The 57,671-nt window shown below is 53.3% G+C and carries 55 protein-coding genes and 1 pseudogene (2 of these 56 running past the window's edge); 21 read left to right on the top strand and 35 right to left on the bottom strand.

The features are described 5' to 3' along the window. From adrA to C2U41_RS02625, 5 genes are all read right to left on the bottom strand, one after another. Positions 1–334: the 5' end (the start) of a diguanylate cyclase AdrA gene (adrA, locus tag C2U41_RS02645; protein WP_085951537.1), read on the bottom strand. 782 nt of this gene lie to the left of the window's left edge; only the first 334 of its 1,116 coding nucleotides appear in the window; the start codon lies at positions 332–334; its stop codon lies beyond the left edge, outside the window. 91 nt (positions 335–425) lie between these two features. Beyond that, positions 426–746 (bottom strand): phosphate starvation-inducible protein PsiF, encoded by a 321-nt coding sequence (gene psiF, locus C2U41_RS02640; protein ID WP_103848447.1) that lies wholly within the window; start codon positions 744–746, stop codon positions 426–428. Between the two features lie 97 nt (positions 747–843). Further along, positions 844–2,259 carry an alkaline phosphatase gene (gene phoA, locus C2U41_RS02635; RefSeq protein WP_003836015.1) on the bottom strand — a complete coding sequence of 472 codons (1,416 nt, stop codon included), beginning with the start codon at positions 2,257–2,259 and terminating at the stop codon, positions 844–846. 104 nt (positions 2,260–2,363) lie between these two features. Next, positions 2,364–2,606, bottom strand: a complete 243-nt coding sequence (locus C2U41_RS02630; RefSeq protein WP_003021448.1) for a sigma-S stabilization anti-adapter protein IraP — start codon at positions 2,604–2,606, stop codon at positions 2,364–2,366. 248 nt (positions 2,607–2,854) lie between these two features. Next, positions 2,855–4,051 (bottom strand): multidrug efflux MFS transporter, encoded by a 1,197-nt coding sequence (locus tag C2U41_RS02625; protein WP_103848446.1) that lies wholly within the window; start codon positions 4,049–4,051, stop codon positions 2,855–2,857. A 301-nt stretch (positions 4,052–4,352) separates the two neighbouring features. Between C2U41_RS02625 and ddlA the strand changes: the two genes are divergently transcribed. Then, positions 4,353–5,441 carry a D-alanine--D-alanine ligase gene (gene ddlA / locus C2U41_RS02620; RefSeq protein ID WP_003836018.1) on the top strand — a complete coding sequence of 363 codons (1,089 nt, stop codon included), beginning with the start codon at positions 4,353–4,355 and terminating at the stop codon, positions 5,439–5,441. 23 nt (positions 5,442–5,464) lie between these two features. On the opposite strand, the gene C2U41_RS02615 is transcribed toward ddlA, so the two are convergent. Then, positions 5,465–5,683, bottom strand: a complete 219-nt coding sequence (locus tag C2U41_RS02615) for a DUF2754 domain-containing protein (protein WP_103848445.1) — start codon at positions 5,681–5,683, stop codon at positions 5,465–5,467. Positions 5,684–5,947: 264 nt separating this feature from the next. On the opposite strand from C2U41_RS02615, the gene C2U41_RS02610 reads away from it, so the two are divergent. Beyond that, complete coding sequence (locus C2U41_RS02610) at positions 5,948–6,271, top strand: DUF2755 family protein (protein ID WP_003836020.1); 324 nt, start codon at positions 5,948–5,950, stop codon at positions 6,269–6,271. On the opposite strand, the gene C2U41_RS02605 is transcribed toward C2U41_RS02610, so the two are convergent. Beyond that, a complete protein-coding gene (locus tag C2U41_RS02605) occupies positions 6,256–7,359 on the bottom strand; it encodes a DUF1615 domain-containing protein (RefSeq protein WP_003847631.1) in 1,104 nt (367 codons plus the stop codon). The genes C2U41_RS02610 and C2U41_RS02605 overlap by 16 nt on opposite strands. Before the next feature lie 16 nt (positions 7,360–7,375). Next, a complete protein-coding gene (gene sbmA / locus C2U41_RS02600; RefSeq protein WP_003836023.1) occupies positions 7,376–8,596 on the bottom strand; it encodes a peptide antibiotic transporter SbmA in 1,221 nt (406 codons plus the stop codon). A gap of 384 nt (positions 8,597–8,980) precedes the next feature. Here sbmA and ampH point away from each other — a divergent pair, with 384 nt between their 5' ends. Further along, entirely contained in the window at positions 8,981–10,138 is a 1,158-nt protein-coding gene (gene ampH, locus C2U41_RS02595) for a D-alanyl-D-alanine-carboxypeptidase/endopeptidase AmpH (protein ID WP_048216770.1), read from the top strand. 1 nt (position 10,139) lies between these two features. Here the strand turns inward: ampH and iprA are convergent, their stop codons facing one another. After that, positions 10,140–10,763 carry a hydrogen peroxide resistance inhibitor IprA gene (gene iprA / locus C2U41_RS02590; protein ID WP_032936991.1) on the bottom strand — a complete coding sequence of 208 codons (624 nt, stop codon included), beginning with the start codon at positions 10,761–10,763 and terminating at the stop codon, positions 10,140–10,142. A gap of 89 nt (positions 10,764–10,852) precedes the next feature. Then, a pseudogene (locus tag C2U41_RS02585) lies at positions 10,853–11,659 on the bottom strand (autotransporter outer membrane beta-barrel domain-containing protein); the annotation flags it as partial. A 65-nt stretch (positions 11,660–11,724) separates the two neighbouring features. Here C2U41_RS02585 and C2U41_RS02580 point away from each other — a divergent pair. Both C2U41_RS02580 and hemB read left to right on the top strand, forming a co-directional pair. Next, positions 11,725–12,872, top strand: a protein-coding gene (locus tag C2U41_RS02580; protein ID WP_103849485.1) for an IS3 family transposase whose coding sequence is annotated in 2 segments (ribosomal slippage) — positions 11,725–11,962 and positions 11,962–12,872 — 1,149 coding nt in all. Because the reading frame shifts where the segments join, the coding sequence is not laid out codon by codon here. Positions 12,873–13,308: 436 nt separating this feature from the next. Next, complete coding sequence (hemB, locus tag C2U41_RS02575) at positions 13,309–14,283, top strand: porphobilinogen synthase (protein WP_003021420.1); 975 nt, start codon at positions 13,309–13,311, stop codon at positions 14,281–14,283. Positions 14,284–14,342: 59 nt separating this feature from the next. On the opposite strand, the gene tauD is transcribed toward hemB, so the two are convergent. The 4 genes from tauD to tauA are packed head-to-tail and all read right to left on the bottom strand — an operon-like array spanning position 14,343 to position 17,759. After that, positions 14,343–15,191, bottom strand: a complete 849-nt coding sequence (gene tauD, locus C2U41_RS02570; protein WP_003021417.1) for a taurine dioxygenase — start codon at positions 15,189–15,191, stop codon at positions 14,343–14,345. Then, positions 15,188–16,018: a taurine ABC transporter permease TauC gene (gene tauC / locus C2U41_RS02565; RefSeq protein WP_003021414.1), complete on the bottom strand. Its 831-nt coding sequence runs from the start codon at positions 16,016–16,018 to the stop codon at positions 15,188–15,190. The genes tauD and tauC overlap by 4 nt, the downstream gene beginning before the upstream one ends. After that, complete coding sequence (gene tauB, locus C2U41_RS02560) at positions 16,015–16,782, bottom strand: taurine ABC transporter ATP-binding subunit (RefSeq protein WP_003847641.1); 768 nt, start codon at positions 16,780–16,782, stop codon at positions 16,015–16,017. The genes tauC and tauB overlap by 4 nt, the downstream gene beginning before the upstream one ends. Positions 16,783–16,796: 14 nt before the next feature. Continuing rightward, complete coding sequence (gene tauA / locus C2U41_RS02555) at positions 16,797–17,759, bottom strand: taurine ABC transporter substrate-binding protein (protein ID WP_003021410.1); 963 nt, start codon at positions 17,757–17,759, stop codon at positions 16,797–16,799. Positions 17,760–18,057: 298 nt separating this feature from the next. On the opposite strand from tauA, the gene C2U41_RS02550 reads away from it, so the two are divergent. The 6 genes from C2U41_RS02550 to fbpC all read left to right on the top strand — a co-directional run bounded on the left by C2U41_RS02550 (position 18,058) and on the right by fbpC (position 25,852). Further along, positions 18,058–18,687 carry a response regulator transcription factor gene (locus C2U41_RS02550; protein WP_003021406.1) on the top strand — a complete coding sequence of 210 codons (630 nt, stop codon included), beginning with the start codon at positions 18,058–18,060 and terminating at the stop codon, positions 18,685–18,687. Then, positions 18,687–20,228, top strand: a complete 1,542-nt coding sequence (locus tag C2U41_RS02545) for an MASE1 domain-containing sensor histidine kinase (RefSeq protein WP_103849198.1) — start codon at positions 18,687–18,689, stop codon at positions 20,226–20,228. Before C2U41_RS02550 ends, C2U41_RS02545 begins: the two co-directional genes overlap by 1 nt. A gap of 85 nt (positions 20,229–20,313) precedes the next feature. Beyond that, a complete protein-coding gene (gene uhpC, locus C2U41_RS02540; protein ID WP_103849197.1) occupies positions 20,314–21,618 on the top strand; it encodes an MFS transporter family glucose-6-phosphate receptor UhpC in 1,305 nt (434 codons plus the stop codon). Next, positions 21,615–22,646: an ABC transporter substrate-binding protein gene (locus C2U41_RS02535; protein ID WP_003021397.1), complete on the top strand. Its 1,032-nt coding sequence runs from the start codon at positions 21,615–21,617 to the stop codon at positions 22,644–22,646. Before uhpC ends, C2U41_RS02535 begins: the two co-directional genes overlap by 4 nt. 69 nt (positions 22,647–22,715) lie before the next feature. After that, positions 22,716–24,794: an ABC transporter permease gene (locus tag C2U41_RS02530; RefSeq protein WP_103849196.1), complete on the top strand. Its 2,079-nt coding sequence runs from the start codon at positions 22,716–22,718 to the stop codon at positions 24,792–24,794. Between the two features lie 11 nt (positions 24,795–24,805). Then, the gene (gene fbpC / locus C2U41_RS02525) at positions 24,806–25,852 is read left to right on the top strand and encodes a ferric ABC transporter ATP-binding protein (protein WP_071687712.1); all 1,047 of its coding nucleotides are present in this window, start codon (positions 24,806–24,808) and stop codon (positions 25,850–25,852) included. 108 nt (positions 25,853–25,960) lie between these two features. Here the strand turns inward: fbpC and mmuM are convergent, their stop codons facing one another. The 9 genes from mmuM to C2U41_RS02480 all read right to left on the bottom strand — a co-directional run bounded on the left by mmuM (position 25,961) and on the right by C2U41_RS02480 (position 36,122). Next, entirely contained in the window at positions 25,961–26,893 is a 933-nt protein-coding gene (gene mmuM, locus C2U41_RS02520) for a homocysteine S-methyltransferase (RefSeq protein ID WP_103849195.1), read from the bottom strand. After that, the gene (mmuP, locus tag C2U41_RS02515) at positions 26,880–28,283 is read right to left on the bottom strand and encodes an S-methylmethionine permease (RefSeq protein ID WP_103849200.1); all 1,404 of its coding nucleotides are present in this window, start codon (positions 28,281–28,283) and stop codon (positions 26,880–26,882) included. The genes mmuM and mmuP overlap by 14 nt, the downstream gene beginning before the upstream one ends. 274 nt (positions 28,284–28,557) lie before the next feature. Beyond that, the gene (mhpT, locus tag C2U41_RS02510; protein WP_103849199.1) at positions 28,558–29,772 is read right to left on the bottom strand and encodes a 3-(3-hydroxy-phenyl)propionate transporter MhpT; all 1,215 of its coding nucleotides are present in this window, start codon (positions 29,770–29,772) and stop codon (positions 28,558–28,560) included. A 68-nt stretch (positions 29,773–29,840) separates the two neighbouring features. Beyond that, positions 29,841–30,854, bottom strand: a complete 1,014-nt coding sequence (mhpE, locus tag C2U41_RS02505) for a 4-hydroxy-2-oxovalerate aldolase (protein WP_003021379.1) — start codon at positions 30,852–30,854, stop codon at positions 29,841–29,843. Further along, positions 30,851–31,801 (bottom strand): acetaldehyde dehydrogenase, encoded by a 951-nt coding sequence (mhpF, locus tag C2U41_RS02500; protein ID WP_003838629.1) that lies wholly within the window; start codon positions 31,799–31,801, stop codon positions 30,851–30,853. Before mhpF ends, mhpE begins: the two co-directional genes overlap by 4 nt. Next, complete coding sequence (mhpD, locus tag C2U41_RS02495; protein WP_048216774.1) at positions 31,798–32,607, bottom strand: 2-keto-4-pentenoate hydratase; 810 nt, start codon at positions 32,605–32,607, stop codon at positions 31,798–31,800. Before mhpD ends, mhpF begins: the two co-directional genes overlap by 4 nt. Positions 32,608–32,616: 9 nt before the next feature. After that, positions 32,617–33,483, bottom strand: a complete 867-nt coding sequence (gene mhpC / locus C2U41_RS02490; protein ID WP_103849194.1) for a 2-hydroxy-6-oxonona-2,4-dienedioate hydrolase — start codon at positions 33,481–33,483, stop codon at positions 32,617–32,619. A 28-nt stretch (positions 33,484–33,511) separates the two neighbouring features. Then, entirely contained in the window at positions 33,512–34,456 is a 945-nt protein-coding gene (mhpB, locus tag C2U41_RS02485; RefSeq protein ID WP_048216775.1) for a 2,3-dihydroxyphenylpropionate/2,3-dihydroxicinnamic acid 1,2-dioxygenase, read from the bottom strand. A gap of 1 nt (position 34,457) precedes the next feature. After that, on the bottom strand, positions 34,458–36,122 hold the full coding sequence (locus tag C2U41_RS02480) for a bifunctional 3-(3-hydroxy-phenyl)propionate/3-hydroxycinnamic acid hydroxylase (RefSeq protein ID WP_048216776.1): 1,665 nt from the start codon (positions 36,120–36,122) through the stop codon (positions 34,458–34,460). A gap of 191 nt (positions 36,123–36,313) precedes the next feature. Here C2U41_RS02480 and C2U41_RS02475 point away from each other — a divergent pair, with 191 nt between their 5' ends. Beyond that, the gene (locus C2U41_RS02475; RefSeq protein ID WP_003838640.1) at positions 36,314–37,126 is read left to right on the top strand and encodes a DNA-binding transcriptional regulator; all 813 of its coding nucleotides are present in this window, start codon (positions 36,314–36,316) and stop codon (positions 37,124–37,126) included. Positions 37,127–37,242: 116 nt separating this feature from the next. Here the strand turns inward: C2U41_RS02475 and C2U41_RS29925 are convergent, their stop codons facing one another. Together C2U41_RS29925 and C2U41_RS02460 are read right to left on the bottom strand one after the other, a co-directional pair. Continuing rightward, entirely contained in the window at positions 37,243–37,503 is a 261-nt protein-coding gene (locus C2U41_RS29925; protein ID WP_308457699.1) for a hypothetical protein, read from the bottom strand. Then, the gene (locus C2U41_RS02460) at positions 37,485–38,465 is read right to left on the bottom strand and encodes an IS5-like element ISKpn26 family transposase (RefSeq protein ID WP_032170067.1); all 981 of its coding nucleotides are present in this window, start codon (positions 38,463–38,465) and stop codon (positions 37,485–37,487) included. The genes C2U41_RS29925 and C2U41_RS02460 overlap by 19 nt, the downstream gene beginning before the upstream one ends. A gap of 44 nt (positions 38,466–38,509) precedes the next feature. On the opposite strand from C2U41_RS02460, the gene C2U41_RS02455 reads away from it, so the two are divergent. Further along, positions 38,510–38,767, top strand: coding sequence for a putative quinol monooxygenase (locus C2U41_RS02455; RefSeq protein ID WP_374755700.1), 258 nt, complete (start codon positions 38,510–38,512; stop codon positions 38,765–38,767). A 19-nt stretch (positions 38,768–38,786) separates the two neighbouring features. Beyond that, positions 38,787–39,308 (top strand): hypothetical protein, encoded by a 522-nt coding sequence (locus tag C2U41_RS02450; protein WP_003838645.1) that lies wholly within the window; start codon positions 38,787–38,789, stop codon positions 39,306–39,308. An 82-nt stretch (positions 39,309–39,390) separates the two neighbouring features. Here C2U41_RS02450 and C2U41_RS02445 read toward each other — a convergent pair whose 3' ends face one another. The 3 genes from C2U41_RS02445 to C2U41_RS02435 all read right to left on the bottom strand — a co-directional run bounded on the left by C2U41_RS02445 (position 39,391) and on the right by C2U41_RS02435 (position 40,867). After that, positions 39,391–39,822 (bottom strand): hypothetical protein, encoded by a 432-nt coding sequence (locus tag C2U41_RS02445; RefSeq protein ID WP_003838647.1) that lies wholly within the window; start codon positions 39,820–39,822, stop codon positions 39,391–39,393. Between the two features lie 236 nt (positions 39,823–40,058). After that, complete coding sequence (locus tag C2U41_RS02440; protein ID WP_003021353.1) at positions 40,059–40,535, bottom strand: cold-shock protein; 477 nt, start codon at positions 40,533–40,535, stop codon at positions 40,059–40,061. A gap of 86 nt (positions 40,536–40,621) precedes the next feature. Further along, positions 40,622–40,867: a YmjA family protein gene (locus tag C2U41_RS02435; RefSeq protein WP_003021350.1), complete on the bottom strand. Its 246-nt coding sequence runs from the start codon at positions 40,865–40,867 to the stop codon at positions 40,622–40,624. Between the two features lie 377 nt (positions 40,868–41,244). On the opposite strand from C2U41_RS02435, the gene C2U41_RS02430 reads away from it, so the two are divergent. Both C2U41_RS02430 and C2U41_RS02425 read left to right on the top strand, forming a co-directional pair. Beyond that, entirely contained in the window at positions 41,245–42,021 is a 777-nt protein-coding gene (locus tag C2U41_RS02430) for an MBL fold metallo-hydrolase (protein WP_048233145.1), read from the top strand. Between the two features lie 18 nt (positions 42,022–42,039). Continuing rightward, a complete protein-coding gene (locus C2U41_RS02425) occupies positions 42,040–42,990 on the top strand; it encodes a GlxA family transcriptional regulator (protein WP_016149672.1) in 951 nt (316 codons plus the stop codon). Here C2U41_RS02425 and C2U41_RS02420 read toward each other — a convergent pair. Continuing rightward, entirely contained in the window at positions 42,987–43,595 is a 609-nt protein-coding gene (locus tag C2U41_RS02420; RefSeq protein WP_088902679.1) for a class I SAM-dependent DNA methyltransferase, read from the bottom strand. The two genes, C2U41_RS02425 and C2U41_RS02420, sit on opposite strands and share 4 nt — an antisense overlap. Positions 43,596–43,759: 164 nt before the next feature. Here C2U41_RS02420 and C2U41_RS02415 point away from each other — a divergent pair, with 164 nt between their 5' ends. From C2U41_RS02415 to C2U41_RS02400, 4 genes are all read left to right on the top strand, one after another. Continuing rightward, positions 43,760–44,842, top strand: a complete 1,083-nt coding sequence (locus C2U41_RS02415; protein ID WP_103849222.1) for a LacI family DNA-binding transcriptional regulator — start codon at positions 43,760–43,762, stop codon at positions 44,840–44,842. 121 nt (positions 44,843–44,963) lie between these two features. Next, positions 44,964–48,047: a beta-galactosidase gene (locus tag C2U41_RS02410; protein WP_103849221.1), complete on the top strand. Its 3,084-nt coding sequence runs from the start codon at positions 44,964–44,966 to the stop codon at positions 48,045–48,047. Positions 48,048–48,098: 51 nt separating this feature from the next. Further along, positions 48,099–49,352, top strand: a complete 1,254-nt coding sequence (locus C2U41_RS02405; protein ID WP_003847667.1) for an MFS transporter — start codon at positions 48,099–48,101, stop codon at positions 49,350–49,352. 154 nt (positions 49,353–49,506) lie between these two features. After that, entirely contained in the window at positions 49,507–49,779 is a 273-nt protein-coding gene (locus C2U41_RS02400) for a YceK/YidQ family lipoprotein (RefSeq protein WP_103849220.1), read from the top strand. 44 nt (positions 49,780–49,823) lie between these two features. Here the strand turns inward: C2U41_RS02400 and prpE are convergent, their stop codons facing one another. The 6 genes from prpE to C2U41_RS02375 all read right to left on the bottom strand — a co-directional run bounded on the left by prpE (position 49,824) and on the right by C2U41_RS02375 (position 56,398). Then, positions 49,824–51,710 (bottom strand): propionate--CoA ligase, encoded by a 1,887-nt coding sequence (gene prpE / locus C2U41_RS02395; protein WP_003838664.1) that lies wholly within the window; start codon positions 51,708–51,710, stop codon positions 49,824–49,826. Positions 51,711–51,750: 40 nt separating this feature from the next. After that, positions 51,751–53,202 carry a bifunctional 2-methylcitrate dehydratase/aconitate hydratase gene (locus C2U41_RS02390; RefSeq protein WP_016149668.1) on the bottom strand — a complete coding sequence of 484 codons (1,452 nt, stop codon included), beginning with the start codon at positions 53,200–53,202 and terminating at the stop codon, positions 51,751–51,753. A 163-nt stretch (positions 53,203–53,365) separates the two neighbouring features. Continuing rightward, entirely contained in the window at positions 53,366–54,535 is a 1,170-nt protein-coding gene (gene prpC, locus C2U41_RS02385; RefSeq protein ID WP_003838667.1) for a bifunctional 2-methylcitrate synthase/citrate synthase, read from the bottom strand. Between the two features lie 80 nt (positions 54,536–54,615). Next, entirely contained in the window at positions 54,616–55,497 is an 882-nt protein-coding gene (gene prpB, locus C2U41_RS02380) for a methylisocitrate lyase (protein WP_103849219.1), read from the bottom strand. Positions 55,498–55,786: 289 nt separating this feature from the next. Continuing rightward, positions 55,787–55,981 (bottom strand): hypothetical protein, encoded by a 195-nt coding sequence (locus C2U41_RS29265; RefSeq protein WP_129622448.1) that lies wholly within the window; start codon positions 55,979–55,981, stop codon positions 55,787–55,789. Positions 55,982–56,032: 51 nt separating this feature from the next. Then, positions 56,033–56,398, bottom strand: a complete 366-nt coding sequence (locus C2U41_RS02375; RefSeq protein ID WP_071701336.1) for a hypothetical protein — start codon at positions 56,396–56,398, stop codon at positions 56,033–56,035. Positions 56,399–56,727: 329 nt separating this feature from the next. On the opposite strand from C2U41_RS02375, the gene C2U41_RS02370 reads away from it, so the two are divergent. Beyond that, a protein-coding gene (locus C2U41_RS02370) for an HlyD family secretion protein (RefSeq protein WP_103849218.1) crosses the window boundary here: on the top strand, positions 56,728–57,671 show its 5' portion. Its footprint extends 310 nt past the window's final position; the window shows 944 of its 1,254 coding nt (coding positions 1–944); it begins with the start codon at positions 56,728–56,730; its stop codon lies off the right edge, out of view.

The raw sequence follows: 57,671 nt of genomic DNA, 5'->3' as shown, positions 1-57,671 counted from the left end.
ACATCCCGGCGAGGATGGCATCGGCTTTTAAGTTGGTATATTCGCTATGCAGTGGATCGACAGCTTTACTTGCCAGTTGCCATGCCAGATGTGGCCAGACAAATGCCCATCCCACCAGCAAAAGCCACCAGCCTCCGGTTATTGGCTGAGAAACTAATACCGACGCGATAGGGAAAAACATTCCCCCCAGTCCCACCGCTCGCGGCAGCCTGATTCGTCGGGCAAATCGCAGACCGGAACGTTGGTGGTCATTTTGATGAAGCAATATAAATGCTTCATTCGGGACGACCTTCTTTTGATAAAAATTTTCATCATTCATCGTATTTGGGAATATTCTGAAACAAATTTCCCAAATTATAGGAAGGGGTCTGGCGGCGGAAGTATGATATTTCGGGTGAGCGATTTTATCTGCTCACCCGGAAGTGCTAAGCAGATTTTTTCAGGCAAGCGCTCATAAACTTATTACGACCATCGCCTTTCAGAGACTGCTCCGTCGCCTTGACGTTGCATTCACGCATTTTCTGCTGCTGCGGCGTCAGACTCTTTTCCTCAGGCCCAGATTTACTGTTTTTCAGGCAATCACTCATATACGTCTTACGCGCATCCCCTTTTAAGGTTTGCGCCGTTGCCTGCTGATTGCAGGTGGTCATACGTTGTTGTTGCGGGGTTAATGTCTTCTCGGCAGCACCGACGGTAGTTAAAAAAATAAGACCAAAAAGCAACGTCATTAATAATGTAATTTTCATAGCACCATCCTTTTCTGAACGACGACACACAGGTAAGTTTGGCTGCTAACGATAAAAATACCACCCGACGGCAAAAGTATTGCCGCCGGGCGTCGGGTTATTTCAGTCCTAACGCCGCTTTCATGGTGTAGAACAGGTCGGTTTGATCGGTCAGGCCAACCACATTCGCCGCATGAGGGCCATAGGCTGCAATACGCAGTTGGCTGCCGGTGTGCTCCTGGGACTCTTCTTCAGAGTTGCCATAGCTAATGACCATCACCGCGCCATCTTTGGTGTTCAGCGCTTGCGTTAAACCGGGTGCTTTAGTATCCGGTGCGACTATCTGGCTGGCATGCGCGTGGTCAGCGGTTACCACGACCAGGGTGTTGCCATCTTTCTTCGCAAAAGCAAGCGCACGCTGCACCGCTTCATCCAGATCGACAGTTTCACCAATTTGTCCACACGGGTTAGCGGCGTGATCTTGTTTGTCGATTGACGCGCCTTCCACTTGCAGGAAGAAGCCTTTCTCATTTTTGCTTAACAGCTCAATCGCTTTATCCGTCATCTGTGCCAGAGTCGGCACGCTGTCGTTACGTTTTGGATTTGGCGTGCAGGTCACTACCGGCTTATCCAGATTTCCGTGATAAGACGCTTTCGGGCCTTCCCAACGCACTGGCATATTACCGTCAGAGAACAGACCCAACAGCGGTTTATCCTGATTCGCTTCGGTAATCACCGCCAGCGTCGCGGTATCACTCACCATCTGGTAACCACGGGCCTGTGCTTGTTCACGCAGCGTTTTACCCTGCCACTCACCTGCCGTAGCGGTTTCAGTAAAAGTTTTTGCCCCGCCACCTAACGTAACATCCGCACGGGCATTCAATAATTGTTCGGTAATCGACCCTTTACCGCCTTTTTCCAGCGCGTTCGTCGGGCATTTTTCAGCCGTCACGCTCGGGCCATAGCATTTACGCGAAGTGACATGGGCAACCAGTGCGGCAGGCGTGGCATCCTGCAATTCAGCCGTGGAAACGTTACCTGTCGCCAGACCCGCCGCTTTGGCCATTTCCAGAATAGTAGCGTGATCTTTCTCATGAATATCAACGCCCAGAGCACCATTGTAAGTTTTAACACCGGTCGTCCACGCCGTCGCCGATGCTGCAGAATCTGTCACATAATCGGGCTTGCCGGTTTTCTTATCCAACGCATAATGTGTGTATTGTCCGGTCAACGGTAAAGCATCAATACCTTTAAAAAAGCCGCCCGCGCCTTCAGCATAATTTCGCGCTGCCGTTATTTCGGAATCACCCATCCCATCGCCAATCAGTAAAATAATATTTTTGGCCGGTTTGTCGTTCAGCGATTCGCGCAGAGCCGCGGTTTGGTCGGCAGACAATCGGCGAGCGCCACCCGGCGTGGAGATATCACCTTGAGCGGCACGATTATCCAAAACCGCTACAGTAGATGTTTCTGCATTAATAACCGGGGTAAACAGCAAAGGTAACAGGGCAATAGCGAGTGCGCTTTGTTTCACTTTATATTCTCCATGTATAAATACGGTAAAATTAAAACAAAGCGACTATAAGTATTTGATGTGACACTTTTATGATAATTTGTGGGTGCCCCGCCACAGATGGTTCAAAACGCTTTTGGTACGATCTCGCAAGCGTTATGTATGTTCGTGAGAAACGCGGGCATGCGGTTTACATCAGCCAGCGCCCCCTCAATTTGACGAATAAATATTTGCCGATCGTTCCACGCCATATTGCGCAGCATTTCGATGATTACCCGCTCTAACGTTTCGACCTGTACCGCCAGATCTTGCGACTCTTCTTCTTTTTGCGCGAGTTTAAGTAACAACTCAGTGACGAGGTTTTTCATTTGCCTATTCCCTTAACAAAATATGGGTCACGTTATCATTAAGGCTCACGACTGCCTAGAGGATGAAAGTTGTATTTTTATAAGTAATAAAACGATTTGCGAAAACAATCACAACACAAAATAAGGGTAAATGCGTCTTGACGCAGAATGATTCAATATAAAAAGGTAAGAAAATTAATAATCACACAAATATATAATACACAATTATGGATTAACAACGCTGACAGGCAGCGTTGTTAATCAGGAGCTCAACGCCCCCCGCGCCGACGTCGCAACGCAATAGCCAATTGCCAGATATTGATAAGCACAATGCTTGCTGTAGCAATGAACACCCAACGGAACCCCGCCATTGCCGAAACCGTCGCCCCCATTAATGGCCCGGCGACGTTGCCGAGATACATAAATGACTGGTTATAACCAAAGATGCGCCCGGTTATCTGATCGCTGGAGTATTTCACTAACAGCGTCTGCACCGCCGGCAACATCGCACCGTCGGCAAAGCCAAGCAGAAAACGGAGAACTCCCAACTGCAACGGCGTGGTGACCCACGACATAGCGAAAAACAGCACCACCGCGAAGATTAACGTCGCCATTAAAATCCGCTCAGTACCAATACGGTCGCCTAATTTACCAAGTCGAGGCGCGGAAATCAGAGCAGAAATGCCCGATACTGAGGCTATCAGCCCGCTGAGAAAGGCAATATTCGAACTATCTGGGACCATTGATTTAATAAACAGCGCCAGAATTGGCCCAATTGAACCGTTACAAAGTTGAATCACCATGGTGGTAAAAAACAGGCTGATCACCAGCGCCGGATGTGAAAGCGAGGCAAATACGGCCTTCCCACTCAGACGTTCGCTTTTTTTAATCGTCGGACGAACGCCCTCTTTGATCAAAAACAGTGTGACCAGAAAACTCACTACCAGCAAAGCGGCGGTAATACAGAATACCGCCCGTAAGCCAACGTGATCGGCAATAAAGCCCCCCATTAACGGTCCACCAATGACACCGCTAATTTGCGCCGTCGACAGCGTACTCAGCGCCCAGCCGCTGCGTTCACGCGGAACCTGTGACGCGACCAGCGCCATCGCATTAGGAATATAACCGGAGGTTAACCCCATCACCCCGCGCAGCAGAAAAAGCTGCCAGACGTTAGTAGCAAATGCCTGTAGCAAAATCGCAATGGCCATACCCAGTGAGGCCCGCAGCAGCATTAGCTTGCGCCCTTTGCGGTCGGCTAAACTGCCCCACATTGGAGAGACAATAGCTGAAATCAGGAAGGTGACGCTGAACGTTAATCCGGACCACATTGAGAGCGCTTCATGCGAGGTCACGCCCAGTTGGGAGATATAGAGTGGTAAAAAAGGCAAGATTTGGCTAATCGCCAGTCCGGTAAAAAAACACCCGAACCAAACGGAAATAAGATTAACTCTCCAGGATTCCATAAGGACTCATAACGATAAGTAGCTGAAAACTGCGAGCAGCTTAACAAATTACTTAGCTGAATAAGGGTCCACAGGTGCGATAAATCACAGTTTAGTATTTTATCTTCCCGCTCATCATATTTGTGATACAGCTCACATCAAACCCATAATATAAGCAGGGGATTATGCTTCGCGTGCGGGCCTCTTGTTTGTTCTGTTCTATTCCCCTGTCGTCAGCCAAAACAATCTGCCAGAAGCCGAGGAAACCTGCGTTTTGTCGTGGTAATGTATGTGCTTTGCATTCATGGAATGGGTTTTTAAGATGGCAAAGTTGCGGGTAGGAATCGTATTTGGTGGTAAATCAGCGGAACATGAAGTGTCATTGCAATCGGCAAAAAATATTGTCGATGCCATCGACAAGACTCGCTTTGACGTTGTGCTGTTAGGTATTGATAAACAAGGGCAATGGCACGTCAGCGATGCCAGTAATTATCTGCTCAATTCAGACGACCCGGCGCATATTGCGTTGCGACCTTCTGAGACCAGCCTGGCGCAGGTACCGGGTAAACAAGCGCACCAGTTGATCGATGCACAAAACGGTCAACCGCTGCCGACGGTCGATGTTATTTTCCCGATCGTACATGGCACTCTGGGTGAAGATGGCTCTCTGCAGGGCATGCTGCGCGTGGCAAACCTACCGTTCGTAGGTTCTGATGTGCTGGGTTCTGCGGCCTGTATGGATAAAGACGTGACCAAACGTCTGCTGCGTGATGCCGGATTAAACATCGCGCCATTTATTACGCTAACTCGCGCCAATCGCATCAGCTTTAGCGAAGTGGAATCCCGCCTGGGTCTGCCGTTGTTTGTAAAACCGGCCAACCAGGGATCGTCCGTTGGCGTCAGCAAAGTAACCAGCGAAGCCCAATACGATCAGGCCGTCGCGCTGGCATTTGAATTCGATCATAAAGTCGTGGTGGAGCAAGGGATCAAAGGCCGCGAGATCGAATGTGCGGTACTGGGCAACGATCATCCGCAGGCCAGTACTTGTGGAGAGATTGTGCTGAACAGCGATTTTTACGCTTACGACACTAAATACATTGACGATAACGGTGCCACAGTTGTCGTTCCGGCAGCAATTGCACCAGAGATTAACGACAAGATCCGCGAAATCGCCATTCAGGCCTACCAGACACTGGGCTGTGCCGGCATGGCGCGCGTGGACGTTTTCTTAACTGCTGAAAACGACGTTGTGATCAATGAGATCAACACGCTGCCAGGTTTTACCAACATCAGTATGTATCCGAAGCTGTGGCAGGCGAGCGGTTTAGGCTATACCGATTTGATCACTCGCCTGATCGAACTGGCGCTGGAACGCCATGCTGCGGATAGCGCGCTGAAAACCAGTATGTAAACCCGCCAGGATGCCTGATATAGCTAGTGGGCATCCTTTACTTCATCATCTTCAACGCGGCGACGGATGATTAATCCGGCCAGCCAAAAGCTAATCACCCAGGTCACCAGCCCCACCGCATAGGTTTGCCACCCCTGCGCTTCAAAACCGAGTAAGCCCACCACGCCGTTGAGAATAAAGATAAGCCCAATAGCGAAGGCATAATAGTGCCAGTCTCGGCGGATTTTAACAGGCAGGTTCATAACGGCTCCGGTGGATATACAACACAGGGAGGCATCCTCGCACATTTCCCCGTGGGCGTCTGTGGCCTGTGCGGAATTTCTTAAATGTAACTCAATTTCACTTAAGGTTACATAATTGTGACCACCAACAAAAAACCGAAATCCAGGAATAATCTCTACCTGAAATTACCATCATTCTGATATTGACATTGCCGATCACCTGTCAGACTCACTTTCAGTTACAGGCATTACGTCAAAAAAAGCAGGTTATTTCCGGAGGTCTTTATGGCTGATTTTACGCTCTCAAAATCCCTGTTTAAGGGCAAGCATCGGGATCCCTCCACCCTGCCCGGCAACATTGCGTATGCCGTATTTGTGCTGTTTTGCTTCTGGGCAGGCGCGCAGATTTTAAATCTGTTGGCCCACGCTCCCGGCATCTATGAGCAGTTGATGCAGTTGCAAATGCAAGAGACAGGGCGCCCGCGAGTTGAAATCGGCCTGGGCGTCGGAACCCTTTTTGGACTGGTCCCTTTTCTCGCCGGAAGCCTGATTCTTGGCGCCATCGCGGCATTCGCGCGTTGGCGCCGCCGTCATCATAACGATGACTGACCCATACATTTCGCCCGACGATCGTCCACGCGTTTAGCAAACCACGCGGTAGTCAGGTTACGTGTGATCTTCGGGCTTTCCAGTTGAATGCCAGGCAGCATTTCACGGGGAAGCGTTTTCCCCGCCTTCGCTTCCGCCAGCTTATAGACTTTCTCGTACAGCGCGGTCTCTTCAAAGGCCAGGCTGTCGCCTTTTTGCAGCTGACGGCGGATCTCACTCTCGCTCATGTCCAGCTTCCCGGCCAGTTTACGTACCGCCAGCTCCGTTTTGCCCGGCTCGCTGCTGCCATAGAGAATTAAATCACCGTCCATCGCCAGCTTCACGCCGCTGGCTTTACTGACCGCATTCTGGAAAGCTGCATTGCGGCTGGCATACCACCCGGCATTGAAATCGGCGAAGCGGAAAATTGGCGCACTGTAATTCGCCGGGTAGTTAAGCAGATGATACGTACCGAACCACAGCCCACCGCGGCGGCTAAATACTTCCTGGCGCACGGTTCCCGCCATTTTCCACGGGTAGCCGCTGGCATGCTGCTCAGCAAAGGCGATGCTAACCTGCATCGGCCCACCGGTATGCACCGGATTAAGCGAACCAAATAACGTCTGCCCCATCGGTACCATGTTGATAAAATCATCAAAGATCGCGCTAAGCTGTTTTTCGGTTTTCACCGTATCCAGGCGCTCGCTGTAGCTTTTCCCCGTTGGCGAGTTAATCTTCAGCGCGGTATGCACCACAAATAGCGGGATGTGCATACGCTCGGCACGACGATCGATCTCTTTCCAGGCGATTTTACTTAAGTTCGGCACGGCTGGATCCGCCTGGTAATTTGACTCCTGTTGCGCGACCGCCAGCACCGAACAGATATTTTCAACCGTCGGCGCCAGCTTCTGGCTTTCAAAAGTCTTTGCCAAATCCTGCGCCCATGCGTCCCGGTCTTTCACGCTGGCGGGCATTTTCTGGCGCACCACGCTCGCCACATCGACGGCTTTCTCCCCCTTTTTTAGCGGCTGCGCGGGTTGGCTACTACATCCCACCAGCACCAGTGCTGCCAGACCAGACAAGGGGTAAAGACGGGAAACCGTCGACATAACATCTCCTTATTATTTAACTCAGTGTATGGGTAACTTCCTGAATATCCTGACCATCAAGCTCTCGTTCAAAGCTGCGCAGACGCTTATAAATAGACATCAGTTCCACTAACGTTGTCCAGGAGTTAATCAGATACTGGAACGAGCCGCGCACCTGGCCAAACACGTTGGTGATTTGCGTCATCAGGCCGAGCGTAATCGTACCGGCAACAATCGATGGAAACAGCAGGAACAAGCCGAAAACGTTATCAACCTGCAGATAAAGAATTCGGGCGATATTGAAGTACATATAGTGAAAATAGAGACGGAAGTAATTTTGGCGTACCGCATGAAACAGTTCACGCACCGTCGGTGGCGTCGCACGGTTGCCATCATCTTCGCCATAGACCAGTTCTTTACGATAGGCCGCTTCCACGCGCTGGTTTTTAAACTCCAGCCCTGGAAGTTTTATCCCGACCACGGCCAGCAAACCGGTTCCCATCAGCGACCAGACAATCGCGGCAATCACCAGGCCATAAGGCACATGTCCAACAATCGGCAGGTCAGGAACATGGGCAGAGAGCGTAACCAGTACAGGCAGGAAGGCAATCAGCGTCATAATCGCGTTGATAAAGCTGACGCCCATATCTTCCAGCGTAGAAGCAAAACGCATGGTGTCTTCCTGCACACGCTGCGCTGCGCCTTCGATGTGACGCAAATGCTGCCAGTGCGCCATATAGTGTTCGTTCATCGCGGTACGCCAGCGGAACACGTAGTGGCTGACGAAGAAGTTGTTCATCACGCCAATGACCACGGCTATCAGCGCAATGCCGAGAAAAATGCCAACTTCATGATAGAACTGCTCAATCTTCACCTTGTGTGGTGTGCTGAGCGCAGTTTGAATTAGGTCATAAAATGGCGCGTACCAGGCGTTGACAGCGACGCCGACTTCAACCAGAAACCAGGTCACAAAAATAATCAGCGATGTGCCCAGAATAGACCAGTACTGCCAGCGGTGTGGGCTGTAGAGAAACCAGAACAGCGCGAACACCCCGACACAAAGAATGTAGTACGCATAAAAAATCAGATAATCCAACGACCAGAAACGCGCTGCGCTAATAGGTACGTCTCCCGACGCGCCAGTAATATGTGCAACCCAGGCTCCCCCACCTGCTTGCCAGAATACAACGGCGACAAGTGCCCAAATAAATGCCGAAATAAAGAACGGCCCCGGCTTTGGGAAAAAAGACTTAAACATAGTGCTCTCCTGCTAACTTCTTATCGTTATGACGACTGCTGTGCATTTGCCACCGTGGAGTGCGGAGGCCAGACGGCTTACGCCCAAAAACACAAGCTGAAACCGACAATTGTGACCAAAACCGAGGCACTTAGTTCGCACCTCGGTTATGAAGAATTGTTTCTGTGGTTTTCACACTCGACAACGTTCCAGTATGTGCAGATTATCACAGCGTAAGATCACAAAAGCGAACATCCGCAATCCAGGAAATTCCTACGTTTACTCATCGTTACGTTTTTCCCACTATCATTGGTTGATAAGCGCTTTGCAATACGCCGATGAGTAGTATAAATACGCATACGCACGACATCCTTTTTCACTTTATCTAACTCATGGACACCACCGTTGAAACGTAGTCTGCTTTTTTCTGCCGCGCTGTGTGCGGCGTCATTGACATCAGTCCAGGCGGCACAGCCTATAACCGATCCGGTTTTCGCCTCCGATATCGTCGATCGTTATGCCGACCATATATTTTACGGCAGTGGTGCTACGGGGATGGCGCTCGTGGTGATTGATGGTAATCAGCGCGTATTTCGCAGCTTTGGCGAAACGCGTCCCGGTAACAACGTCCATCCACAGCTTGATTCCGTGATTCGAATTGCCTCAATCACTAAATTAATGACCAGCGAAATGCTGGTGAAATTGCTCGATCAGGGCACGGTCAAACTCAACGATCCATTGAGTAAATATGCACCTCCAGGTGCACGCGTGCCGACTTATCAGGGCACGCCGATTACGCTGGTGAATCTGGCGACGCATACCAGCGCGCTGCCGCGCGAGCAGCCTGGCGGCGCAGCAAAGCGCCCGGTGTTTGTCTGGCCAACCCGCGAGCAGCGCTGGAGCTATCTCTCTACTGCCACGTTGAAAGCCGCACCGGGTTCACAGGCATCTTATTCCAACCTGGCGTTTGACCTGCTGGCCGATGCGCTGGGAGCGGCCTCTGGTAAGCCTTATCCGCAGCTGTTTGAAGAAAAAATCACCCGTCCGCTGGGGATGAAAGACACCACCTTTACCCCGTCCCCCGATCAATGCCGACGCCTGATGGTCGCGGAAAAAGGCGCCAGCCCCTGTAACAATACGCTGGCGGCAATGGGCAGCGGCGGTGTCTATTCTACGCCCGGCGATATCATGCGCTGGATGCAGCAGTATCTCTCTTCTGACTTTTATCATCGTAGCCAGCAGGCCGACCGGATGCAGACGCTGATTTATCAGCGTACGCAGTTAACTAAAGTGGTGGGAATGGATGTTCCAGGCAGAGCCGATGCGCTTGGTTTGGGCTGGGTCTACATGGCGCCGAAGAATGGCCGACCGGGAATTATTCAAAAAACCGGCGGCGGCGGTGGTTTCATCACCTATATGGCGATGATCCCACAACAAAACGTCGGGGCGTTTATCGTGGTGACCCGTTCTCCGCTAACCCGTTTTACCAATATGAGTGACGGTATCAACGATCTGGTTGCAGAGTTGAGCGGGAACAAACCGCAGGTTATTCCCGCATCCTGAGTTAATACTCAAAAGGCAAACGGTTAATGCTCACCAGTTTGCCTTTATTCATTTCAATGTAACCACCTTTACGCAAAGCCGCGAGAACCTCAGCGACAACCGAGCGGGAAATTCGCGTGCGTTGGTGAATATAGTTCATGACGCCGATACGCGAACGCAGTACGTCGTCCCATTTCATCATGGATATCAGCGTCGCGCGAATCTGATCGTAGGAGTTATTGCCGATCAACTGCAGATCTCGCAATTCAAGCATGGAATTTTGCCATGCCAACCAACAAAAAGCTTCACGCCAAAGCTGGCACTCTTCAATTATATTAATTGTTTGTGAGGCAGGTAGATGGTATCCCGTACAATCGCTTTCCGTGATTAATCTGTATTGTATATCTGTTTTCATCACACCATCTGAAAGCCCCATAATAAATGGCGCCTGTGCAATACCGACCAGCACATTTTCTCCTCGATGCAGGGAAATTACGCCGCTTAAAATAATAAAGGTATCGTCAGCATTTATATCACTGGAATATATGATTTGCTTTTCGTTATCACATTTGAAATGTTTACCATATTTTGATAAACATTTATCAAGCCTACCAAATTCTAAAAGAGGTTTATTCGTAGATAACATTTTTGCATTCCTTGCAATAAATGCCCGTCAAATCCGTGACGGGCATTTTTCTGGATTAAATCACCTTATACTTCTATAAAAGAAAATTCTTACCAGGTATATTTAACACCAACGTTTGCAGCCCAGTCTTGATCTACATCACCACCACCGAGGTAGTTAGCATCGGTGTAAGCGCTGAAGTTTTTGGTAAAGCTGAACTGAGTACCCAGTCCAACACGTACCGCAGAACCTTCTACACCGTTGTCGATAGAATCGCCGTTTACGTCAGAATCGTTGTTAGAATCGTCGTAAACGTAGGCCAGTTTGAAGTACGGGGTCAGCGCCTGATCTTCACTGTAGGCGAAGGTATAACCTGCATCTACACCGAGTTCATAGCGCATGCTGTCATAAGACTGACCGTCAACTTTCATGTCGTTGCTCAGCTTATAATCATCACCAGACTGGAACAGACCGGATACGCTGCCGTATGGCGTTACGTAGCCTGCGTCACCCAGCTTCAGGTCATAACCCAGTTTCAAGCCAAAGCCCCAGGCATCAGAAGAGGTGCTGCCATCAACATACTGACCGTTGCTCATGTTGGCAGACAGATCGTTGTTGAAGTGGGAGTAGCTTAAGTTACCGTCAACAAAGATGTTGTTGTCAAAGCGAGCAGAAGAGTAGATGTAGGCAGTCTGGCTATCCTGATCCACCTGACCGGTACGGTCGCTCATATCACCTTTCGCGAAGCCTGCTGCAGCACCGACAATCCACTTAGCGTTGTTACCATCAATTTTGGAATCAACACCAACCATGATGCCGTTAACATCCTGATCGTAGTTAATGGTGCCGTTATCTGCATCGAAGCTACCACCGAAGTAGCTTACCCATGCACCACCGTTATCAACCAGACCATGACGTGTGAATCGACACGGGTTTAACAGACACCTCAGAGTCATTTAAGATGGCTTAAAGAGAGGTGCCCATGAGCGGTAAGCGTTATCCCGAAGAGTTTAAAATTGAAGCAGTCAAACAGGTTGTTGATCGTGGTTATTCTGTTTCCAGCGTTGCAACACGTCTCGATATCACCACCCACAGCCTTTACGCCTGGATAAAGAAGTACGGGCCGGATTCCTCCACTCATAAAGAACAGTCAGATGCTCAGACCGAGATCCGCCGTCTCCAGAAAGAGCTGAAGCGGGTTACTGACGAACGGGACATATTAAAAAAAGCCGCGGCGTACTTCGCAAAACTGTCCGACTGAGGTACGCCTTTATCCGTGACAACGCCCGTTGCTGGCCTGTTCGCCTGCTCTGTCGGGTGCTGGATGTTCATCCCAGTGGCTTTTACGCATGGCTTCAGCAGCCGCATTCACAACGCCATCGGGCAGACCTGAGACTGACAGGACAGATTAAACAGTTCTGGCTGGAATCGGGATGCGTCTATGGTTATCGCAAGATCCATCTGGATCTGCGGGACAGCGGGCAACAGTGCGGAGTCAACAGAGTCTGGCGACTGATGAAACGTGTCGGGATAAAGGCTCAGGTCGGATACCGGAGCCCGTGGGCACGTAAAGGCGAGGCCAGTATCGTGTCGCCCAACAGGCTCCAGCGACAGTTCAATCCGGATGCTCCGGATGAGCGTTGGGTAACCGACATAACCTATATCAGGACCCACGAAGGCTGGCTGTATCTTGCTGTGGTTGTTGATCTGTTCTCACGCAAAATTATCGGCTGGTCCATGCAATCCCGGATGACAAAGGACATTGTCCTGAACGCACTGCTGATGGCTGTATGGCGGCGTAATCCCCAAAAACAGGTGCTGGTTCATTCGGATCAGGGCAGTCAGTACACAAGCCATGAGTGGCAGTCGTTCCTGAAATCACACGGACTGGAGGGCAGCATGAGCCGTCGCGGTAACTGCCACGATAATGCGGTTGCAGAAAGCTTTTTCCAGTTGTTGAAACGCGAACGGATAAAGAAAAAGATCTACGGAACGCGGGAGGAAGCCCGCAGCGATATTTTTGATTACATCGAAATGTTTTATAACAGTAAGCGTCGGCATGGTTCCAGCGATCAGATGTCACCGACAGAATATGAAAACCAGTATTATCAACGGCTCGGAAGTGTCTAGATTATCCGTGGCGATTCAGTTTCATTACGGAAAGGTTCAATTATTCTTTGCCCGTTGTCCGAAAACGGACAACGTAATAAATCCAAGTTACGCCATTTAAGAAATATAAAAACCAACACTTTCAATCAATTAAAAGCTAACCAACATTCAAATCATACAATTCACTAATGAATCAGAACGCAAACAAATATATAGATAATAAACAAACAAAATCTATACACCACGCTATAAAAGCAAACACATAGATATTTAAAATAATAAAAAAACAATAAACAAAATAATGAATATGAATAAATTGCTATGCTTGTGAATAAATTTCGCTAATGATTCATCCCTTCGTTACAGGAAATCCAGATATAACGCCAACTTTCGTAAACCACACGCCCTCAGGTTCGGGTATACTACGGCCTTCGATTCCACAAACATCAGGCATACCATGACAGACCTAATCCAACGCCCTCGCCGCCTGCGCAAATCTCCCGCGCTGCGCGCTATGTTTGAAGAGACAACACTCAGCTTAAATGACCTGGTGTTGCCGATCTTTGTTGAAGAAGAACTCGACGATTACAAAGCTATCGACGCCATGCCAGGCGTGATGCGTATTCCAGAGAAGCACCTGGCGCGCGAAATTGAACGCATTGCTAATGCTGGCATCCGCTCGGTGATGACTTTCGGCATTTCCCACCATACGGATGACACCGGTAGCGATGCCTGGAAAGAAGACGGCCTGGTGGCGCGCATGTCGCGTATCTGCAAACAGACCGTGCCGGAAATGATCGTCATGTCCGACACCTGCTTCTGCGAATACACCTCACACGGCCACTGCGGCGTGTTATGCGATCACGGCGTGGATAACGATTTAACCCTTACCAACCTTGGCAAGCAGGCGGTGGTTGCCGCCGCAGCGGGTGCGGACTTCATCGCACCTTCCGCCGCAATGGATGGTCAGGTACAGGCGATTCGCCAGGCGCTGGACGCCGCGGGCTTCACCGATACCGCTATCATGTCCTACTCCACTAAGTTTGCCTCATCTTTTTACGGCCCATTCCGTGAAGCCGCGGGCACCGCGCTGAAAGGCGATCGTAAAACCTATCAGATGAACCCGATGAACCGTCGGGAAGCGATTCGCGAATCGCTGCTGGATGAAGCCCAGGGCGCAGACTGCCTGATGGTCAAACCGGCTGGCGCATACCTCGATATTCTGCGTGATATCCGCGAGCGCACCGAGCTGCCGATTGGCGCTTATCAGGTCAGCGGTGAATACGCGATGATCAAATTCGCGGCGCTGGCGGGGGCTATAGATGAAGAGAAAGTGGTGCTGGAAAGCTTAGGGTCGATCAAACGCGCTGGCGCGGATCTGATCTTCAGCTACTTCGCACTGGATCTGGCTGAGAAAAAAATTCTGCGTTAATAACGCCTAACCGGGCCTACAGGTCGTAGGCCCGGCAAGTGAAGCGTCTCCGGTAATCATCACGCCCGATAAAATGGCTTATCTCCCAGAATCGTTGCCCGATGCATAATGCGCCGCTGCGGCAGATAATCCGCATTCGCATAATGCTGCGTCACGCGATTATCCCAAATCGCCACATCGTTGGGCTGCCAGCGCCAGCGCACCTGAAACTCCGGTTTGGTGATATGCGCGAACAAAAAGCTCAGTAACGCCTCGCTCTCTTTTTCCGTGACATCGACAATTCGTGTGGTAAATCCTTCATTCACGAACAGCGCCTGCTTCCCGCTCACCGGATGCGTGCGTACCACTGGATGCAGCAACGGTGGATGTTTAGCGACGGCCTCCAGCCAGCGCAGGTGCTCCTCTGGGGTCTTGCGATATTTATATTCCTGAAATGATTTACGGAAATCATGCTCTGCCCGCAGGCCACTCAGCAACTGACGGAACGGCTCAGACAATGCTTCATAAGCGGCAATCCCACTGGTCCACAGGGTGTCGCCCCCAGTTGATGGCAGCTCTTTCGCCGCTAAAATCGCCCCGGCAGGCGGCGTGTCGATAAAGGTGACATCGGTGTGCCAGTTGTCGTTATCCGGCGGATTATCGTTATGGGTATCCAGCACGATAATTTCTTCTACTCCTTCGGCATGCGGATAGACCGGGTGAATATGCAGATCGCCAAAACGCAGCGCCAGCGCCCGCTGTTGTTGCGGCGTAATCACCTGCTCGCGCAGAAACACCACCTGGTGGCGCAATACCGCGTGATAAAGCTGTTCAAACTGATTATCGCTCAGCGGACGCGCCAAATCCGCACCGGAAATTTGTGCGCCAATATACGGCCCCAGCGGGGTTATGCTCAGACGTTCACTCATTGTACTTCTCCATGCCAGGGCGTCAGGCGGCGCTGAAGCGCGCGCAGACCCAGTTCTAAAATAAACGCGATAACGGCAATCACCGCGATCCCCGCCAGCACCACATCCGTTGCCAGAAACTCACCGGCAGACTGGACCATAAATCCTAAGCCTCGCGTGGCGGCAATCAGCTCTGCGGCCACCAGCGTCGACCAGCCCACCCCAAGTCCGATACGTAATCCGGTGAGGATCTCAGGTAATGCCCCCGGCAAAATAACAAACCACAGCACCTGCGCACGGCTGGCTCCCAGCGATTGCGCGGCGCGCACTCTCACCTGCTGCGCACTTTTCACTCCCGCCAGCGCCGACATCGCTACAGGGGCAAAAATCGCCAGATAGATAAGCAAGATCTTGGACGTTTCACCGATGCCAAACCAAATGACCATCAGCGGTAGATAGGCCAGGGGCGGAACCGGACGATACAGCTCAATGATCGGATCGAGAATGCCGCGCATCGTCGGACTCAGCCCCATAGCGATTCCAACCGGAACGCCCAGCAGCACCGCCGCCAGCAGCGCGATAACAATACGTGTCAGACTCGCCGCCAGATGCTGCCACAGCGTGGCATCCATAAATCCCTGCGGACCGGCAATAACGATCAGCTTTTGTAAAACCTGTCCCGGTGGCGGTAAAAACAGCGGACTGACTAACTGCAGCGCCGCCACCGTCCACCACAACGCCAAAATGACGGCCAACGTACCAAGGCTTAAGGTAATCTGCCGCGAGAACGGCCAGCGCCAGTTGAGCGCGCGCTGGCGACGGGGTTTATCATTAATCACCACGCTCATGAAAATGCCTCCCGTTGTTCAAAGACTCGACCTAACACGTACTCGCGCATGGCGATAAACTGCGGATCGGACTTAATGCTGCGACTCGACTCTCCAGCCACAAAGCGACGGGCGAAATTCAGCGGCAGACGCTCCAGTACCCGGCCAGGGCCTGGCGACAGCAATACCAGCTCTGTCGCCATAAACACCGCTTCTTCAATATCGTGCGTAATCAACAGCACCTGTTTGCCAGTCTCATGCCACAGCTTCAGCAGCAGGGTTTGCATCTGCTCACGAGTAAAGGCGTCGAGCGCGCCAAAAGGTTCATCCAGCAACAACAACTGTGGATTGGCCGCCAGCGCCCGCGCAATGCCGACACGCTGCCGCTGTCCACCGGAAAGCTGCCAGATAAAGCGTTTTCCCGCGTCCTCCAGCCCGACTTTCTGCAACATCTCCAGGGCAATACGCTGACGCTGTGGTTTATCCACCCCCGCCAGCTGCAGACCAAAAGCCACGTTGGCCTGCACGTTACGCCAGGGCAGCAGACCTTCATTCTGGAACACGACCCCGCGATCTGCCCCCGGACCATCAACCCTGTTACCCGCCAGCGTGATGCTGCCATGCTGATACGGCACAAATCCGGCAATCAGATTTAACAATGTGGTTTTCCCGCAACCGGAAGGTCCGAGTACCACCAGCAGCTCACCGCTATCGAGCGTCAGGTTGATATCCTCCAGCGCCGGTTTTCCACCGTAGCTGGCGGCAAGATGAGAGATTTGCAGCATCAGCGCCTCCTTATTTATTGCACGAAGCGATCGGTCACATACTGGCTGTAATCCGTCGCAACAGCGGGGACTTTGCCCTGCTCTTTGAGGAACTGCGCGGTGTCGATAATGGCTTTGTTCACCGGTCCGGTCAGTTCGGCAGTCTGCTGTTGCGGCGTCAGGTAAGTGTTACCTTTCACCAGTCCCGGCACATCCGCTTCCGGCACGCCGCTTAAACGCGACAATTTGCTGATATTCTCCGGCTGCTTCAGCCACTCATCGGGATTAGCGATATAAGGTTGCTGCGCATCGATAGCGCTTTTGGCAAAGGCTTTCACCACCTCAGGATGCTTCTCTGCAAAATCTTTGCGTACCACCCACACGTCCAGCGTCGGTGCGCCCCACTCACCAACCTGCGATGAGTCGGTTAACACCTTGCCGTCTTTTTCCAGCGCATTGACCGCAGGAGCCCAGACGTACGCGCCGTCAATATCCCCGCGCTGCCATGCGGCAATAATCGCAGGTGGTTGCAGGTTCACAATCTCCACCTGACCGGGTTTAATCCCCCAGTGTTTCAACGCCGCCAGCAGGCTGTAATGGGTGGTGGAGATAAACGGCACCGCAATGCGTTTGCCAATCAAATCTTCCGGTTTACTGATGTTTTTCTTCACCACTAGTGCCTCGGAGTTACCAAGCTTTGACGCCAGCAGAAAAACTTCAATGGGTACTTGCTGACTGGCGGCGACCGCCAGCGGGCTGGAGCCAAGATTACCGATCTGCACGTCGCCGGAGGCTAGCGCCCGGACGATGCTCGCGCCGCTGTCGAATTTGCGCCAGTCAACGGTAGCGCCGCTCTCTTTGGCAAAAGTATTATCCGCCTGCGCCACTTTGGCAGGTTCGGCGGAGGTCTGATAAGCGACGGTGACGTTCACCGCCTGCGCCTGAAATGCGATGAATGCCAGTGCACCGAGAAGTGCGTTACGCGATGAAATAGCCATGATTGTCTGCTCCCCTGTCTTGTTATGGAGGCAGTATTTCGTTGCGGCACAATTTGATAAAGGAATTAAAAATTCTGGCTAAGAACAAAGCGTTTTTAGAAAAAAAGCGGCAATAGTTAGCGATTTTGCTCATTACAGATGGAATTCGTAGGCCTGATAAGCGCAGCGCCATCAGGCCTACAACACCCGGCAAATTATTGCGATTTTGTTACATTCGTTACATAACTACACCTGGATGATTGCCAGCGCGGCGCTGACCGGCATCATAGACGCCATTATCAGGCAAGAGAGTAAAATCATGATTCATGTTGTGCTGGTGGATGACCATGTGGTGGTGCGTTCCGGCTTTGCGCAATTACTCAGTCTCGAAGACGATCTCAACGTTACCGGTCAGTACAGCAGCGCAGCGGAGGCCTGGCCTGCACTTCTGCATGATGACGTCAACGTTGCGGTGATGGATATCGCCATGCCGGATGAAAATGGTCTGAGCCTGTTAAAACGACTGCGGGCACAGAAGCCCGGTTTTCGCGCCATCATTCTCAGCATCTATGACTCACCCACGTTTGTGCAAAGTGCGCTGGATGCCGGCGCCAGTGGCTACCTGACCAAACGCTGCGGACCAGAGGAGCTGGTGCAGGCGGTACGATCGGTCGGTATGGGCGGGCATTACCTGTGCGCCGATGCGCTGCGGGCGCTACGCGGCGGCGAACAGCCCGCGCAGGTACTGGAAGTACTGACCCCACGCGAGCGCGAAGTGTTTGAGCTGTTGGTCAAAGGCGACAGCGTAAAAGAGATCGCCTTCAAGCTCGACCTCAGCCACAAGACGGTACACGTTCATCGGGCGAACGTGCTGGGCAAACTGCAATGCCACAGCACCATCGATCTGGTGCATTTTGCCCTCGACCACCAGCTATTAACGGGGCATTAATGTCGCGTAGCCTTCGGCATTGGGTTATTTCTCTGTTTATTCTGCTGGCCTGGGGATCGGGCTGGCTGATGCTGTGGACGCTGGGGTTTTACCTGACCCACAACGGCCAGCAGGCGGCGCTGTTCCTGCCGCACGGCGTCTATCTCGCGCTGCTCATCCTGCTTTCTCGCCGTTACTGGCCCGCGCTGGTAGTGCCGCCGGTGCTGATGTTGTTCTGGCTGCACAGTGAGCAATTATTGAATGGCTATATCCTGCTGGCCGCGCCGTTTATTAGCCTGATTCCGGCAAGCATCGGTCAGTCATACTGGCACCGTTTCCCCCTTTACTGGCAGCGCTTAACGCTGCTGCTGGCCGGGGTGACGATCACCTCATTGCTCAATACCGCCCTGCTTTCACCGTTTATCCAAAGTCCGGCAACGTTAATTGGCCTGGCGTCATTTACCGGCGGCGTGCTGCTGACGCCGTTTGTCTATCTGATCTATGAATTTCTGCGCCAGCAGCACCGCTATCATTTGCTCGGATTGGATACCACCAATCCCCCGCTGCGCACCTCGCTTATCATCTGGTGCAGCCTGTTTTTTATTATTGGCATCGGCACCCAGATGGTGTTGTCGCCGGAGATCGAGCGCCTGTTGCTGATCGTGGTGTTCTTACCGAACGTGGTGATGGCGTGGAAATTTGGCTGGCAGGGCGGCGTGTTGTCCGGATTGCTCGGCAGTATGATGATCACCATCGCCCGGCAAATCGGCGTCGGGTTCAGTAATTTACTGGAGCTGGAGATTTTCCTCGCCACCCAGGCGCTGCTCGGCATAGGGCTGGGGATCGCCATCAGCCGCCAGCAGCATCTGGCGCAAAACCTGCACCATTATCGCCAGCGTCTGGAAACTGAACTGGCGGCGCGTCGCGCGCTGACCGAACAGCTGATCCGCACCGAAGAAAACACGCGCAAAAGCCTGGCGCGGGAACTGCACGACGAAATTGGTCAGAACATCACCGCCATTCAAATTCAATCACAACTGGTCAAACGCGCACCGGGTCGCGAGCAAACGCTTGAGGCGGCAAATCAGATCAACGACCTGGCCCGGCGCATTCACCACTCCACCCGCCAGCTGCTGCGCCAGCTGCGCCCACCCGCGCTCGATGAACTGTCTTTTAAAGATGCACTACATCATCTGGTGAATGAATTTGCTTTTGCTGAACGGGGTATTCGCTGTCGCTTTGATTATCAGCTAGAGAATACGCCAGAAAACGAAACGGTGCGCTTCACGCTGTATCGCCTGTTGCAGGAGTTACTCAATAACGTCTGTAAACATGCCGATGCCAGCGATGTGTCTATTACGCTGCGCCAGCAGGAACAGCGCTTGTTTCTGGACGTCGCTGACAACGGCGTGGGTATTCTGCCGGAAAAAATTCCCGGTTTCGGTATCCAGGGAATGCGTGAGCGGGTCAGCGCTCTTGGCGGCGAACTGACGCTCGAATCAAACGGTGGCACGCGGGTAATTGTTAACCTGCCCACAAATTTGCAACAAATCAGCCGCTAACCAGGAAAAAGTCTTAGCCACTCTGGACTTTCTCTCATCCTCTTTTGCTTTCACTTTCCTATAGTCAGCACAAACGGAGACAGCCATGCACGCACGCCCAGCCAGCGAAACAGATCAACAATACCGGGCGCTACGCCCTCGGCTGCTGATGTGTATGGTCATTGGTTACGCAGCGTTTTATCTGACGCGCAAAAGCGTTAACTACGTCCTCCCGGCGCTACAAACGGACCTCGGTCTGGATAAAGGCGATATCGGTCTGCTGGGGTCGCTGTTTTACCTGACCTATGGTCTGTCGAAATTTACCGCCGGACTGTGGCACGACAGCCACGGACAACGCGCATTTATGGGCATTGGCCTTTTCGCCACCGGTGTTTTGAATGTGCTGTTCGCCTTTGGTGAATCGCTGACGCTGCTGCTGGTGGTCTGGACGCTGAACGGTTTTTTCCAGGGTTGGGGCTGGCCGCCCTGCGCCCGACTACTGACCCACTGGTACTCGCGCAACGAACGCGGATTCTGGTGGGGCTGCTGGAATATGTCGATCAACATTGGTGGGGCAGTTATCCCGCTGATTAGCGCCTTTGCCGCCCACTGGTGGGGCTGGCAGGCAGCGATGCTGGCACCGGGGATTATCAGCATGGCGTTAGGCATTTGGCTCACTCTGCAACTGAAAGGCACGCCCCGGGAAGAGGGATTACCGACGGTTGGGGAATGGCGGCATGACCCGCTGGAGCTGCGTCAGGAACAGCAAAGTCCGCCGATGGGGCTGTGGCAAATGTTACGTACCACCATGCTGAAAAACCCGATGATCTGGCTGCTCGGCGTGTCGTATGTATTAGTCTATTTGATCCGCATTGCGCTCAACGACTGGGGCAACATCTGGCTGACGGAAAGCCACGGCGTGAATCTGCTCAGCGCCAATGCCACGGTGATGCTGTTTGAAGTTGGCGGTTTGCTGGGGGCGCTGTTTGCCGGATGGGGATCGGATCTGCTGTTCAGCGGTCAGCGTGCGCCGATGATTTTGCTGTTCACGCTGGGGCTGATGGTCTCCGTCGCCGCGCTGTGGCTGGCGCCGGTGCACCACTACGCGCTACTGGCAATGTGTTTCTTTACGGTGGGCTTTTTTGTGTTTGGCCCACAGATGCTGATTGGCCTCGCGGCAGTGGAGTGCGGACACAAAGCGGCAGCAGGTTCAATTACCGGTTTTCTCGGGCTGTTCGCCTATCTGGGGGCCGCGCTGGCGGGTTGGCCGCTGTCGCTGGTCATAGAACACTACGGCTGGTCGGGAATGTTCAGTTTGCTCTCGGTCGCCGCTGTCTTTATGGGTTTATTGCTGATGCCACTGCTCATTGCAGGCATTACCCCTTCTCTCGGTCAAAGGATAAAACAATGAAACTGACGCTTACCTCTACACTAATTGCCTCCGCTCTGACGCTGGCAGCCTTCAGCAATGCAGCTCAGGCGCAGGGCCGTCTGGTGGTGTATTGCAGCGCCACTAACGAGATGTGCGAAACCGAAACCAAAGCCTTCGGTGAAAAATATGATGTGAAAACCTCATTCATTCGCAACGGCTCGGGCAGTACGCTGGCGAAAGTGGATGCCGAGAAGAAAAATCCGCAGGCGGATGTCTGGTACGGCGGTACGCTGGATCCGCAGTCCCAGGCCGGGGAAATGGGCCTGCTGCAGCCGTATAAATCACCCAATCTCGAACAGATCATGGAGAAATTCCGCGATCCCGCGAAGGTGAAAGGCAACCTGTCCTCGGCGGTTTACGTCGGTATTCTGGGCTTTGGCGTCAATACCCAGCGCCTGAAAGAGAAAAACCTGCCGGTGCCAAAATGCTGGAAGGATCTGACCAAACCGGAATACAAAGGTGAAATCCAGATTGCTGACCCGCAAAGCTCCGGTACCGCCTATACCGCGCTGGCGACTTTTGCCCAGCTGTGGGGTGAAGATCAGGCCTTTGACTACCTGAAACAGCTCAACGCCAACGTCTCTCAATACACTAAATCAGGCATTGCCCCAGCGCGTAACGCCGCTCGTGGCGAAACGGCGATTGGCATTGGCTTCCTGCACGACTACTCGCTGGAAAAAGAACAGGGCGCACCGCTGGAGCTAATTTCACCGTGCGAAGGTACTGGCTATGAGATCGGCGGCGTTAGCATTCTGAAAGGCGCGCGCAACCTCGATAACGCCAAACTGTTCGTTGACTGGGTACTGTCAAAAGATGCCCAGGAACTGGCGTGGAAGAAAGGTAAGTCCTATCAGATCCTGACCAACACCACCGCCGAGACGTCTCCTAACTCGCTGAAGCTCGACGACCTGAAACTTATCAATTACGACATGGATAAGTACGGCTCGACCGACGTGCGTAAAGCGTTGATCAATAAGTGGGTCAGCGAAGTGAAGATGGGTAAATAAACCTACATCGGCGATCATTTGCCGGGTGCGGCGTAAATACCGCATCCGGCCTGGAATACCGGAACCGCTATGTCACACACACTTGCACTCCATCCTGTGAAAAAACGGGATGCGATATTTCTTTGGGTTTTGCTTGGCTGGCTGGCGTTTGCCCTGTTGCCAAGCTGGAGCCTGGACTACGGTCTGCTGGAGTCGACAGGCGAGGAAATACTCGCCGCCTACGGCTGGTCACAGTTCAATATCAGTTGGTTATGGTATCTGCTGCCGAGCCTGCTACTGGTGCGTCCGTTCCATGAGGCCAGGCGCGAACAGCGCGGCCGCCATTATCTTGATGCGGGCTGGGCTTTTTTCTGTATGGCGTTTATCGTCGCCAGCGCGACTCTTGAGGGGCGCGGCTTAGGCTATGCCACCATTGTGTTGTTTGTGGCACTTGGCGCGATCATGACCCTGGCGCTCACCCGTCTGGAATGGCTGGGCGGCGACCGTTTCGTCATCGGTTCGCTCACCGCGATTGTCGCGCTAATCGGTATTTTTATCGTCTGGCCGAGTATCGCTATTTTTATTCCGATGTTCACCAACGACGCCGGGGAATTTGCCCCGCTGGCGTTTATGAATGTGCTGTCGCAGGCACATATCATTCAGGTGATCCTCAACTCGATTATGCTGTCGATTGCCGTCGGCGTCGGCTGTACCTTCTTTGGTCTGGTACTGGCTATCTATACTACCCGTATCGCCAGACGCAGCGCCATAATCGGACGTATCTTCTCGATTTTGCCGATCGTCACCCCGCCGTTTGTCGTGGGTTTAGGCGTCACGCTGATGATGGGACGCTCCGGCTACATCACCGAATTTATGGTCGAATGGTTTGGCTTAACTAACACCAACTGGCTGTACGGTTTTACCGGCATCTGGCTGGCGCAGGTGCTGGCCTTCACTCCGATGGCGTTTATGATCCTCGACGGAGCAATCAAAACCATTCATCCGTCGCTGGAAGAAGCGTCATACACCCTGCGTGCCAGCCGCTGGCAGACCTTTAACGGCGTGTTTGTCCCGCTGCTGAAACCAGCGCTGGCGAACGCCTTTTTGATTGTGGTTGTGCAGTCGCTGGCTGACTTTAGTAACCCGCTGGTGCTCGGCGGTAACTTCGACGTGCTGGCAACGCAAATCTACTTCTACATCACTGGTTCGCAGCTCGACTACCAGGCCGCCAGTACGCTGGGTGCCTTCCTGCTGCTGTTCTCGCTGCTGGTTTTCTGCGTACAATATATGTGGATTGGTAAACGCTCATACGTCACCGTTTCCGGTAAATCCTACCGGGGCGACGTGCAGCCGTTACCTGTGACGCTGGTATGGAGCGTGGTCGCGCTGCTGGCGGTGTGGATTGCCTTTAACGCCCTGCTGTACGGCAGCATTTTCTACGGCAGTTTCACCGTTAACTGGGGCGTGGACTACACCCTGACGTTAGCGAACTTTACCAAACTGTTCGGTCAGGGGATGAGCGACGGCGCATGGCCTTCACTGCTCGACACCCTGCTCTACGCCGGTATTGCCGCGCCGATCACCGCCATCTTCGGCCTGCTGATCGCCTGGGTAGTCGTGCGCCAACAGTTTAAGGGCAAGAAGACCATCGAGTTCACCACCATGCTGTGCTTTGCCGTCCCGGGCACCGTCGCGGGCGTATCGTACATTCTGGCCTTTAACAGCGCCCCGGTGTACCTCACTGGTACGGCGGCGATTGTCATTATCTCGATGGTAATGCGTAACGTCCCGGTCGGCATTCGCGCGGGTATCGCGGGCTTAGGCCAGCTCGATAAATCACTGGATGAAGCCTCGCTCAGCCTGCGCGCCGGTTCGCTGCGTACCATTACGCATATCCTGCTGCCGCTGCTACGCCCGGCGATCCTTTCGGCGCTGATTTACAGCTTTGTGCGCGCCATTACCACCGTCAGCGCCATTGTGTTCCTCGTCACGCCGGATACCCGCGTGGCCACGGCCTACATCCTTAACCGCGTGGAAGACGGCGAATACGGTGTGGCGATTGCCTACGGTTCCATTCTGATCGTGGTGATGCTGGCGATTATTTTCATCTTTGACTGGCTGATCGGTGAATCACGTACCTCCCGTTCAAAAGCCAAAAACCAGGCGTAATGGAGCGCACTATGACTCAGAAAAATTTCGTTGAACTGCGCAACGTCACCAAACGATTTGGCAGTAATACGGTAATTGACAATATCAACCTCACCATCCCGCAGGGGCAAATGGTGACGCTGCTCGGCCCGTCCGGTTGCGGTAAAACCACCATTTTGCGCCTGGTCGCCGGGCTGGAAAAACCGAGCGAAGGGCAGATTTTCATTGATGGCGAAGACGTCACCCATCGCTCAATTCAGCAGCGTGATATCTGTATGGTGTTTCAGTCCTATGCCCTGTTCCCGCATATGTCGCTGGGAGAGAATGTTGGTTACGGCCTGAAGATGCTCGGCGTGTCCCGCGCTGAGGTGAAAACCCGTGTCAAAGAGGCACTGGCGATGGTCGATCTGGAAGGATTCGAAGAACGCTATGTTGATCAGATCTCCGGCGGTCAGCAGCAGCGCGTAGCGCTGGCCCGCGCATTGATCCTCAAGCCGAAAGTGCTGCTGTTTGATGAGCCGTTGAGTAACCTCGACGCCAACCTGCGTCGCAGCATGCGCGACAAGATCCGCGAACTGCAAAAGCAGTTTGATATCACCTCGCTGTACGTCACCCACGATCAAAGCGAAGCCTTTGCGGTTTCCGATACCGTGCTGGTGATGAACAAGGGACACATCATGCAGATCGGTTCACCGCAGGATCTTTACCGCCAGCCCGCCTCGCGCTTTATGGCAAGTTTTATGGGTGACGCCAACCTGTTCCCGGCCACCTTCAGTGACCAATACGTTGATATCTACGGCTACCACCTGCCGCGCCCGCTGCACTTTGATACGCAAGGCGAAGGCATGGTCGGCGTGCGCCCGGAAGCGATCACGCTCAGCGATCGCGGCGAAGAGAGTCAGCGCTGCGTGATCCGCCACGTGGCCTATATGGGCCCCCAGTATGAAGTCACGGTGGAATGGCACGGGCAGGAGATCTTATTGCAGGTCAACGCTACGCGTTTACAGCCAGACGTCGGCGAGCAGTATTATCTCGAAATCCATCCGTACGGCATGTTTGTTCTGGCGGATGCAGCATAACGTTTTGTGGCTTTGTAGGCCGGATAAGGCGCTTATGCCACCATCCGGCAATGCCTGATGCGCTGCGCTTATCAGGCCTACAGTGAACGATGTAGGCCCGATAAACTCTCAGCTTCGCGCTTTTAGCGCGGCAATATCTTTCGGCGTGGTGCGACAGCACCCGCCAATCAACCGTGCGCCAGCGGCCTGCCACTGCGGCAGATAATCCGCCAGATGCGCACAATGCTCACCGTGATGATGCCAGGTTTTGCTCACGGCATCATACTGCTCGCCCGAGTTCGGATACACCACCAGCGGCAGCGCCGTTAAACCGTGTAAATGCTGCAACGCAGCGGTGGTGTTTTCCAGCGCAATGCAGTTAATACCTAGCGCCACCACCTGCGGATAACCCGCCAGCAACGCAACCACGTCACGCAGCGGCGTATCGTCGCTCAGGTGCTCGCTGTCGCGCAGGGTAAATGAGAACCACGCCCGCGCACGCGGATATGCAGTCAATAACTCAGCCAGCGCGCTAATTTCGGCAAAATTTGGCAGGGTTTCACAGGCCAGAAGATCGGCCCCGGCATCCAGCAAGGCTTCCACGCGCGGGCGGTGAAACGCCTGAAACTCTTCAGCGCTACGTTGGTAATCACCACGGTATTCAGAACCATCCGCCAGATACGCGCCGTAAGGCCCGACCGATCCTGCTACCAGCAGCGTACCCGCCTGCAGGTTCTCTGCCAGATACGCTTCGCGGGCTTTACGCGCCAGCTCCACGCTTTTGCCAATCAGCGCTTTCGACTGCGCTTCATCCAGATCTCGCGCGGCAAAGCCCGCCGGCGTCGCCTGATAGCTGGCGGTGATCGCGCACTGCGCCCCCGCCCGGAAGTAATCGAGATGGACTTCGCGGATAAGCTCCGGATTTTCGACCAGCACTTTGGCTGACCACAGACTATCGGCTAAGTTACAGCCACGCGCTTCCAGCTCCGTCGCCATCGCACCATCGAGCAGCAGGAAATCCTGTTTATCGAGGATGGCGCTTAACGGATTATTCTGCGACATGTTCGGGCTCCTGTTTGGTTTTACGCGGTTGAGTAAGGAAATAAACACCATAACACACTGCCACAAACGGTAACCCGCACCACAGCGCAATTCTCTGCGCTGGATCGAATGCCAGCCCGACACAAGCCACCAGGCACAGCACAAATCCCAGTACCGGCACCAGCGGATACCACGGCGCGCGATAATGCAATTCACTCAATGCCTTACCCTGCTGCAGATGACGGCGGCGAAAGACGAAGTGTGAAGCGCAAATGCTCAGCCACACCGCCACCACCGCAAACCCGGAGATTGCCGACAGCGCGACAAATACCGTGTCCGGAGCCACCACGCTGGAAAACAGCGCCAGTACACCACCGAACATACTGACCGACAGCGCCGTCAGCGGCACGCCATTTTTCGTTACTCGCGCAAAACAGGCCGGTAGCGTACGTTCATTTGACAGCGACCACAGCATGCGCCCGGAGGCATACAGCCCGGAGTTCGCCGCGGATAGAATAGCCGTCAGGATCACGAAGTTAAAAATATCGGCGGCGTAAGGAATACCCACCTTCTCAAACACCAGCACAAACGGGCTTTTCTCCACGCCCGCCTGCTGCATCGGGATCAGCGCCGCCAGCACAAACACGGTGCCGATAAAGAAAATAATCAGTCGCGCGATAGTGGTACGAATCGCTACCGGAATGACCTTGCGCGGGTTTTCTGTTTCTCCGGCGGCAATACCGATAAGCTCGGTTCCCGAAAAAGCAAAATTCACCGCCACCATCGTCATCAGGATCGGTAAGCCACCGTGTGGGAACCAGCCTTCCGCCGTGATATTACTCAGTCCAGGCGCGGGCGAGCCATCCTGCATCGGGATAAAACCAAAAATCGCCGCCCCGCCGAGGATGATAAAGGCGATGATAGTGACCACTTTTACCAGCGAGAACCAGAACTCCCCTTCGGCAAAAAAGCGCGTGGAGATGACGTTCAGGCCAAAAATAATCGCGCAGAACACCACACACCAGACCCAAACCGGCACCTGTGGAAACCAGTACTGCATACAGAATCCGGCGGCGGTAAAACTCGAACCCAGCGCTACAGTCCAGGTCAGCCAGTAGAGCCAGGCAACGGTATATCCCGTTGCGGGGCCGAGATAACGCGCAGCATAGACGTGAAACGCCCCGGTCTCCGGCATCGCGACCGACAGCTCACCCAGACACTGCATAACCAACCAGACCACCAGCGCGCCAATCAGATAAGCCAGCAGCGTTCCCGCCGCCTCGGTAGTGGAGATGATGTACCCGGTATTGAAGAATAACCCTGTGCCAATCACGCCGCCTAAGGAGAGCATTATCAGGTGACGCGTTTTCATTGTGCGCTTCAGTGGCGCATTTTGTTGTGTTGTTTGCATATAACCTTCTAAACGTATGGACATCTAAACATCCAAAGAAGGTTTGTTATACCGCGTTTGTTAACAGAATGCAAAGTCAACCCTGCACCAGGCGCAGATGCCCGCGCCGGGCGCTTAATATCGGATGGGGATTAATAATCAAATACAAAAAGGGCCGCCAGCTCATAACGCCTCCGTTGCCAGGCTTTATGTAAACTCTGGCAACGTCCTCACCGACTGGCGTTCACCCGGAAGTGGGAACCGTATCTCCCAGCTCATACTACCGAATGAGCGCTTAAGCACCGCTGGCAGGGATCGGCATCTGCGATTTGCGGCTCATCAGAATAAATACCGCCAGCCCTGCCAGCAATATCCCCGGCGCAGAAGCCGCCATCACCCCTACCGTTCCGGTGCCGAGCGCTAACATTTTTCCTGCCAGCAACGGACCACTCATCGCGCCCAGACGACCGACGGCGACGGCGGTTCCCACGCCGGTGGCGCGGATCTGCGTGCTGTAAAACAACGGTGCCAGCGCATACAACACGCTTTGCCCACCGGTGGCAAACATCCCCGCCACAAATCCCGCCATCAGCATGCCGCTCAATGACGATACCGTGCCCAGCGCCAGCAGTGATGCCAGCATCCCGGTGTAGATCAAAAGTGACATCACCACCGGACGCAGTTTGTCCATCAACGCCCCGAGAATTAACGTCCCGCTGGCCGCGCCGATTTGCAGAGCAAACATCACTCCTGCTGCCTGCGAGGGCTGAAAGCCCTGCTCGACCAGCAGCATCGGCAGCCAGTTGATCAGCATATACACCACCAGCAGGGTGAAGAAATAGCACAGCCACAGCAGCAGCGTGGCTGTCGCGGTGGTTGGCGCAAACAGAGCGCGCAGCGGCGCGGCAGCCACCTGCGTTTGTTGGGTATAAACCTGTGATTCCGGCAGCCAGCGCATTAACAGCGGTACCAGCAGCAGCGGGATCACCCCGCCAACCCAGAACACGGTTTGCCAGGCAGAGGCCAGACCGCTAAACCCGAGCGCGGCCGCCAGCGCCGCGCCAATCGGCACACCGCAGTACATCAGGCTCACCGCCGTACCACGAAAACGCGGGCCCGCCGCCTCAGAAGTCAGCGCGATCAGGTTCGGCAACGCCGCACCCAGCCCAACACCGGTCATCAGGCGAGCAAACACCAGCGATGAGAAATCCCAGGATATCGCCGTCGCCAGTGAGAACAGGCCGAACAGCGCCACGGAGGCAATAAGAATGCGTTTGCGACCATAGCGATCGGCCAGCATGCCACCCACCAGCGCGCCGGGCAGCAGCCCAAGAATGCCCGCGCTGAAGATCCAGCCCATCTGCATTTTATCCAATGCAAACGCATGGGCGATACCGACGGCAGCGATCCCGGCGGCCTGTAAATCCAGCCCTTCCATCAGGGCGACTAAAAAACCCAGCCCGACGGTCAACGTCAGGCGGGATGAGGATGCGGGGGTACGGGTAGTCATAAGATGTACCTCTGAGGTCACGATGCAGGTGAATCGCGGCTGATACGTTGCCAGCCGCGTAATCATTTTTATTTTCTGTTACGCAGATCCAGCGCCACGTCGACGATCATATCTTCCTGGCCGCCCACCATCCGGCGTTTGCCCAGTTCCACCAGAATATCTACCGCGCTCAGGCCATAACGCGCCGCCGCCACTTCGCAGTGGCGCAGGAAGCTGGAGTACACGCCGGCATAGCCCAGCGCCAGCGTTTCGCGGTCCACCCGCACCGGGCGGTCCTGCAGCGGACGCACCAGATCGTCGGCGGCGTCCATCAGCGCATACAGATCGGTGCCGTGCTGCCAGCCAAGCTTATCCGCCGCGGCGATAAACACCTCCAGCGGCGCGTTGCCTGCGCCTGCGCCCATACCGGCCAGGCTGGCATCGATACGATCACAACCCTCTTCTACCGCAGCAATCGAGTTCGCCACGCCAAGGCTCAGGTTGTGGTGGGCGTGCATCCCGGTTTCTGTTTCCGGCTTCAGCACCGCTTTCAGGGCGCGGAAGCGGTCACGGATATCAGACATGTTCATCGCCCCGCCTGAATCGACCACATAGATACAGGTCGCACCGTAGTTTTCCATCAGTTTCGCCTGCTGTGCGAGGTTTTCCGGCGTGGTCATATGACTCATCATCAGAAAGCCGACGGTGTCCATGCCCAGTTCACGCGCATACTGAATATGCTGGGCCGACACGTCCGCTTCGGTGCAGTGGGTCGCCACGCGTACGACGCGCGCCCCAGCCTGATACGCATTTTTCAGGTCATGAATCGTGCCGATGCCCGGCAACAGCAGCGTGGCGATCTTGGCGTGCTTGACCACGTCCGCCGCCGCTTCAATCCACTCCAGGTCGCTGTGCGCGCCAAAGCCATAGTTAAAACTGGAACCCTGCAGACCGTCGCCGTGCGCCACTTCAATGGAATCCACCCTCGCGTCGTCCAGCGCTTTGGCAATCTGGCGCACGTTTTCCAGCGAATATTGATGACGAATGGCGTGCATGCCGTCGCGCAGGGTCACGTCAGAGATATAGAGTTTTTTACCGTTCATGCTGCTTCTCCTGCCTGACGAGTGAGTGACTGCGCCATTTTCTCAGCGGTCGCCAGCGCGCTGGAGGTCATAATGTCGAGGTTGCCCGCATAGGCAGGTAAATAGTGCGCCGCGCCTTCCACTTCCAGATACACCGCGGTTTTCAGCCCGGAGAACTGACCGATGCCCGGCAGATTGACCGGTTTATCCTGCGGGATGACTTCAAACTGGACACGCTGTTTCAGACGATAGCCCGGCACGTAAGCCTGCACCGCCGCCGCCATCTCATTAATCGATGCTTCAACTTCAACCTCAGAGGCCGCTTCGCTCAGCACATACACCGTGTCGCGCATCATCAGCGGCGGCTCGGCCGGGTTAAGGACGATAATCGCTTTACCTTTTGCCGCGCCGCCAACCACTTCAATCGCCTTCGAGGTGGTTTCGGTAAACTCATCGATATTAGCGCGCGTGCCAGGACCCGCAGATTTACTGGCGATCGAGGCGATAATTTCGGCGTAATGGACTTTTGCCACGCGAGAAACTGCCGCCACCATCGGGATAGTCGCCTGCCCGCCGCAGGTCACCATATTAACGTTCTGCTGATCAACGTTGGCCTCCAGATTCACCACAGGCACGCAGTACGGGCCGATTGCCGCGGGCGTCAGGTCGATCAGGCGGATCGCTGGTTTAACGGCGCGCAGCGCGGCGTCGTTCTTCACATGCGCGCCTGCGCTGGTGGCATCAAAAACAATGTCGATGTCGGCGAATTCCGGCATGGCGATAAGCCCTGTCACCCCTTCATGGGTGGTGGCAACGCCCATGCGTCGGGCACGCGCCAGACCATCAGAATCTGGATCGATACCGACCATCACCGCCATTTCCAGATGCTTCCCGTGACGCAGAATTTTTATCATCAAATCGGTACCGATGTTGCCGGAGCCGATAATGGCGACTTTACGCTTACTCATGACTGACTTCCTTTTGTAATCGCCGCAGAAAAGGTGGCGGCAACTGAACCAATACCGTCGATATGGGCCTCGAAACGATCGCCCGCATTCACCGCCACCATCGGGCCTAACGCGCCGGTGAGAATGATATCTCCGGCACGTAGCGGCTCGCCGAGGCTGGCCATTTTGCGCGCCAGCCAGACGGCGGCGTTGATCGGATGTCCCAGGCATTCGCTGCCGCGTCCGCTGGAAACCTCTTCGTTGTTGCGCGTCATTTTCATCGCGCAGTTTTTCAGATCTAATCCTGCCGGACGCTGTGCCGGGCCGCCGACCACATACACACCGCAGGAGGCGTTATCCGCCACGGTATCAACAAACTTGATTGACCAGTCACGGATACGGCTGCCGACCACTTCCAGCGCGGGCAGCACCCACTCGATGGCGTTATACAGCTCGTCAAAAGTAGTGTCGGCATTGGGCAGATCGCGGTTCAGCACCAGCGCGATTTCCGCTTCAATACGCGGTTGCAGCACGCGCTCAAACGCAATGGTGTCGTTATCGCCGTAGCACATGTCGGCAAACAGCGTACCGAAGTCCGGCTGATCGACGCCAAGCTGCTGCTGCACTTTCGGGTGTGTCAGCCCTACTTTGCGCCCGACCACGCGACGCCCGCGCGCCACTTCATACTGCACGTTGATGCGTTGAATGGCGTAGGCCGCTTCGCCGTTGTCCACACCAATCAATTCACGCAGTGGGGCGATAGCTTCCCCTTTTTCTTCAGCCTGACGTAAATCGGCGGCCAGCTGCTCAAGATTATGATTCGTCATGTCCGTTCCTTAAGGGCGTGCGAGGAAGTTCAGCACCAACTGGTTAAAGGCATCCGCATGCTCCCACTGCGCCCAGTGCCCGCAGTCGCGGTAGATATGCAGCTCAGAACCGGCAATTCCGGAGAGCAGGCGCAGACCGGCATCCATCGGCACAAAGCGGTCATTGCGTCCCCAGACAATCAGGGTCTGGGCTTTGATTTCACCCAGACGCGGGCTGAAATCCGGGAACTGTTTCGGGTTGGCCTCCAGACTCTGGACAAAGTTTTCCAGGTGATCGCGACGCGACAGCATGTTATTCAGGCGTGCCTCAAACAACGCCTCGGTCAGGTCGCTGGTGTCGAAGACAAAGATCTCCATCATCAGCTTCAGGTTCTCGATGGTCGGCTCGCGGTATAGCTGATTCAGGCGCTTGATACCTTCGGTCGGCATCGGGGTAAACAGACTCATGCCGCCCGTTCCGCCGCCCATTAGCACCAGTTTGCCCACGCGCTCCGGCCAGCTCAGGGTAAACGCCACAGCACTGTGACCGCCCATCGAGTTACCCAGCAGGTGGACTGTTTGAATATCCAATTGATCGACCACGCTTTTCAGGATGCGAGCGTTGAGATAAGATCGCGAACCGCGGTTAACGATCCCATCGCTTTTGCCCCAGCCAGGACAATCCAGCAGGATCACCCGGTATCCGGCCTGTACCAGCGGATCAATATTGCGGCTGAAGTTTGCCCAGCCCGTCGCGCCAGGACCGGAGCCGTGCAGCAGCACGACGGTCTCTTCGCCCTGTCCACAGTCATTGAAATGCACGCGTAGTGTTTCGCCTGCTTCCTGCACCTCCAGAAAACGACTGGTAGCGGCTTCGGTTTGCGGTTGGTAAGTCATGATGTTCTCCTGCATATTCAGTTCTGTTTCAGTTCTGTGTGGTAGCGCTCAGGGAGCCGAATCCGGCGATCCACTCCGGGATCGGGCGGTAATAACGGCCTTCACTACGCCAGCTACCAAAGGCAGAAATGGCGGCAAAGGCGGCAACCCAGGTTTTAACTTCGTGCGTTGATTTGCCCGCCATCACGGACAGCTCTTCGTTACTGACCGCGTCCAACTCCTGCAAACGCCCCTGCTCAAGCAGGCTCATAAAGCGGTTATCCCAGACAGGGTTCAGCGGATGCAGCGTGTTTTGATCGGCCACGAACTTCTCGGCGGCGCTGATCACCCGCTGCTGGCGCAGCTCGCGTTCGTTTTCAGGTAACTGTTTGCCGCTGCCGAGCAGGCGGTCACGCATATGGGCATCAGCCTTCGCCAGCTCCGGGACCGGCGGTTGATGCGATAGACCACCGGAGCCTAAAAACAGCACGCGCTTATTCAGCGAGCTGGCGAAACGGCCAATCGCTTCACCGAGCATGCGGGTACGCTGAAAGCCCGGCAGCGGCGTGGCGACGCCGTTAATAAACACCGGCAACACCGGCACCTTATCCAGACCGCCGAGCAAAAACTCCAGCGGCTGCGCGAAGCCGTGATCGACCTGCATGTTGTAGGACACGGCAAGATCGATGCCGCTTTTCATCACCGCGTGGGCGCAGGCTTCAGCGAGATCTGTCGGCACCGGCAGTTCCCCCGCCGCGCTGCCGAAATCGCCGATCGCCGTGGCTCCCACGCCTAAACAGAACGGCGGCATCACATCGTAAAAAAAACCGTTGTAGTGATCGGGGGCAAACAGCACTACAAGTTCCGGGTCGAACGCCGCAATACGCGCCCGGGCGCTGGCGATCACGCCGTTAACCTCGTCAAGCACAGCCTGAGCCGGGTCGACATAGCCCACCAGCGGCGAGTGGGAAAGACAGTGAAGATAAGCGTGCATATCAGGCAACCTTTTCAACAGGAATATCGGCAGTAGCGCGGGTAAGTGTCATCACCGACGCCAGTTTATTCAGGGTGCTGCCCAGGGTTTGCGGAATGGCGATGGCGGCCACGAAGCGGTCCGGGCGCATTACCACCAGCGCGGCGTTGTGCTGGGCAAACCACGCGCGCAGGCGGTTTTGCGTATCACCAATGCGGGTAACGCCGTCGTGGTTATCCTGATCGGTATGTATCTGCGTATCCGGCACGACCTGGATAAAACGCGTCCCCAGCGCCTGCCACTGTTGGATCTGCGACTCGCTCATGCCCCATAGCGGGTTACAGCCCCAGCCAATCACCGCGAAATTCGGTCCAATAACGTTGTCGAGCAGCGTCACTTCGCCCGATTCCAGCGTCACCTTCGGCTGGATAAACATCTTGCCGACCGGAGACGTTCTCGCGTCACCCTCACGCACCAGTGCTCCAACATGGTATTGCGGCATCGGCTTAAAGCGCATTTCGAGGAAGTAGCGTTTGACCGGCGGAAAATAATTCAGCAGCCAGGAAACCCCGTCGCGCACCGCGCCGTGCCAGCGTTTTGGCGGCGCCAGCACGTTGCCAGCGGTCACGGAGAGATCGATCATCGCTTTGGCGTGGTCGCGGCGTTCCTGCTGGTAGGTATCCAGCAGCTCATCACCGGCTTTGCCCTTAATGACCAGCGCCAGTTTCCACGCCAGATTGAAAGCATCGCGCATGCCGCTGTTGTAACCCTGCCCCTGCCAGACCGGCATAATGTGCGCCGCATCGCCCGCCAGCAGCACGCGGTCAATGCGAAAACGTTCGGCCAGACGGGCGTTATGGGTATACACGCGCTGGCGGATCAGCTCGACGTTGTCCGGGTTCGGCAGCACTTTGCTCAAGAGCTGACGCATATTCTGCGGTTCACTGAGCTGCGCTTCGGTTTCCCCCGGCATCACCATAAATTCGAAACGGCGCACTGCATGCGGCAGCGCAGCGGAGACATACGGGCGCACCGGATCGCAGCACAGATACACATGCGGTGTGCTGAGCGGATCGTTGGCAATATCCACCACAATCCACTGATTCGGCGCGGTTTTGCCTTCAAACGGCACATTCAGCGAGCGTCTGACGTTGCTGCCGCCGCCGTCGCATGCCACCAGCCACTGGGCCTTCACCGTTTCGCGCTGGCCGTCCGGAGCTTTCAGATTCAGCGTTACTTCACCGTTCTGTTGGCTAAAGGCTTCCAGTTCGCGGGAGAACAGGCAGCGCACGTTGGGAAAACGCGACAGCCCTTCCAACATCACCGCATCCACCTGTGGTTGAATAAACGCATTGCGGCGCGACCAGCCAAATTCGTCGGTCATCGGCTGGATATCAGCAAAGCAGCGGCCTTTCGGCGTGAGAAAGCGCATCGCGTGCCACGGCGTGGTGTGCGGCAAAACGCGCTCGACCAGCCCCACAGACTGCATGGTGCGCAACGCTTCATCGTCAATGCCGATGGCTCGGGGATAGTCGATCAGCGTGTCGAGCTTCTCCACCACCAGCACGTCAATGCCCATCTGGCCAAGATAGTTGGCCATCATTAGCCCCACCGGGCCGGCACCAGCAATCGCGACCTGAACGGTGTGCTGCACAGCGGGTTGGATATCCGGGTTTTTTGTTGTCATTTCAGAACCTCACGACTCGGACAAAACGCAATTGCGGACCCTGGTGAGGCGCAATTTGTTTTGTTAAAAATATGTGAATAATTTTTTGTTGTGCGGTCAGTATAGGAGTGAGTTTTTGCGCTACAATCAAAACATGCCTGGATGTGCACTAAGTGCACAACGTTGTTTTACCTGTAGATTTGTCAATGAATATGAAAAATGACGAGAGCACTGAGTACAAAACCGTACGCGGATTAACGCGCGGATTAATGTTATTAAATATGTTAAACCGGCTCGATGGTGGGGCCAGTGTTGGCTTACTTGCTGAGTTAAGCGGCCTGCATCGCACCACGGTCAGACGGCTGCTGGAAACCCTGCAGGATGAGGGTTATGTTCGGCGCAGCCTGTCCGATGACAGCTTTCGCTTAACCATTAAAGTCCGCCAGCTCAGCGAGGGATTTCGTGACGAGCAGTGGATTTCCGCACTCGCCGCCCCGCTGCTGGGGGATTTGCTGCGCGAGGTCATCTGGCCGACCGACGTTTCCACGCTGGATGTGGACGCGATGGTGGTACGTGAAACAACCCACCGCTTCAGCCGCCTGTCGTTTCACCGGGCGATGGTCGGGCGTCGTTTGCCATTGCTGAAAACCGCATCCGGCCTGACCTGGCTGGCATTCTGTCCTGAGAATGAACGTCAGGAACTGATTGAAATGCTGGCCTCCCGACCAGGAGAAGAGTTCCAGCTTGCGCGCGAACCGCTGAAGCTCAATGCCATTTTAACCCGGGCGCGAAAAGACGGTTTTGGCCAGAACTTTCGCGGCTGGGATCAGGAGGAGAAAATCGCTTCTATCGCTGTCCCCATCCGTAGCGAACAGCGGGTGATCGGCTGCCTGAATCTGGTGTATATGGCCAGCGCCATGACCATCGAACAGGCCGCGGAAAAGCATCTTCCGGCCTTACAAAAGGTGGCGAAACAGATAGAGGACGGCGTCGAGTCGCAGGAGATTTTGGTGGCCGGGAGGTGAGATGGATCACAGTTATGCGGATCATCTGATTGATAGCTGGGATGACTCACTCACCTGCCGATATAACATTGTGGTGTCTTGCCCAAATGATATCTACATTACATAGTGTGCATTGTTTATTTGCCAGGAGGCTGCGTGTTAAAGGTCATTGCCGAAGATTTCATCAAACCTGAGTTTATTGAAACCGTTCTCCCGTTGTATCGTGAGCTAAGGAAGGTGCGAATAAGCAGGTCATTTCTTCCCAAGCTGACTCGCTGATTAAAATTTCGCGGATCTGGGCCGATTTTTTTCCCGCAAACACATCGAATCAGCCTATTTAGGCTATTTTTTCCACCATTTCTGGCGTTATTTCCGGTTTTTACTGAGATCTCTCCCACTGACGTATCATTTGGTCCACCCGAAACAGGTTGGCCAGGGTGAATAACATCGCCAGTTGGTTATCGTTTTTCAGCAGCCCCTTGTATCTGGCTTTCACGAAGCCGAACTGCCGCTTGATGATGCGAAACGGGTGCTCCACCTTGGCACGGATGCTGGCTTTCATGTATTCGATGTTGATGGCCGTTTTGTTCTTGCGCGGATGCTGCTTCAAGGTTTTTACCTTGCCGGGACGCTCGGCGATCAGCCAGTCAACATCCACCTCGGCCAGCTCCTCGCGCTGTGGCGCTCCTTGGTAGCCGGCATCGGCTGAGACAAATTGCTCCTCTCCATGAAGCAGATTACACAGCTGATTGAGGTCATGCTCGTTGGCCGCGGTGGTAACTAGGCTGTGGGTCAGGCCACTCTTGGCATCGACACCAATGTGGGCCTTCATGCCAAAGTGCCACTGATTGCCTTTCTTGGTCTGATGCATCTCCGGATCGCGTTGCTGCTCTTTGTTCTTGGTAGAGCTGGGTGCCTCAATGATGGTGGCATCCACCAAAGTGCCTTGGGTCATCATGACGCCTGCTTCGGCCAGCCAGCGATTGATGGTCTTGAACAATTGACGGGCCAGTTGATGCTGCTCGAGCAGGTGGCGGAAATTCATGATGGTGGTGCGATCCGGCAGGGCGCTATCCAGGGATAATCGGGCAAACAGGCGCATGGAGGCGATTTCGTACAGGGCATCTTCCATGGCACCGTCGCTCAGGTTGTACCAATGCTGCATGCAGTAAATACGCAGCATGGTCTCCAGCGGATAGGGCCGTCGGCCATTGCCCGCCTTGGGATAAAACGGCTCGATGACAGCGGTCATATTCTGCCATGGCAGAATCTGCTCCATGCGGGAGAGGAAAATCTCTTTTCGGGTCTGACGGCGCTTAGTGCTGAATTCACTATCGGCGAAGGTGAGTTGATGGCTCATGATGTCCCTCTGGGATGCGCTCCGGATGAATATGATGATCTCATATCAGGAACTTGTTCGCACCTTCCCTAATATCGGCAACGAAGAAAGAACCGCATTGTATTGCTTACGACCTCTATATTGATGAAAAAGATCCGGGTCATTTTATTTTTATCGAAGAATGGCCAAACCACGCGGCTCTCGATGAACATTGTGCCAGTGAGCATTTCCGACGACTTGTACCGTTAATTGATCAATACACACGACAGGAAGCACGTTACATATTGATGGATGGCGTGGTAAATCCAACGGTCACATCATAATTAAGAAATAGGATAGGTAATGAAGAAAGTACTTGGTTTACTATTAATTATGTTTTTAACAGGATGCTCCACACCAGGCAAACCAGCCTTTTACTACCCCTGGACACAGTACAAAACGGGCATCGATATTCAGCTGCCAAAAGATCCTAAATATAATGATGCTTTCCATGGGACTTTACGCCTCGACGACGATGGCGATTATGCAATGATCGTTATTTATAACGGCGGTAATGTGGTTACCCAATTCGGCTATGTCACGAAAAGCAATCTTGAAAACTGGATCACACTTTATTCTGGCTTCTTAAAATGGGATCCAAATGATTCAGGTGTAACAACAACGTTCACCATTCCTGATACAGGCTCAACGTTTAACAAAGAATACGATGTTGAGTATCGTGTTGTTCAGAGCAAAAAGCTCTTTGTCATTAATAAACATAGCTCCGGTACCTGGTTTATCGACTTCTCAGAGATATCGATGGACGAGGCAAATGTGCAGAAAGCACTGGATGTCTATGAAGGATTACGAGGCAAGCTTAAGTAGCCAGATGCTGAACCTGGTCTCTTGTAAAGAGGCCAGGGCCATATCAATAAAGAGTGGCGTCAATAGTCTCTCCTTCTGCTTTTCATAATCGCAACATCAATTTTAATTTTTTAATATTTTCATCATCCGGAACCTGGTGTATGTCAACACAGTAGCTCTCTTCATACTCTTCAATTATTCTTTGGGCCTCTCCTCTACGGTTTCGGCCATTCATCCATAACTCATCTCTGGCATCCTGACCTATTCTCATCATGTCATAAGAGCTAATATGCGGTGGTGAGCGGCCAAATATAGCCGTGACACCGTTTTTTTCGTAATTTTCTTGTGCCAGGGAATTACCTATCTCATTAACTGCCAAACCACACTTTAGTAATTTTTTAACTTTCGTTTCCTGACTATCACAACCCTGCAAAACAAACAAACCCGCTATAATGATCACTATTTTATATATTTTCATCTTTCGCCCGAAAAATTCATATAAACTCATTACGAAGTGATCAATTCCGACAGACATTTATGTTCTCATAATGAGGTAAGCATCAGACCTCGGTTTAGTCACTTTCGGGATAACTGTATCATCTGGAATGCTTACAAAACAATTCAATATAATCAAAAGCATTCTTATGCTGCTGCAAGTGTGATTAGGGTTGTCAAAGAAAGCTATTCTTATTTCAACCCATTCACACAATACTAAACCGAAACCCGTTCTGAAAAGAGCAGCGTTTCGGCATTCATTGACTCTGAAGGGCTTCAGACCTTAAGCAGTTTCACCGTCTCGTCAATGTCGATTTCATCTTCAGAGAAAATCAGCGTCGTGCCCTGGAAGGTGGTGATAGCCAGCTTTTTCAGCGTGCGCATTTCACCAGGCTTCACGTCTGATTTTGGTCGGATGCTGTTCATCAGCACGCCGACAGACAGCACTGCATTTTCTTTGTCGATACGGGTCTCTACAGGGACTTCTTCACTGTAGACCAGGAATGACTTGATCGAGGTGAGCTTCAGACGCTCGCCTGCGATATAGATGTACTTGCTGTCTGGTATGACTTTTACCGCGTAGGCAGACAAGCCTTTGTTATTGGTGGTGGGCTCAAAAGTCACCGCCGCGTCTTTCTTGATCAGCTCAGGATTAGCAACCTTAATCACATGAAAATAGCGATTGTCGCCGTTTTCATCTTTGATAAATCCAAAGCCTTTATCTTTAAACCACGTTGTGATTGTTCCGTTCATTGCTGTTTCCGCCTGATTAAACCTATTACTCGTAGAGTATACCTACTCAATTTGCGCGCAGTGTAAAACACAGGCCATACCTTTGGCTACTCGTTACCCCAACGATTGAGGAACTCCGCGATATCATCGATACGCTGAGCGTCGACACCGGCCACGGTTGCCATCTCCTGCTGCGCTTCTTCGCTGATCTCTTCGTTGTTCATCAAACGGGTAATCAACTGCTGGAAGTAGTGCGCCAGCGCGTCACGTTCTGTGTCGCTCACCGGCTTTGCGGCCTCGGTCGCGTACTCGTCGGCGATATCATAATATTTAAGCGGAATGTCGTTGTTCATCAGTTGCTCCGGGGGGATATGCGTGTGCCAGCAGTTGCCTGCCGCGTCTGATGTGAATGATAGCATTCTTATTTCATGGTTCGCGATCTGTTTTATTGGTCACTATGCATTACATATATCAATAATGTTTTCTGGCACCACTTCGTATTTAATAAATTTTTCCGTATTTAAGTAACAGCACTCTTATTCATTTCGAGATAATGGCTGCGAATTAAATAACGAGCTACAAAGGAAATATTAAATTACTTTAATTACATAATTGATATATGTAATCTGCTATTGGCCCAATCCCATCGCTAGTCGCCCATTTGCCCACATTCATCTTCTGGACAACACTCTACGATGACGCCACTGATCCAACACGTGGAGCAAACATCATGAACATCACGCAAATCCGTAACGCCACGCAGCAAATCACCTTTGGCGGTAAAACTTTTCTGATTGATCCGATGCTAGCGGATAAAGGTACTTATCCGGGCTTTGCCGGAACGGCTCGCGCCGAGATCCGCAACCCGACCGTTGATCTGCCTGTCGATATCGACAGGCTGCTCAACGTTGATGCGCTGATCGTGACCCATCTGCATGAAGACCACTGGGATGAAGCAGCGGCTCGTGTCGTGCCGAAAGACAAACCGATTTATGTGCAAAACGATCGCGATGCGCAGGTACTGCGGGAACAAGGTTTCACGCAACTGACCGTACTGACGCAAAACACCGCGCTTGGTGATATCACCCTGCGTAAAACCGGCGGCCAGCACGGTTCGGATCGCGCTTACGCCATCCCGCAAATGGCTGAGCGTCTGGGTGATGCCTGCGGGGTTATCTTCCAGCATCCGGCGGAAAAAACGCTGTATCTGGTCGGGGACACCATTTGGCGCGACGAGGTGGAAACCAACATGCGGACTTTTCAACCAGGCGTGGTCATTCTGAACGCAGGCTTTGCCCACGTTATCGGGTTTGGCCCAATTATCATGGGCGCGGAAGATGTGCTAAAAACCCACTTCGTACTACCTGAGGCACAAATTGTGGCGACCCACATGGAGGCGATTAACCACTGTCTGCTGACCCGCGCGGCCTTGAAAGAGTACGCCCGCGACAACCAGATTGCGCAATTCATTAACGTGCCGGAAGATGGCGAAACCCTGACGTTTTAAACTCCACAGAGGAATCGTATGCAACCGCTTAACGTCGCCATTGTCGCCGTGGAAGATTTCAGCCCGTTTCACTTCTCAGTGCCGTGCATTATTTTCAGTGACAAAGTGGCGGCGAAAAAGCGCTTTGAGGTACAACTGTGCGCCGAACAGCCGGGCATAGTTTCCTCGCAGGATGGCTTCGCCATTACCGCAGCCTACGGCTATGAAGCAGTGGAGGCCGCCGACATTGTAGTGATCCCCTGGTGGGGCACCACGACACATCGACCACCACAAAGCCTGCTTGATGCGCTCAACCGCGCACGACAAAACGGCGCGCAAATTGTTGGGTTATGTCTGGGCGCGTTTGTTCTCGGCTATGCCGGTCTGCTGGATGGCAAACGGGCAGCTACGCACTGGGAGTTCGAGCAGGATTTTCAGGCGCGCTTTCCGGCGGCCCGTCTGGATATCAACGCGCTATACGTGGATGACGACGGTATTATTACCTCGGCAGGGACCGCCGCCGCGCTGGATTGCTGCCTGTACGTCATCCGCCAGCGTTTTGGCAGCACGGTGGCGAATCAGATTGCCCGACGGATGATTGTGCCGCCACATCGCGAGGGCGGCCAGGCACAGTTTATCGAACAACCGGTAGCGAAAAATACCCAGGATCAGCGCATCAACGCCCTGCTCGACTATTTGCGCCAGCATCTCCACGAACCGCATAATCTCGACGAGCTGGCGCAGCGAGTGATGATGAGCCGTCGTACCCTCACTCGTCATTTTATGAAGGCCACCGGGTCAAGCGTAGCCGAATGGTTGATTGCCGAGCGCCTGCGCCGTAGCCAGACGTTGCTGGAGTCCAGCCAGTTACCCGTTGAACGCATTGCAGAACAGGTTGGTTTTCAGTCGCCTGTCACCTGGCGTCAGCATTTTAAATCCCACTTTGGTGTTAGCCCGGCTGAATGGCGTAAAACCTTTCGCGGCGATTAGCCTCTTTTTTGCGCCAGCCAGACAGTGTGCCCGGCGCAGTGCGGATCTTCCATCACCATCTCGACCACCGCAAAGCCATGCGCTGACAGCAATGCGCGGTATTCGTCCGGCGCGAGGCTGGCGTGAAACAGCGGCTCACCCTCAAATTGCCCCATCGCGATGCCATTGTCCGTACCGCTGGTAAACATCAGCGCGCTGCCGGGATGGCTGAGGCGGTCAAAAATCGGGAACATCTTTTGCTGGTCCTGCTGAGTTAAATGGAAAAAACTGTCCCAGGCGATCAGACCATCGAAAGTCTCATTGAGTGCCAGTTCGCGCATATCCTGCTCCAGCCAGCGCTGTGCGGGAAAAGTGTTTCGGGCCCGCGCCAGCATCGCCGGAGAACCATCAACGCCGGTAAGCTGAAAACCTTGCTGGATAAAATAACCGGCAATCGGCTGACCGTTGCCGCAGCCAATATCCACAATGCTGCCCTGCCCGCCCATCACGGAAATGAATTTATCGAGCCAGCTTTTCTCGAACAAGGTGCGCGAGCGCTGGCTGGCAAAGGCATCCGCATGACGTCGGTAGATGGACAGAATATTATTTGCCGCAGAGTCGCTCACAATGTCCTCACTTTTTTCTTCTGTTAAGAAGAACGACGATAAATGCTCCAGCACACGATCCGCAACCCTGGAATGCGCCTCGCAGAACCTATGCGTAAATCCCCCAAAACCGTCCCGCTGTGGCATCATAGCGCGCAGATAACGTCATGACAGGGGTGATAAACGTGAAACCGGTAACGCTATACGATGTGGCAGACCATGCAGGTGTCTCTTACCAGACCGTCTCGCGCGTCGTTAATCAGGCCAGCCACGTTTCCGCAAAAACCCGACAAAAAGTTGAGGCCGCGATGGCGGAACTCAATTACATCCCTAGCCGCGTCGCACAGCAGCTGGCTGGCAAACAGACGCCGCTGATTGGCGTTGTGACGGCGAACCTTGCCCTGCATGCCCCCTCACAAATCGTTGCCGCCATAAAATCCCGTGCCGACCAGTCCGGTGCCAGCGTGGTGATCGCCATGGTCGAGCGCAGCGGCGTTGAGGCATGTAAAGCCGCGGTCCACAACCTGCTTTCTCAGCGCGTAACCGGGCTTATCATCAACTATCCGCTGGATGAAGAAGACGCCATTGCCGTGGCCGCCGCCTGCGGTACGGTGCCGGTGCTGTTTCTCGATGTCTCTGACCTGACGCCAATTAACAGCGTGATTTTCTCGCATGACGACGGCGCGCGCCTCGGCGTTGAACATCTGGTGCAGTACGGACATCAGCGTATCGCCCTGCTGAGCGGGCCGCACACTTCCGTTTCGGCAAGGCTTCGCCGTTCGGGCTGGCACAAGTATCTGGCACATTACCAGCTACAACCCGTTGTGGAGCTGGAAGGCGACTGGAGCGCGATGTCTGGTTTTCAACAAACGATGCATATGCTGAATAACGGTAACCTCCCTACCGCCATGCTGGTCGCTAACGATCAAATGGCGCTGGGCGCGATGCGCGCAATCAGCGAGTTCGGTCTGCGGGTGGCGGTAGATATCTCGGTGATTGGCTACGATGATACCGAAGACAGCGCCTGCTACATTCCACCGCTGACCACCATCAGGCAAGATTTTCCGTTATTGGGTGAAACCAGCGTCGACAGGCTGCTGCAACTTCCCCGTGGCGAATCAACCGTGGGCAACCAACTGCTGCCCGTCACCCTGGTTAAGCGCAAAACGGTTCTGCCACCCAATACGCAAACTATCTCTCCCCAGGCGCTGGCCGATTCATTGATCCAGCTCGCGCGGCAAGTTTCTCAGCTCGCACCCAAATTGTGAACGCACAACAATTGTGTGAGTCAGTTCACTCATTGAACGCCCCAGCCTTTACAGTTGGGATCGCTTATCCGTATTTTGATTGAAATTGTGAGCGTATAACAAATTCAAACAGGATACCGTTATGAACCTGAACACAGATTCACTCTCCGCTGTTCTGGCCCGCCGTGACTGGGAAAATCCCGGCGTCACGCAGCTCAACCGCCTGGAGGCGCATCCACCGTTCTGTAGCTGGCGTTCAGCAGATGACGCACGTACTAATAAGCGTTCGAGTCAGTTACGCTCGCTGAATGGCCGGTGGCAATTTGCCTGGTTTGCCGCGCCGGAGGCTGTGCCGGAAAGCTGGCTGACAAGCGATCTGCCACAAGCTGATACTGTCAACGTCCCCTCGAACTGGCAGATGGACGGTTACGATGCGCCAATTTATACCAACGTCACCTACCCAATCCCGGTTAACCCTCCGTACGTTCCGGCACAGAACCCGACGGGATGTTACTCGCTCACATTTCATATTGACGATGCCTGGTTAGATGAGGGTCAGACGCGCATTATTTTTGACGGCGTGAACTCCGCATTTCATTTGTGGTGCAACGGCCGCTGGGTCGGCTACGGACAGGACAGCCGCCTGCCATCTGAATTCGATCTTAGCGATTATCTGCAGCACGGCGAAAACCGTCTGGCGGTGATGGTGCTGCGCTGGAGCGATGGCAGCTATCTGGAAGACCAGGATATGTGGCGCATGAGCGGTATTTTTCGCGACGTATCTTTGCTGCATAAGCCCACAACGCAAATTCGCGACCTGCGCATTAATACCCGGTTTAACGACGACTTCAGCCGCGCCATGCTGGCAGTGGAAGTCAGAGTAGTGGGCAACGAGAGCGAAGATTTACGCGTAGCCCTGCAATTGTGGGAGGGAGAAACGCTCACAGCCGAAACGAATTCCCCGCTCGGCAGCGAGATTATTGATGAACGCGGTGCTTATCATGACCGGGTGACTCTGTGTCTGAACGTCGAAAAACCGGCTCTGTGGAGTGCCGAAACGCCCAATCTGTACCGCGCCGTTGTGCAGTTGCGCACCGCGGACGGAGCGCTGATAGAAGCGGAGGCCTGTGATGTCGGCTTTCGTCAGGTTTGCATTGAAAACGGACTGCTGTTACTCAATGGTAAGCCGCTGTTGATTCGCGGTACCAACCGCCATGAGCACCATCCGATCAACGGCCAGGTGATGGATGAGGCGACGATGGTGCAAGACATCATCCTGATGAAGCAGAATAACTTCAACGCCGTGCGCTGCTCCCATTACCCAAATCACCCGCTGTGGTACACCCTGTGCGATCGCTACGGCCTGTATGTCGTCGACGAAGCCAGCATTGAAACCCACGGCATGGTGCCGATGAATCGCCTCACCGACGATCCCGCATGGTTGCCTGCCATGAGCCAGCGTGTCACGCGTATGGTGCAGCGCGATCGCAACCATCCGAGCATTATTATCTGGTCTCTGGGCAATGAATCCGGCCATGGCGTCAATCACGACGCGCTCTACCGCTGGATAAAATCAGAAGACCCGTCACGCCCGGTACAATATGAAGGCGGCGGCGCAAATACCGCAGCGACCGATATTATTTGCCCGATGTACGCCCGCGTCGATCAAGATCAGCCCTTCCCCGCCGTCCCCAAATGGTCGATTAAAAAGTGGCTGTCGATGCCCGGCGAGCACCGTCCGCTGATCCTTTGCGAATACGCCCACGCCATGGGCAACAGTTTCGGTGGCTTTGCCAAATACTGGCAAGCGTTCCGTCAGTATCCGCGCCTGCAGGGCGGATTTGTCTGGGACTGGGTGGATCAGTCGCTGACCAAATATGATGAGAACGACAAAGCATGGTCAGCCTACGGTGGCGATTTTGGCGACACACCTAACGATCGTCAGTTTTGCATGAACGGGCTGGTGTTCGCCGATCGCACCCCACACCCGGCGTTATACGAGGCCAAACATGAACAGCAGTTTTTCCAGTTCACGTTACTGCCGGGCGCTGAACGCCAGATTGAAGTGACCAGCGAATATCTGTTCCGCCGCAGCGATAACGAAGTTCTGCACTGGTCTATTGCCCAGGACGGCAACCCGCTGGCCGCCGGAGAAATCGTTCTGGATATCGCTCCACAGGGTCGCCAGGTGATTACCCTGCCAGATGTCCCGATGCCGGAAACCGCAGGTCAGCTGTGGCTGATGGTGCGCGTCGAACAACCTCATGCAACCGCGTGGTCAGACGCCGGGCACATCAGCGCCTGGCAGCAATGGAAGCTTCAAGAGAAGCTCAGCCTGACGCAACTGCCGTCTGCCCACACCGCGCCACAGCTCAATGTGAGCGAAAACGTCTTTACCGTTGAGAACGACAACAAGCGCTGGCAATTCGACCGTCAGTCTGGCCTGCTGACACAGTACTGGATTGGCGATTCAGCCCAACTGTTAACTCCGCTTACTGACCAGTTCACCCGCGCCCCGCTGGACAACGACATCGGCGTGAGCGAGTCAACCCGCATCGACCCGAACGCCTGGGTCGAACGCTGGAAGGCCGCCGGTCACTATCAGGCTGAAGCAACGTTACTGCACTGTGCTGCCAATACGCTGAGCGATGCGGTACTGATCACCACTGAACATGCGTGGCAGTATCAGGGCGAAACGCTGTTCATCAGCCGAAAAAGCTACCGCATTGACGGCAAGGGTGAAATGCAGATAACGGTGGATGTCGACGTTGCCAGCGGTACGCCGCATCCGGCCCGCATCGGCCTTAGCTGCCAGTTAGTGCAGGTCGCAGAGCGAGTGAACTGGTTAGGTCTCGGTCCACATGAGAACTACCCGGACCGTCTGGGCGCCGCCTGTTTTGATCGCTGGGATCTGTCGCTTGATGAGATGTACACCCCGTATGTTTTCCCAAGTGAAAACGGTCTGCGCTGCGGCACGCGCGAACTGCACTACGGCGCGCACCAGTGGCGTGGGGACTTCCTGTTCAACATCAGCCGCTTTAGCCAGCAGCAACTGATGGCAACCAGCCACCGCCATTTGCTGCAACCTGAGGCGGGCACCTGGCTCAATATTGATGGCTTCCATATGGGCGTTGGCGGCGATGATTCGTGGAGCCCTTCCGTGTCGCCGGAATTTCTGCTGAGCGCCGGACGCTACCACTTCCAGTTCATCTGGGGCCAAAAATAATAATATAAGTTGGGCAGGCCCAAACCTGCCCGCATTTATAGGAAGTCTGTTATGTATTATTTAAAAAACACTAACTTTTGGATGTTCGGCTTTTTCTTCTTCTTTTACTTTTTTATTATGGGTGCGTATTTCCCCTTCTTCCCCATCTGGTTACACGAGGTAAACCATATCAGCAAAGGCGATACCGGCATCATCTTCGCCTGTATCTCACTGTTTTCTTTGTTATTCCAGCCAATTTTCGGACTGCTCTCCGACAAGCTTGGCCTGCGTAAACATCTGCTTTGGGTAATTACCGGCATGCTGGTAATGTTTGCCCCGTTCTTTATTTACGTTTTTGGTCCGTTATTACAAGTTAATATTTTACTGGGTTCAATTGTCGGTGGGATTTACCTTGGCTTTATTTACAATGCCGGCGCTCCGGCGATTGAAGCCTATATTGAAAAAGCCAGCCGCCGAAGCAACTTTGAGTTTGGTCGCGCGCGCATGTTTGGGTGCGTGGGCTGGGCGCTGTGCGCCTCGATTGCCGGCATTATGTTCACCATCAATAACCAATTTGTCTTTTGGTTAGGCTCCGGCTGCGCGGTCATTTTGGCATTGCTGCTGTTATTTTCAAAAACAGATGCCCCCTCTTCTGCAAAAGTCGCGGATGCGGTAGGCGCCAATAACTCGGCATTCAGCCTGAAGCTGGCGCTGGAGTTATTTAAACAACCAAAACTTTGGTTCCTTTCCCTGTACGTAGTTGGCGTTTCCTGTACTTACGATGTGTTTGACCAGCAGTTCGCCAACTTCTTTACCTCGTTCTTTGCCACCGGCGAACAGGGTACCCGCGTGTTTGGCTACGTCACGACGATGGGAGAATTACTCAACGCCTCAATCATGTTCTTTGCGCCGCTGATTGTGAATCGCATCGGCGGCAAGAACGCCCTGCTGCTGGCTGGTACGATCATGTCGGTAAGGATTATTGGCTCCTCATTCGCCACCACTGCGCTGGAAGTCGTTATTCTCAAAACGTTGCATATGTTTGAGATACCGTTCCTGATCGTCGGTTGCTTCAAATACATCACCAGTCAGTTTGAAGTGCGTTTCTCGGCGACGATTTATCTGGTGTGTTTCTGCTTCTTCAAACAGTTAGCAATGATTTTCATGTCAGTTCTGGCCGGAAAAATGTATGAAAGTATTGGTTTCCAGGGAGCTTATCTGGTGCTGGGGATCATTGCGCTGAGCTTCACGCTGATTTCCGTATTTACCCTAAGTGGGCCGGGGCCGTTTTCCCTGCTGCGTCGTCGCGAAAGCGTCGCGCTGTGAAAGCATCTTTGCCGGATGCACCACTCACGTGGTTTATCCGGCCTACAACGCGTCATCTTCACACGACCATCCTGACCTGGAGGTTTAAGTTCTGCGGGCAACAAACCGCTTTTTTACCGTTATGGTAAAACGGGGTGAGAAGCCAGGTCATAGCATGAGCAGAAAGACAATTGCGGTAACGGCGCTCTTTATCAGCGCACTACTTTCAGGATGTGGCAGCATTGATGCACGCACGGCAGGCGAGAATTCAGATACCTATTACGTGGGTATGCATCATGATATTGATAAACTAAAAAACCCAGGCGCTTACGATTATAACTATTTCGATTTAGCGCTGTTGTTTGTTGATGTGCCGTTATCGTTCGTGGCCGATACGGTTTATGCGCCGTTTGATTACTATCACGGGCCGTGTAAGAAAGTGGATTAGAACGTAGGCCCGGTAAGCATTCCGCCACCGGGCATCACGCGATGTTACTCTTCGATCGCCTGACGGATTTGCTGTAACGACGCGGGATCGTCAATGGTCGTCAGATCGCCGGGATCGCGGCCTTCGCAGATCGCCTGGATCGTCCGTCTGAGCATTTTACCGGAACGTGTTTTCGGCAACTGCGACACAAACCAGACGTGTGCCGGACGGCCAAAGTTGCCAATCTGGCTGTCCACCAGCGCCATAATCGCCTTCTCTTCCGAATGTGCGATGTCGCGATCTTCAAGGCTGTCGCTCTGTTTCGGAATAACAAACGCGACCGCTACCTGCCCCTTCAGCGCGTCCTTCACGCCGACTACCGCCACTTCGGCAACGTTCGGATAGCTGGAAATACTCTCCTCGATCTCGCGCGTCCCCAACCGGTGTCCTGCCACGTTTATCACGTCATCCGTACGCCCCAGAATGAAGTAATAGCCGTCAGCGTCACGAATGCCCCAGTCAAAGGTGGCGTACACCTGGCGAGAAAACAGCGACCAGTAGGTATTCACAAACCGCGCATCATCCCCCCAGATAGTCTGGATACAGCCCGGCGGCAGCGGCCCTTCAATCACCAGCATACCCTTCTCATTCGCCGCACAAGGTTCACCGGTCACCTCATTGAGCAGTTGTACGTTGTAGCCGTACATTGGCACGCCGGGACTGCCCAGACGCGACGGCCTGTCGTCCAGCCCGCGGGCAATTGCCATAATCGGCCAGCCGGATTCGGTCTGCCAGTAGTTATCGATAACCGGGACGCCCAGCGTTTCTGTTACCCAACTGGCGGTTGGTTCGTCCAGCGGTTCCCCCGCCAGATACAACACCTCCAGCGAGGAGAGATCGTGATTACGGATTTGCGCGGTCGGGAATTTCTTCAGCACGCGGATGGCGGTCGGGGCGGAGAACATCCGGCAGACCTGATACTTCTCAACAATTTTCCACCATACACCACAGTCCGGATACGTTGGCAGACCTTCGTAAACCACCGTCGCCATCCCCGCCAGCAGCGGGGCATACACGATATACGAATGCCCAACTACCCAGCCGATATCCGACGCGCAGAAGAACACGCCGCCCGCTTTACCGCCGAAAATGGTGTCCATCGAGGTCGCCAGCGCGACCGCATAGCCGCCAACGTCGCGCTGGACGCCTTTCGGTTTACCGGTTGTCCCGGAGGTATAGAGAATGCAGGATGTTTCGTTTGATTCCAGCCAGACAACTGGTACCCGCGCGCCGAGATGCTGTTGGCGCAGGGCGGCAAAGTCGAGGTCACGTCCCTCGACCCGCGCCATTTTCGCCAGACCGCGATCGACCAGCACCACATGACGCGGTCGGTGCTGCGCCTGTTCGATCGCATCATCGAGCAGCTTTTTATACGGCAGGATCTTGCCCCCGCGCGCCCCGGCATCCGCCGAGACGATAACCACCGGTCTGGCGTCGTCGATGCGCGCCGCCACGCTGTGCGAGGCGAAACCACCGAACACCACCGAATGAATTGCCCCAATGCGTGCGCAGGCCAGCAGCGTAATGTGCGCTTCGGCGATCATCGGCATATACACCAGCACCCGATCGCCACGCTGTACGCCCAGCGACAATAGCATCGCCGCCGCGACGTTCACTTCGTCATACAGCTGACGAAAGGTAAACGTGCGTTCTTCTTCAGTTTCTGATGACACAGCAATCAGCGCCAGCGCGTCAGGCTGTTTCTCCAGCCAGCGGTCGATGGCGTTATGGCACAGATTGGTCGTGCCGCCGCAAAACCAGCGGGCAAACGGCGGGTTGCTGTGGTCCAGTACCTGCGTATACGGCTGCTGCCAGTCAATACGCTGGGCCTGCTCGGCCCAGAACGACTCAGGTTGCGTTATGGAACGTTGATAAAACTCGCTATAAGACATAATGCTCTCCTGTTGAACTTACGCCTTGCTGCACGCTGGTTTAAATAATGAAGAGATCCATATACTCATTGACCGGCATCTGCTCCAGGCGAGTTCTGTCCAGGGAGACATCCAGGATGCGCTGCTGCTGACGGGTCGGGAACTGACGCGCCAGGTTGATTTTGAACTTCTCGACCAGCTTCGGCATGCCGTCAGTACGACGACGCGCATGGCCGATTGGGTATTCCACTACCACTTCTTCAAAGCGTGAGCCGTCGGTGAATTCCAGAGTGATGGCGTTGGCGATGGCGCGTTTTTCAGGGTCGTGGTAATCGGCGGTAAAGGCCGGATCTTCGAAGCAGTTGATCTTCTCGCGCAGTGCATCAATGCGTTTGTCCTGCGCCACGCCGTCTTCGTAATCTGCCGCCGTTAAGCGCCCGAACAGCAGCGGAATGGCCACCATATACTGGATACAGTGATCCCTGTCCGCCGGGTTATTCAGCGGGCCTTTTTTATCGATGATGCGGATACAGGCTTCGTGCGTACGAATGGTCACTTTTTCGATATCGGCAGCGGTCTTACCTGCGGCCTGTAACTGCTCGTACAGCGTCATGGCCGCTTCTACCGCGGTCTGAGAGTGGAACTCGGCCGGGAAGGAGATTTTAAACAGCACGTTTTCCATCACATAAGAGCCGTACGGGCGCTGGAAGCGGAAAGATTCGCCTTTGAAAGAGACGTCATAGAAGCCCCAGGTTTTCGCCGTCAGCGCAGACGGATACCCCATCTCACCGGTTTTAGCCATCAATGCCAGACGTACCGCGCGCGAGGTCGCATCGCCTGCGGCCCAGGATTTACGCGTGCCGGTATTTGGCGCATGGCGATAAGTACGCAGCGACTGGCCGTCGACCCACGCCAGCGACACGGCGTTAAGAATTTCATCCCGGTTCAGGCCAAGCATCTCAGCGACCACCGCCGTGGAGGCCACTTTTACCAGCAGGACGTGATCGAGACCAACACGGTTAAACGAGTTTTCCAGCGCGATACAGCCCTGAATCTCATGAGCTTTGATCATCCCGGTCAGCACCGTTTTCATGGTCAACGGCGCTTTCCCCACCGCCACCGCATTACGCGACAGCCAGTCAGCCGTGGCCAAAATACCGCCGAGGTTATCAGAAGGATGACCCCACTCAGCGGCAAGCCAGGTATCGTTGAAGTCCAGCCAGCGGATCATCGCACCGATGTTAAACGCCGCCTGCACCGGGTCGAGCTGGAACTGGGTGCCAGGTACGCGCACGCCGTTCGGTACCACTGTACCTGGGACGACCGGCCCCAGCAGTTTTTTACAGGCCGGATATTCCAGCGCTTCCAGGCCGCAGCCTAAGGTATCAAGCAGGCAATAATGCGCAGTGTCATACGCCACCTTCGAGGTGATCTCGTAGTTCATGACGTAATCAACGATATCAACGATTTCACGGTCAAATTCGGGGCGGACGTTCGAAATATGTGCGGACATAGGGTACATTTCCTGTTTTTTATCTTTATACCCGTCATACTTCATGCTGCATGCGCGTTGGCTACGCTCGCTCCCCCCAGTCACATAGTTCGCTATGCTCCTGGGGATTCACTCACTTGCCGCCTTCATGCAACTCGAATTATTTAGGGTATGAGGTTTTGAATTAGCAACGTTTTTCAATCGGGACAAATTCGCGATCTTCCGGGCCGGTATAGTTGGCGGAAGGACGGATAATTTTATTGTCCTGGCGCTGTTCGATGATGTGCGCCGCCCAGCCGGTGACGCGGGCGATAACAAACAGCGGGGTGAACATTTCGGTGGGAACGCCCATCATGTTGTAAGAGACCGCCGAGAACCAGTCGAGGTTGGGGAACATCTTTTTCGTTTCCCACATTACGTCTTCCAGACGGTCAGCGATGTTGTACATTTTCAGCGAACCACCTTCCTGAGAAAGCTGTTTCGCCACGCGCTTGATCACCTGATGGCGCGGGTCGGCGATGGTGTAAACCGGATGACCAAAGCCAATCACCACTTCTTTGTTTTCCACGCGTTTACGGATATCCGCTTCGGCTTCGTCCGGCGTTTCGTAGCGCTGTTGGATCTCCAGCGACACTTCATTCGCCCCGCCGTGTTTCGGTCCACGCAGTGCGCCAATCGCGCCGATAATCGCGGAATACATATCGGAGCCGGTCCCGGCAATCACGCGGCTGGTAAAGGTGGAGGCGTTAAATTCGTGCTCGGCGTACAGCACCAGCGAAATATGCATCGCTTTTTCCCAGCTTCGCGAAGGCTTTTCGCCATGCAGCAGGTGCAGGAAGTGACCGCCAATGGAATCATCGTCAGTTTCTGGCTGAATACGCTCGCCGTTATGGCTGTAGTGATACCAGTACAAAAGGATTGAACTGAGCGATGCCAGTAGCTTGTCGGCAATATCGCGCGCGCCAGAGACGGTATGACCTTCTTTTTCCGGCAGCGTACAGCCCAGCGCGGAGACGCCGGTGCGCATCACATCCATCGGATGCGAGGCAGCAGGCAGCGCTTCCAGCACGGTGCGTACGTTAGCGGGCAGTCCGCGCAGCGCTTTGAGTTTGCTTTTATAGGCGGTGAGTTCATCGCGGGTGGGTAATTTCCCGTGGATCAGCAGATGCGCGACTTCTTCAAATTCGCACTGCTGCGCCAGGTCGAGAATATCGTAGCCGCGATAGTGCAGGTCGTTACCGCTTTTGCCTACGGTACACAGCGCGGTATTTCCGGCGGCAACGCCTGACAGCGCAACCGATTTTTTAGGTTTAATGACATGGGTACTATTTTGCAGGATCGTTGTGTCGCTCATGTTGTCCTCGTCATTTTTATAATATGTAGGGTACAAATTTATTGCCGGATGGCGGCTGTGCCTTATCCGGCCTACGACGGTTACTTTTTGCTATACAACGCGTCGAGTTTCTCTTCGAACTGGTAGTAATTGATGCTTTCGTACAGCTCGTTACGCGTCTGCATAATGTCGATCACGCTCTTTTGCGTTCCTTCCTGACGCAGCACGTTGTAAACCTTTTCCGCAGCGCGGTTCATAGCGCGGAAAGCCGACAGCGGATACAGCGCCATCGCGACGTTTGCGCTGCGCAGTTCATCGGTGGTGAACAGCGGCGTAGCGCCAAATTCGGTAATGTTGGCGAGGATCGGCACCTGCACCGCGTCGGCAAACTGGCGGTACATCGCAAGCTCGGTGATGGCTTCCGGAAACAGCATGTCCGCGCCTGCTTCGACGTACGCCTGGGCACGATCGATGGCTGCCTCTACCCCTTCCACCGCCAGCGCATCGGTCCGCGCCATGATGACAAAGTTGGGATCGGTACGTGCATCCACCGCGGCGCGGATCCTGTCGACCATCTCTTCTTTAGAGACGATCGCTTTGTTCGGGCGATGGCCGCAGCGCTTAGCGCCGATCTGATCTTCAATATGCAGCGCTGCAGCACCCGCTTTGGAAATCGACTTCACGGTACGCGCCACGTTGAACGCTGACGATCCAAACCCGATATCCGCATCCACCAGCAATGGCAGCGGGCAAACATCCGTAATGCGACGAATATCAGTCAGCACATCATCAAGGGTTGAAATACCGAGATCCGGCAGCCCCAGAGACCCTGCCGCGACGCCGCCGCCGGAGAGATAAATCGCCTGATACCCGGCACGTTGGGCCAGCAGAGCGTGATTGGCGTTGATGGTGCCCACGATTTGTAATGGATTTTCTTTGCTGAGCGCGGCGCGAAACGCCAGCCCTGGGGAGTGTAGAGACATATCCCGTCCTCTTGTTATCAACTTGTTAGCATTCGTTGATTTACTTAAAGCAAGGGGTATGCCAAAAAATTTTTATGAGCAATTTTTTTCAATAAAACCATTAACAACAATGCATTATAAATAACAATGTAATAAAAACTTCAAATAACACATTATGTTAATGTTTCAACGGAACGGTATTAAACGTTTCGTTGAAACATTTTTGAAACAGAGTTAAATTTGAATTACTTGATTTTAACCACACAAGGCATCTCACAGCTTTCCAAAAGTGTGGTTCATACTTTTGAAATTAAAATTTATTTAAAATCCTCAATAATACTTGAACAAAAAATAACATTGTTGAGATCACCAAAATAAATTTTGAGAATACCTCTGGAGCTGGATACCAGGTCTCTGTAAATGCCACTCCAGCTCCACTCAGTACAGAAGAAGCGACTAACACAGCAACAAAGACCCCAGCTAATCTTATTATTTTTTTCATCATATTTATCAACCATTATCAATAATGGAGGCATCCCTCCATTATTTTCAATTTTTATCTGCAAACTCCCCCCATCCCTCCAGAATTACAATTACTGTTAGTACCAGTTCCTCCACCATTACTATTATTGCCACCATTAGAAAAACAACCGCCCGCCAATCCCCCGCCCATGATACCTAAAGCCATTCCCGCAGGACCTCCCATCATGCCTGCAATAGCCCCGCCAATAATTCCATTATTACAGTTAGTCACATCCTGCCCTAAACTGCCGTAAAAACCAGAACGATTACCACTGCTACTATTTTTGTTATTGTTTCTGGAAGAAGAGCTACCTGCGTTCCTGCCCGACTCATAATTTGAGTTCGCATTTCCACCTGATACGCAACTTATTTCCATTAATGATAATTCCCTTATACTCATACTTAATTACTCCTTTCAATAAAAACCAAAACCGATAATTACCTCACTAACACTTTTAACATAAAATTTAATACCAGCAAATAAGCAATTAAAGTTAAGTATGTTTTTGAGACATTCACCGCAAAATCAAAAACCCTTTAATAACAAACCTCAAATACATTTTTTGCACGAATACAAGTCAAAAAAGCATTCAAAGCAACAACACTTCCATTTAACAGGGCTTGACACAAACACGTTGTTAAATCTATTAATAATATGCACACCCAGTTATTCACAAAGTATATGAATGACCTAATATCAATATGTTTTATAAATTATAGATTTAAATGATGGAATTATTCAGAAAAGAAGTTCTCGATAATCACTATAGAGTAACAACCGGAGATATTCTCATACAGTCTTCACTGTGTATGACTATTAGCACTATTGCAACCATCCTACTAATAATTATGTTAGCTATATTTATTACCTTTGGAGAGTATACGAGAAAATCTCGTCTCACTGGAATAGTAATGCCTTCATCAGGTTTGATAAAAATAACTCCAAAATTTAATGGTCATGTAACAAAGTTAACAGTCAAAGAGGGTGATCATGTTGAAAAGGGACAATTACTTTATCAAATCAGTGGCGAACATTATGATCGTCAGGGGACTGGAACATTCGCAATAATAAATCAATCATTGCAAGCTCAATATGCAATGCTTACCACACAGCAAAATCTTGAAAAACTTGACAACGATCAACAACAGCAAGCAGCAAAACAGCGAATCCCATTAATTTTATTACAAATAAAAAGTGCAGAACAAAGGTTGTCACTAGCAAAAAACCAAGTAGAGCTTTCATCCGCGACCGTAAAACGTTATCAGAAACTTATTAAACAAAAATATGTATCTGACATTGACTATCAACAGAAACAGATAGAAGAAACAGCAGCAAAAGAAAATGTGGAAAACCAACGCCAATTACTTCTACAACTTCACACTTTACTAGACACTACCAAAGATAATCTTTCACATCTTACTCTTCAAGGGCAAAGTAGGAATACAGAATTAGAAAGACAGTTACAAGAGATACGAAAACAACAAGTCGAAATTTCCAGCCAAGAAAATTTTGCATTGACAGCACCTGTCTCAGGTACAGTGGCGGCCATTCTTGTAAAACAAGGACAATCAGTCAAAGCATATGAACCTGCATTAACATTAATACCTGAGAATACAAAACTTCAAATCGAGCTTTATGCAACCAGCCAGAATGCAGGCTTTATACGTGCGAA

The sequence above is a fragment of the Citrobacter freundii complex sp. CFNIH4 genome, from assembly GCF_002934505.1.
Lineage (GTDB): Bacteria > Pseudomonadota > Gammaproteobacteria > Enterobacterales > Enterobacteriaceae > Citrobacter > Citrobacter freundii.
Note: the sequence above shows the minus strand (reverse complement) of the source record. Positions and strands in the feature narration are given on the sequence as shown.

Bases quoted from the DNA above. Each gene is read 5' to 3' on its own strand.
- psiF (WP_103848447.1), bottom strand. From the start codon at position 746: ATGAAAATTACATTATTAATGACGTTGCTTTTTGGTCTTATTTTTTTA.
- C2U41_RS02630 (WP_003021448.1), bottom strand. From the start codon at position 2,606: ATGAAAAACCTCGTCACTGAGTTGTTACTTAAACTCGCGCAAAAAGAA.
- C2U41_RS02625 (WP_103848446.1), bottom strand. From the start codon at position 4,051: ATGGAATCCTGGAGAGTTAATCTTATTTCCGTTTGGTTCGGGTGTTTT.
- ddlA (WP_003836018.1), top strand. From the start codon at position 4,353: ATGGCAAAGTTGCGGGTAGGAATCGTATTTGGTGGTAAATCAGCGGAA.
- C2U41_RS02615 (WP_103848445.1), bottom strand. From the start codon at position 5,683: ATGAACCTGCCTGTTAAAATCCGCCGAGACTGGCACTATTATGCCTTC.
- C2U41_RS02610 (WP_003836020.1), top strand. From the start codon at position 5,948: ATGGCTGATTTTACGCTCTCAAAATCCCTGTTTAAGGGCAAGCATCGG.
- C2U41_RS02605 (WP_003847631.1), bottom strand. From the start codon at position 7,359: ATGTCGACGGTTTCCCGTCTTTACCCCTTGTCTGGTCTGGCAGCACTG.
- sbmA (WP_003836023.1), bottom strand. From the start codon at position 8,596: ATGTTTAAGTCTTTTTTCCCAAAGCCGGGGCCGTTCTTTATTTCGGCA.
- iprA (WP_032936991.1), bottom strand. From the start codon at position 10,763: ATGTTATCTACGAATAAACCTCTTTTAGAATTTGGTAGGCTTGATAAA.
- hemB (WP_003021420.1), top strand. From the start codon at position 13,309: ATGACAGACCTAATCCAACGCCCTCGCCGCCTGCGCAAATCTCCCGCG.
- tauD (WP_003021417.1), bottom strand. From the start codon at position 15,191: ATGAGTGAACGTCTGAGCATAACCCCGCTGGGGCCGTATATTGGCGCA.
- tauC (WP_003021414.1), bottom strand. From the start codon at position 16,018: ATGAGCGTGGTGATTAATGATAAACCCCGTCGCCAGCGCGCGCTCAAC.
- tauB (WP_003847641.1), bottom strand. From the start codon at position 16,782: ATGCTGCAAATCTCTCATCTTGCCGCCAGCTACGGTGGAAAACCGGCG.
- tauA (WP_003021410.1), bottom strand. From the start codon at position 17,759: ATGGCTATTTCATCGCGTAACGCACTTCTCGGTGCACTGGCATTCATC.
- C2U41_RS02550 (WP_003021406.1), top strand. From the start codon at position 18,058: ATGATTCATGTTGTGCTGGTGGATGACCATGTGGTGGTGCGTTCCGGC.
- C2U41_RS02545 (WP_103849198.1), top strand. From the start codon at position 18,687: ATGTCGCGTAGCCTTCGGCATTGGGTTATTTCTCTGTTTATTCTGCTG.
- uhpC (WP_103849197.1), top strand. From the start codon at position 20,314: ATGCACGCACGCCCAGCCAGCGAAACAGATCAACAATACCGGGCGCTA.
- C2U41_RS02535 (WP_003021397.1), top strand. From the start codon at position 21,615: ATGAAACTGACGCTTACCTCTACACTAATTGCCTCCGCTCTGACGCTG.
- C2U41_RS02530 (WP_103849196.1), top strand. From the start codon at position 22,716: ATGTCACACACACTTGCACTCCATCCTGTGAAAAAACGGGATGCGATA.
- fbpC (WP_071687712.1), top strand. From the start codon at position 24,806: ATGACTCAGAAAAATTTCGTTGAACTGCGCAACGTCACCAAACGATTT.
- mmuM (WP_103849195.1), bottom strand. From the start codon at position 26,893: ATGTCGCAGAATAATCCGTTAAGCGCCATCCTCGATAAACAGGATTTC.
- mmuP (WP_103849200.1), bottom strand. From the start codon at position 28,283: ATGCAAACAACACAACAAAATGCGCCACTGAAGCGCACAATGAAAACG.
- mhpT (WP_103849199.1), bottom strand. From the start codon at position 29,772: ATGACTACCCGTACCCCCGCATCCTCATCCCGCCTGACGTTGACCGTC.
- mhpE (WP_003021379.1), bottom strand. From the start codon at position 30,854: ATGAACGGTAAAAAACTCTATATCTCTGACGTGACCCTGCGCGACGGC.
- mhpF (WP_003838629.1), bottom strand. From the start codon at position 31,801: ATGAGTAAGCGTAAAGTCGCCATTATCGGCTCCGGCAACATCGGTACC.
- mhpD (WP_048216774.1), bottom strand. From the start codon at position 32,607: ATGACGAATCATAATCTTGAGCAGCTGGCCGCCGATTTACGTCAGGCT.
- mhpC (WP_103849194.1), bottom strand. From the start codon at position 33,483: ATGACTTACCAACCGCAAACCGAAGCCGCTACCAGTCGTTTTCTGGAG.
- mhpB (WP_048216775.1), bottom strand. From the start codon at position 34,456: ATGCACGCTTATCTTCACTGTCTTTCCCACTCGCCGCTGGTGGGCTAT.
- C2U41_RS02480 (WP_048216776.1), bottom strand. From the start codon at position 36,122: ATGACAACAAAAAACCCGGATATCCAACCCGCTGTGCAGCACACCGTT.
- C2U41_RS02475 (WP_003838640.1), top strand. From the start codon at position 36,314: ATGAAAAATGACGAGAGCACTGAGTACAAAACCGTACGCGGATTAACG.
- C2U41_RS02460 (WP_032170067.1), bottom strand. From the start codon at position 38,465: ATGAGCCATCAACTCACCTTCGCCGATAGTGAATTCAGCACTAAGCGC.
- C2U41_RS02450 (WP_003838645.1), top strand. From the start codon at position 38,787: ATGAAGAAAGTACTTGGTTTACTATTAATTATGTTTTTAACAGGATGC.
- C2U41_RS02445 (WP_003838647.1), bottom strand. From the start codon at position 39,822: ATGTCTGTCGGAATTGATCACTTCGTAATGAGTTTATATGAATTTTTC.
- C2U41_RS02440 (WP_003021353.1), bottom strand. From the start codon at position 40,535: ATGAACGGAACAATCACAACGTGGTTTAAAGATAAAGGCTTTGGATTT.
- C2U41_RS02435 (WP_003021350.1), bottom strand. From the start codon at position 40,867: ATGAACAACGACATTCCGCTTAAATATTATGATATCGCCGACGAGTAC.
- C2U41_RS02430 (WP_048233145.1), top strand. From the start codon at position 41,245: ATGAACATCACGCAAATCCGTAACGCCACGCAGCAAATCACCTTTGGC.
- C2U41_RS02425 (WP_016149672.1), top strand. From the start codon at position 42,040: ATGCAACCGCTTAACGTCGCCATTGTCGCCGTGGAAGATTTCAGCCCG.
- C2U41_RS02410 (WP_103849221.1), top strand. From the start codon at position 44,964: ATGAACCTGAACACAGATTCACTCTCCGCTGTTCTGGCCCGCCGTGAC.
- C2U41_RS02405 (WP_003847667.1), top strand. From the start codon at position 48,099: ATGTATTATTTAAAAAACACTAACTTTTGGATGTTCGGCTTTTTCTTC.
- C2U41_RS02400 (WP_103849220.1), top strand. From the start codon at position 49,507: ATGAGCAGAAAGACAATTGCGGTAACGGCGCTCTTTATCAGCGCACTA.
- prpE (WP_003838664.1), bottom strand. From the start codon at position 51,710: ATGTCTTATAGCGAGTTTTATCAACGTTCCATAACGCAACCTGAGTCG.
- C2U41_RS02390 (WP_016149668.1), bottom strand. From the start codon at position 53,202: ATGTCCGCACATATTTCGAACGTCCGCCCCGAATTTGACCGTGAAATC.
- prpC (WP_003838667.1), bottom strand. From the start codon at position 54,535: ATGAGCGACACAACGATCCTGCAAAATAGTACCCATGTCATTAAACCT.
- prpB (WP_103849219.1), bottom strand. From the start codon at position 55,497: ATGTCTCTACACTCCCCAGGGCTGGCGTTTCGCGCCGCGCTCAGCAAA.
- C2U41_RS29265 (WP_129622448.1), bottom strand. From the start codon at position 55,981: ATGATGAAAAAAATAATAAGATTAGCTGGGGTCTTTGTTGCTGTGTTA.
- C2U41_RS02375 (WP_071701336.1), bottom strand. From the start codon at position 56,398: ATGAGTATAAGGGAATTATCATTAATGGAAATAAGTTGCGTATCAGGT.